The sequence below is a fragment of the Microvirga lotononidis genome, assembly GCF_034627025.1.
Lineage (GTDB): Bacteria > Pseudomonadota > Alphaproteobacteria > Rhizobiales > Beijerinckiaceae > Microvirga > Microvirga lotononidis.
Genome location: NZ_CP141048.1, coordinates 1,087,914 through 1,144,296, shown reverse-complemented (window position 1 = coordinate 1,144,296; position 56,383 = coordinate 1,087,914). Strand labels below are relative to the sequence as shown.

53 protein-coding genes and 1 tRNA gene (2 of these 54 only partly in view) are annotated in these 56,383 nt (G+C 65.1%); 32 read left to right on the top strand and 22 right to left on the bottom strand.

Annotated features, from left to right (window positions below; genetic code table 11):
- Positions 1–67, bottom strand: partial view of a uracil-DNA glycosylase gene (gene ung, locus U0023_RS05395; RefSeq protein ID WP_009763358.1) — the 5' portion only. The gene continues 641 nt to the left of window position 1, outside the view; only the first 67 of its 708 coding nucleotides appear in the window; the start codon lies at positions 65–67; its stop codon lies off the left edge, out of view.
- 202 nt (positions 68–269) lie between these two features.
- Between ung and U0023_RS05390 the strand changes: the two genes are divergently transcribed.
- The 6 genes from U0023_RS05390 to U0023_RS05365 all read left to right on the top strand — a co-directional run bounded on the left by U0023_RS05390 (position 270) and on the right by U0023_RS05365 (position 7,600).
- Positions 270–1,778 (top strand): bifunctional metallophosphatase/5'-nucleotidase, encoded by a 1,509-nt coding sequence (locus tag U0023_RS05390; protein ID WP_040638683.1) that lies wholly within the window; start codon positions 270–272, stop codon positions 1,776–1,778.
- A 235-nt stretch (positions 1,779–2,013) separates the two neighbouring features.
- A complete protein-coding gene (locus U0023_RS05385) occupies positions 2,014–4,221 on the top strand; it encodes a sensor histidine kinase (protein ID WP_052600587.1) in 2,208 nt (735 codons plus the stop codon).
- 152 nt (positions 4,222–4,373) lie between these two features.
- A complete protein-coding gene (gene hemH / locus U0023_RS05380) occupies positions 4,374–5,435 on the top strand; it encodes a ferrochelatase (protein ID WP_009763361.1) in 1,062 nt (353 codons plus the stop codon).
- A gap of 59 nt (positions 5,436–5,494) precedes the next feature.
- Positions 5,495–6,478, top strand: coding sequence for an SPFH domain-containing protein (locus U0023_RS05375; protein WP_009763362.1), 984 nt, complete (start codon positions 5,495–5,497; stop codon positions 6,476–6,478).
- Positions 6,475–6,924: an NfeD family protein gene (locus U0023_RS05370; RefSeq protein ID WP_009763363.1), complete on the top strand. Its 450-nt coding sequence runs from the start codon at positions 6,475–6,477 to the stop codon at positions 6,922–6,924. Before U0023_RS05375 ends, U0023_RS05370 begins: the two co-directional genes overlap by 4 nt.
- 25 nt (positions 6,925–6,949) lie before the next feature.
- Positions 6,950–7,600, top strand: a complete 651-nt coding sequence (locus U0023_RS05365; RefSeq protein ID WP_009763364.1) for a glutathione S-transferase family protein — start codon at positions 6,950–6,952, stop codon at positions 7,598–7,600.
- Between the two features lie 105 nt (positions 7,601–7,705).
- Here the strand turns inward: U0023_RS05365 and U0023_RS05360 are convergent, their stop codons facing one another.
- Both U0023_RS05360 and galU read right to left on the bottom strand, forming a co-directional pair.
- Positions 7,706–8,701 carry a KpsF/GutQ family sugar-phosphate isomerase gene (locus U0023_RS05360; RefSeq protein WP_009763365.1) on the bottom strand — a complete coding sequence of 332 codons (996 nt, stop codon included), beginning with the start codon at positions 8,699–8,701 and terminating at the stop codon, positions 7,706–7,708.
- 50 nt (positions 8,702–8,751) lie between these two features.
- Positions 8,752–9,618, bottom strand: coding sequence for a UTP--glucose-1-phosphate uridylyltransferase GalU (gene galU, locus U0023_RS05355; RefSeq protein WP_009763366.1), 867 nt, complete (start codon positions 9,616–9,618; stop codon positions 8,752–8,754).
- A 338-nt stretch (positions 9,619–9,956) separates the two neighbouring features.
- Between galU and U0023_RS05350 the strand changes: the two genes are divergently transcribed.
- From U0023_RS05350 to U0023_RS05340, 3 genes are all read left to right on the top strand, one after another.
- Positions 9,957–11,183: a lytic murein transglycosylase gene (locus tag U0023_RS05350; protein ID WP_009763367.1), complete on the top strand. Its 1,227-nt coding sequence runs from the start codon at positions 9,957–9,959 to the stop codon at positions 11,181–11,183.
- Positions 11,184–11,240: 57 nt separating this feature from the next.
- Entirely contained in the window at positions 11,241–12,491 is a 1,251-nt protein-coding gene (locus tag U0023_RS05345; RefSeq protein ID WP_009763368.1) for an SGNH/GDSL hydrolase family protein, read from the top strand.
- 228 nt (positions 12,492–12,719) lie between these two features.
- On the top strand, positions 12,720–13,316 hold the full coding sequence (locus U0023_RS05340; RefSeq protein WP_154661132.1) for a hypothetical protein: 597 nt from the start codon (positions 12,720–12,722) through the stop codon (positions 13,314–13,316).
- A 92-nt stretch (positions 13,317–13,408) separates the two neighbouring features.
- Here the strand turns inward: U0023_RS05340 and U0023_RS05335 are convergent, their stop codons facing one another.
- Positions 13,409–14,830: a glutamate synthase subunit beta gene (locus U0023_RS05335; RefSeq protein WP_009763370.1), complete on the bottom strand. Its 1,422-nt coding sequence runs from the start codon at positions 14,828–14,830 to the stop codon at positions 13,409–13,411.
- A gap of 18 nt (positions 14,831–14,848) precedes the next feature.
- Complete coding sequence (gene gltB / locus U0023_RS05330) at positions 14,849–19,567, bottom strand: glutamate synthase large subunit (RefSeq protein ID WP_009763371.1); 4,719 nt, start codon at positions 19,565–19,567, stop codon at positions 14,849–14,851.
- Positions 19,568–20,231: 664 nt separating this feature from the next.
- Here gltB and U0023_RS05325 point away from each other — a divergent pair.
- Entirely contained in the window at positions 20,232–21,308 is a 1,077-nt protein-coding gene (locus U0023_RS05325) for a threonine aldolase family protein (protein WP_009763372.1), read from the top strand.
- A gap of 163 nt (positions 21,309–21,471) precedes the next feature.
- Here U0023_RS05325 and U0023_RS05320 read toward each other — a convergent pair whose 3' ends face one another.
- Positions 21,472–21,930 carry an Hsp20 family protein gene (locus U0023_RS05320; RefSeq protein ID WP_009763373.1) on the bottom strand — a complete coding sequence of 153 codons (459 nt, stop codon included), beginning with the start codon at positions 21,928–21,930 and terminating at the stop codon, positions 21,472–21,474.
- A 185-nt stretch (positions 21,931–22,115) separates the two neighbouring features.
- Here U0023_RS05320 and U0023_RS05315 point away from each other — a divergent pair, with 185 nt between their 5' ends.
- Positions 22,116–23,177 (top strand): alpha/beta fold hydrolase, encoded by a 1,062-nt coding sequence (locus U0023_RS05315; protein ID WP_009763374.1) that lies wholly within the window; start codon positions 22,116–22,118, stop codon positions 23,175–23,177.
- Here the strand turns inward: U0023_RS05315 and hisN are convergent.
- Entirely contained in the window at positions 23,097–23,879 is a 783-nt protein-coding gene (gene hisN / locus U0023_RS05310) for a histidinol-phosphatase (RefSeq protein ID WP_009763375.1), read from the bottom strand. The genes U0023_RS05315 and hisN overlap by 81 nt on opposite strands.
- A gap of 117 nt (positions 23,880–23,996) precedes the next feature.
- Here hisN and U0023_RS05305 point away from each other — a divergent pair, with 117 nt between their 5' ends.
- On the top strand, positions 23,997–25,256 hold the full coding sequence (locus U0023_RS05305) for an MFS transporter (RefSeq protein WP_009763376.1): 1,260 nt from the start codon (positions 23,997–23,999) through the stop codon (positions 25,254–25,256).
- Positions 25,257–25,426: 170 nt separating this feature from the next.
- Here the strand turns inward: U0023_RS05305 and U0023_RS05300 are convergent, their stop codons facing one another.
- Positions 25,427–26,317: an N-formylglutamate amidohydrolase gene (locus U0023_RS05300; protein WP_009763377.1), complete on the bottom strand. Its 891-nt coding sequence runs from the start codon at positions 26,315–26,317 to the stop codon at positions 25,427–25,429.
- 174 nt (positions 26,318–26,491) lie between these two features.
- On the opposite strand from U0023_RS05300, the gene cpdR reads away from it, so the two are divergent.
- The 5 genes from cpdR (at position 26,492) to U0023_RS05275 (ending at position 28,872) form a co-directional block, all read left to right on the top strand.
- Positions 26,492–26,848 (top strand): cell cycle two-component system response regulator CpdR, encoded by a 357-nt coding sequence (gene cpdR / locus U0023_RS05295; RefSeq protein ID WP_009763378.1) that lies wholly within the window; start codon positions 26,492–26,494, stop codon positions 26,846–26,848.
- Positions 26,849–26,937: 89 nt separating this feature from the next.
- Positions 26,938–27,012: transfer RNA gene (locus U0023_RS05290), tRNA-Val, on the top strand.
- 43 nt (positions 27,013–27,055) lie between these two features.
- Positions 27,056–27,181, top strand: coding sequence for a type B 50S ribosomal protein L36 (gene ykgO / locus U0023_RS05285; protein ID WP_009763379.1), 126 nt, complete (start codon positions 27,056–27,058; stop codon positions 27,179–27,181).
- A 71-nt stretch (positions 27,182–27,252) separates the two neighbouring features.
- Positions 27,253–27,858, top strand: a complete 606-nt coding sequence (locus tag U0023_RS05280) for a tetratricopeptide repeat protein (RefSeq protein ID WP_009763380.1) — start codon at positions 27,253–27,255, stop codon at positions 27,856–27,858.
- 15 nt (positions 27,859–27,873) lie between these two features.
- Positions 27,874–28,872 (top strand): alpha/beta fold hydrolase, encoded by a 999-nt coding sequence (locus tag U0023_RS05275; RefSeq protein WP_009763381.1) that lies wholly within the window; start codon positions 27,874–27,876, stop codon positions 28,870–28,872.
- A gap of 22 nt (positions 28,873–28,894) precedes the next feature.
- On the opposite strand, the gene pyk is transcribed toward U0023_RS05275, so the two are convergent.
- From pyk to U0023_RS05260, 3 genes are all read right to left on the bottom strand, one after another.
- Positions 28,895–30,331: a pyruvate kinase gene (gene pyk, locus U0023_RS05270; protein ID WP_009763382.1), complete on the bottom strand. Its 1,437-nt coding sequence runs from the start codon at positions 30,329–30,331 to the stop codon at positions 28,895–28,897.
- A gap of 2 nt (positions 30,332–30,333) precedes the next feature.
- Complete coding sequence (locus U0023_RS05265) at positions 30,334–30,795, bottom strand: DUF1036 domain-containing protein (RefSeq protein ID WP_009763383.1); 462 nt, start codon at positions 30,793–30,795, stop codon at positions 30,334–30,336.
- A 206-nt stretch (positions 30,796–31,001) separates the two neighbouring features.
- Positions 31,002–31,940: a DMT family transporter gene (locus U0023_RS05260; RefSeq protein WP_009763384.1), complete on the bottom strand. Its 939-nt coding sequence runs from the start codon at positions 31,938–31,940 to the stop codon at positions 31,002–31,004.
- Between the two features lie 109 nt (positions 31,941–32,049).
- On the opposite strand from U0023_RS05260, the gene U0023_RS05255 reads away from it, so the two are divergent.
- From U0023_RS05255 to U0023_RS05240, 4 genes are all read left to right on the top strand, one after another.
- Complete coding sequence (locus U0023_RS05255) at positions 32,050–32,889, top strand: N-formylglutamate amidohydrolase (RefSeq protein WP_009763385.1); 840 nt, start codon at positions 32,050–32,052, stop codon at positions 32,887–32,889.
- Between the two features lie 4 nt (positions 32,890–32,893).
- A complete protein-coding gene (locus tag U0023_RS05250) occupies positions 32,894–33,199 on the top strand; it encodes a DUF1244 domain-containing protein (RefSeq protein WP_009763386.1) in 306 nt (101 codons plus the stop codon).
- Positions 33,200–33,260: 61 nt separating this feature from the next.
- Positions 33,261–33,518, top strand: a complete 258-nt coding sequence (locus U0023_RS05245) for a DUF2312 domain-containing protein (RefSeq protein WP_009763387.1) — start codon at positions 33,261–33,263, stop codon at positions 33,516–33,518.
- A 397-nt stretch (positions 33,519–33,915) separates the two neighbouring features.
- Entirely contained in the window at positions 33,916–34,776 is an 861-nt protein-coding gene (locus U0023_RS05240) for an urea carboxylase-associated family protein (protein ID WP_009763388.1), read from the top strand.
- Between the two features lie 48 nt (positions 34,777–34,824).
- On the opposite strand, the gene U0023_RS05235 is transcribed toward U0023_RS05240, so the two are convergent.
- Both U0023_RS05235 and U0023_RS05230 read right to left on the bottom strand, forming a co-directional pair.
- Positions 34,825–36,486, bottom strand: a complete 1,662-nt coding sequence (locus tag U0023_RS05235) for a DUF882 domain-containing protein (protein ID WP_009763389.1) — start codon at positions 36,484–36,486, stop codon at positions 34,825–34,827.
- 133 nt (positions 36,487–36,619) lie between these two features.
- The gene (locus U0023_RS05230; protein WP_009763390.1) at positions 36,620–38,386 is read right to left on the bottom strand and encodes a L,D-transpeptidase family protein; all 1,767 of its coding nucleotides are present in this window, start codon (positions 38,384–38,386) and stop codon (positions 36,620–36,622) included.
- 376 nt (positions 38,387–38,762) lie between these two features.
- Between U0023_RS05230 and U0023_RS05225 the strand changes: the two genes are divergently transcribed.
- The 8 genes from U0023_RS05225 (at position 38,763) to U0023_RS05190 (ending at position 47,463) form a co-directional block, all read left to right on the top strand.
- Positions 38,763–40,610, top strand: coding sequence for a M3 family oligoendopeptidase (locus U0023_RS05225; RefSeq protein ID WP_009763391.1), 1,848 nt, complete (start codon positions 38,763–38,765; stop codon positions 40,608–40,610).
- Positions 40,610–41,977, top strand: a complete 1,368-nt coding sequence (locus U0023_RS05220) for an ABC1 kinase family protein (RefSeq protein WP_009763392.1) — start codon at positions 40,610–40,612, stop codon at positions 41,975–41,977. Before U0023_RS05225 ends, U0023_RS05220 begins: the two co-directional genes overlap by 1 nt.
- Positions 41,978–42,034: 57 nt before the next feature.
- Positions 42,035–43,252: a glycosyltransferase gene (locus tag U0023_RS05215; protein ID WP_009763393.1), complete on the top strand. Its 1,218-nt coding sequence runs from the start codon at positions 42,035–42,037 to the stop codon at positions 43,250–43,252.
- Positions 43,253–43,365: 113 nt separating this feature from the next.
- Positions 43,366–43,659, top strand: coding sequence for an aa3-type cytochrome c oxidase subunit IV (locus tag U0023_RS05210; RefSeq protein WP_009763394.1), 294 nt, complete (start codon positions 43,366–43,368; stop codon positions 43,657–43,659).
- A gap of 80 nt (positions 43,660–43,739) precedes the next feature.
- Positions 43,740–44,876, top strand: a complete 1,137-nt coding sequence (locus U0023_RS05205) for a Re/Si-specific NAD(P)(+) transhydrogenase subunit alpha (protein ID WP_009763395.1) — start codon at positions 43,740–43,742, stop codon at positions 44,874–44,876.
- A 20-nt stretch (positions 44,877–44,896) separates the two neighbouring features.
- Positions 44,897–45,346 carry a proton-translocating transhydrogenase family protein gene (locus U0023_RS05200; RefSeq protein WP_009763396.1) on the top strand — a complete coding sequence of 150 codons (450 nt, stop codon included), beginning with the start codon at positions 44,897–44,899 and terminating at the stop codon, positions 45,344–45,346.
- Positions 45,347–45,350: 4 nt separating this feature from the next.
- Positions 45,351–46,748, top strand: a complete 1,398-nt coding sequence (locus tag U0023_RS05195; protein ID WP_009763397.1) for an NAD(P)(+) transhydrogenase (Re/Si-specific) subunit beta — start codon at positions 45,351–45,353, stop codon at positions 46,746–46,748.
- A 235-nt stretch (positions 46,749–46,983) separates the two neighbouring features.
- Positions 46,984–47,463, top strand: coding sequence for a GNAT family N-acetyltransferase (locus tag U0023_RS05190; RefSeq protein ID WP_009763398.1), 480 nt, complete (start codon positions 46,984–46,986; stop codon positions 47,461–47,463).
- Here the strand turns inward: U0023_RS05190 and U0023_RS05185 are convergent.
- The 6 genes from U0023_RS05185 to U0023_RS05160 form a co-directional block, all read right to left on the bottom strand.
- Positions 47,433–48,056 carry a nucleotidyltransferase family protein gene (locus U0023_RS05185; protein ID WP_009763399.1) on the bottom strand — a complete coding sequence of 208 codons (624 nt, stop codon included), beginning with the start codon at positions 48,054–48,056 and terminating at the stop codon, positions 47,433–47,435. The genes U0023_RS05190 and U0023_RS05185 overlap by 31 nt on opposite strands.
- A gap of 21 nt (positions 48,057–48,077) precedes the next feature.
- On the bottom strand, positions 48,078–48,941 hold the full coding sequence (locus U0023_RS05180) for a tetratricopeptide repeat protein (RefSeq protein ID WP_009763400.1): 864 nt from the start codon (positions 48,939–48,941) through the stop codon (positions 48,078–48,080).
- A gap of 230 nt (positions 48,942–49,171) precedes the next feature.
- A complete protein-coding gene (gene rpsU / locus U0023_RS05175; protein ID WP_009763401.1) occupies positions 49,172–49,402 on the bottom strand; it encodes a 30S ribosomal protein S21 in 231 nt (76 codons plus the stop codon).
- A 169-nt stretch (positions 49,403–49,571) separates the two neighbouring features.
- Positions 49,572–50,651, bottom strand: coding sequence for a 5-(carboxyamino)imidazole ribonucleotide synthase (locus tag U0023_RS05170; RefSeq protein WP_009763402.1), 1,080 nt, complete (start codon positions 50,649–50,651; stop codon positions 49,572–49,574).
- 9 nt (positions 50,652–50,660) lie between these two features.
- Complete coding sequence (purE, locus tag U0023_RS05165) at positions 50,661–51,152, bottom strand: 5-(carboxyamino)imidazole ribonucleotide mutase (RefSeq protein ID WP_009763403.1); 492 nt, start codon at positions 51,150–51,152, stop codon at positions 50,661–50,663.
- 94 nt (positions 51,153–51,246) lie between these two features.
- Positions 51,247–51,447 carry a YdcH family protein gene (locus U0023_RS05160; protein ID WP_009763404.1) on the bottom strand — a complete coding sequence of 67 codons (201 nt, stop codon included), beginning with the start codon at positions 51,445–51,447 and terminating at the stop codon, positions 51,247–51,249.
- Positions 51,448–51,750: 303 nt separating this feature from the next.
- On the opposite strand from U0023_RS05160, the gene U0023_RS05155 reads away from it, so the two are divergent.
- Positions 51,751–51,933, top strand: coding sequence for a YdcH family protein (locus U0023_RS05155; protein WP_009763405.1), 183 nt, complete (start codon positions 51,751–51,753; stop codon positions 51,931–51,933).
- Between the two features lie 76 nt (positions 51,934–52,009).
- On the opposite strand, the gene U0023_RS05150 is transcribed toward U0023_RS05155, so the two are convergent.
- Positions 52,010–52,768, bottom strand: coding sequence for a sulfite exporter TauE/SafE family protein (locus U0023_RS05150; protein ID WP_009763406.1), 759 nt, complete (start codon positions 52,766–52,768; stop codon positions 52,010–52,012).
- A 113-nt stretch (positions 52,769–52,881) separates the two neighbouring features.
- Between U0023_RS05150 and U0023_RS05145 the strand changes: the two genes are divergently transcribed.
- Both U0023_RS05145 and U0023_RS05140 read left to right on the top strand, forming a co-directional pair.
- Positions 52,882–54,795 (top strand): propionyl-CoA synthetase, encoded by a 1,914-nt coding sequence (locus U0023_RS05145; protein WP_009763407.1) that lies wholly within the window; start codon positions 52,882–52,884, stop codon positions 54,793–54,795.
- Between the two features lie 12 nt (positions 54,796–54,807).
- On the top strand, positions 54,808–55,017 hold the full coding sequence (locus tag U0023_RS05140; RefSeq protein WP_009763408.1) for a hypothetical protein: 210 nt from the start codon (positions 54,808–54,810) through the stop codon (positions 55,015–55,017).
- 54 nt (positions 55,018–55,071) lie between these two features.
- Here U0023_RS05140 and U0023_RS05135 read toward each other — a convergent pair whose 3' ends face one another.
- Both U0023_RS05135 and U0023_RS05130 read right to left on the bottom strand, forming a co-directional pair.
- A complete protein-coding gene (locus U0023_RS05135) occupies positions 55,072–55,791 on the bottom strand; it encodes a DUF1013 domain-containing protein (RefSeq protein WP_009763409.1) in 720 nt (239 codons plus the stop codon).
- Between the two features lie 152 nt (positions 55,792–55,943).
- A protein-coding gene (locus U0023_RS05130) for an NAD(P)H-quinone oxidoreductase (RefSeq protein WP_009763410.1) crosses the window boundary here: on the bottom strand, positions 55,944–56,383 show its final stretch. It continues 559 nt past the right edge of the window; only the last 440 of its 999 coding nucleotides appear in the window; its start codon lies beyond the right edge, outside the window — the gene reads right to left on this strand; the stop codon is at positions 55,944–55,946.

Below are 56,383 nucleotides of genomic sequence, written 5' to 3'. Positions count from 1 at the left end.
CCAGCCAGCCGGCCGCCTGGGGCTTGGCGCGAAAATCGGCAAGGGCTTGGCTGATGGGTCCAGTCATGAAGGGATCATGCCTTTCGGTAAGGTAAGGGCTCCGTTGCGGCGCCGGCTCAATGGAGCTGCAGCCATCGCTGAAGAAGGCATCAGGCGTGCCGCGGATCTGGGCGTTACGCCCGTCGACAGGATGTTACTTCTGTGACACGTTCCCGGTCTAGGTTCCATGCCTTCAGGCGTGGTTCCAACCTTCTATGGGGATCTTTATCATGTTTCAGAGTCGGCCTTCCGCTGCGCTTCGCGCCGGGTTTCTCGGATTGTCCATGCTTCTGTCGGGCACGGCCCTGGCGCAGGAGGCCGTGACCATCCGCTTCGTCCAGACCAACGACATCGACCGCATGAGCGCCGAAAAGGGCCGCGGCGGCTTCGCCAGGCTCGCGACGGTGATCAAGGAAGAGAAGGCCAAGGGCAACGCCTTCTTCGTCCATGCCGGCGACACTCTCTCGCCCTCGCTCCTGTCGGGCTTCGACAAGGGCGCTCACATCATCGACATCCTCAACCGCATGGGCGTCGATGCCATGACGCCCGGCAACCATGAATTTGATCTCGGTCCCGACGCCTTCCGCGCCCGCATGGCGGAGGCCAAGTTCGACGTGCTCGCCACCAACATCCTCGACGGCAACGGCCTGCCGGCCAACACCAAGCCCGACAAGATGGTCGAGGTGCAGGGTGTGAAGATCGGCTTCTTCGGCCTCACCACCGAGGAGACGCCGATCGCGTCGAGCCCGGGCAACATCAAGTTCTCGTCCACCATCGACACGGCGCGTGCCAAGGCGAAGGAGCTGCGCGAGAAGGGCGCGGACATCGTCGTCGCCGTCGCTCACACGCCTCTCGAAGTGGACATGATCGTCGCCCGCTCGGCGGGGGTCGATCTGATCATCAGCGGCCATGACGAGCACCTGCTCGCCTTCTACGACGGCAAGGTCGCCCTCACCGAGTCGGAATCGCAGGGGAATTACATCATCGTGACGGAACTGTCCGTGACGAAGGCCAACAAGGACGGCAAGACCTCCGTCACCTGGACGCCGAATTTCCGCATCGTCGACAGCGCCACCGTCAAGCCCGATCCCGAGATCGAGGCCGTGGTGAAGGGGTACGAGGACAAGCTTTCCAAGGAACTCGACGTGGAGGTCGGCGTGACGGAAACGCCGCTCGACAGCCGCCGCGCCACGGTGCGCGGGGGCGAGGCCGCCATGGGCAACCTCGTGGCCGATGCATTGAAGGCGTCGGTCGGAGCCGATGTCGCCATCACCAATGGCGGCGGCCTGCGCGCGGACAAGCAGTACGAGGCCGGCCAGAAGCTGACCCGCCGCAACATCCTGGCCGAAATGCCCTTCGGCAACACCACCGTGCTCCTCGAAGTCACGGGCGCCCAGATCAAGTCTGCGCTCGAGAACGGCGTGAGCCAGGTGCGCGAACTCGGCGGCCGCTTCCCGCAGGTCTCCGGCATCGTGGCGGAAGTGGACGTGAAGGAGCCCGTCGGCAGCCGCGTGAAGTCGGTCAAGATCAATGGCGAGCCGCTCGACCCGGCCAAGACCTACAAGCTGGCCACGAACGACTTCATGGCCCGCGGCGGCGACGGCTATCGCGTCTTCACGGAGGCCAAGTCGCTCGTCGACGTGGCGGCCAGCCAGCTCATGGCGAGCCAGGTGATCGATTACGTGGCCAAGGCCGGAAAGGTCGCGCCGAAGGTCGAAGGCCGCATCGTCCTGCGCTGATCCGATCGGAGGCCTTTCGCCCTGTTCGCGCCGGGGTTCGCAGGAACTCCGGCGTTTTCATGAAATGATATTGCGGACGTGACGTTCGGGCGCATTTTCATAGGCCTGCGGCACGATAGTTCGTTCATCCCTGGTCAATGGGACGGCGAACCTTAAATTCCCTCTCCATCAAAGGCATTTGCTGTGCCATCCTGGCCGTGCATCGGCGAATCTCCCACTTAAAAGCGGTCTCCCCTTGCAATTCTACTCGCGTCCGGAATCGATCAGCCTGTCCCAGAAGCGGCGTCGCCGTTCCCTTGCGCGCGGCCGGCTGACCCTTTTCATGGGCCTGTTCGGTGTCGTGTTCATCCTCCTGACCTTCGGCTATATCGCCTGGGAGCAGCGCAACCGCCTGATCCAACGCAACGAGGACGACCTTCGCAACGCGGCCTTCTTCCTGGCCGATCACACGGCCCGCCTCCTGGAGGTCACGGACCTGACCCTGAAGCAGGCCGACGCCCTGATCCAAGGGCATAGCTGGGACGAGATCGAAAACTCGAGGTCCCTGTGGCAGCAGCTTCATGCCGTCCAGGACGCGCTGCCTTTCATCGAGGATATCTGGCTCAACGATTCGAGCGGCCGCCTGCGTCTGACGTCGGAACGGTTCCCGGTGCCGTCGTCGAACCATTCCGGGAACGACGTCTTCAGCGCCCAGGTGAGCGCCGATCAGGGATTGTTCATCGGGGAGCCGATGATCGGGCGGGGAACCAAGACGCCGACCTTCATGATCAGCCGCCGCCTGAAGGATGGGAACGCGGAGTTCGGCGGCATCGCGGCCGTATCCATCTCCCTGTCCTATTTCTATGATTACTGGTCGAAGATCCGCCTGCCGAAGGGCAGCCGGGTCGCCCTGATACGCGCCTCCGACAGTTCCGTCATCGCGCAGCATCCCTCGCCGCCCGACGGCCTCTCCTTCGCTCCCATCGACAAGGCCGCCTTCAGCAAGGCCTTGCTTTCCTCTACCCAGGCCGGCCTCTATTCCTTCGTCAGCCTGGGACAGGAGCGCGTCGGAGCCTACCGCCAGGTCGATGCGATGCCGCTCTATATCGGCGTCAGCATGCCGGAGGATGCCTACTGGACGCCGTGGTTCGCCCAGACACGGCTCTACGGCGCTTTCGCGCTCATCGCCCTTCTGGCCTTGCTCGCGCTGACGGTGCTCGCCTCCGAGCAGTTCCACGAACAGGCCGCCGATGCGGCACTTCTCGAGCGGCAGGTGGCGCTGCGGACCAATGAACTGCGTACCGAAACCGCCGCCCTGGAGATCCTCAACCGGACCGGCAGCGTCCTTGCGGCCGAACTCGACCTCGATCGCATCATCGAGAGCGTCGTCGATGCCGGGATCGAGCTGACCGAAGCCCGGTTCGGCGTCTTCTACTGCGGCGCATCCCAGAGCGAACGGGAGCATTACGGGAAGTTCGAGCCCGCGGAGCTTCGCGATGCATTCGCCGTCCTGGCGATCCGGGAGATCTGCGCCCCGGCCTTCCTCGAGGGCAAGACGGTTCGCCTGGACAACATGGCCGTCGAGCAGGGGCACGACGGCACGCCGTTCACCCTGGATGCCGTGTCGGACCAGCCTGTCATCCGCAGCATCCTGGCCGTTCCCGTCGTTCTTCGAACGGGAGACACCCACGGGATCCTCGTCTTCGGGCACGAGCGGGCGGCCATGTTCAACCGGCGGTCGGAGCGCCTGCTGGCGGGCCTGACCGCCCAGGCGGCCATCGCGCTTGAGAACAGCCGCCTCTACCGGAACGCCCAGAGCGAGATCGAGGAGCGCAAGCAGGCCCAGACCCAGCAATCCCTGCTCATCCGCGAACTCCATCACCGGGTGAAGAACACCCTGGCGACCGTCCAGGCGGTGGTGGGCGCGACGGCGCGCTCCGCGCTCAGCATCGACGACTTCTACCAGGCCTTCGTCGGACGCATCATCTCGCTCGCCAACACGCATTCCCTGCTGACCGAAGCCGTCTGGCAGACCGCATCCCTGCGGGAGATCCTGGAAAAGGAACTCCGGCCCTACAACGATGCATCGGCCGAAAGGATCGCCCTCCACGGCCCCGAAGTCGATCTGCCCTCCGAGGCGGCCGTGCCCATCGGCATGGCGATCCACGAACTGACCACGAACGCGGCCAAATACGGCGCCCTCTCGGTGCCCGGCGGCAAGGTGTCGATTTCCTGGCAGGCCGAGCCGGCCGAGGACGGAACCCGGTTACGGCTCGTCTGGGAGGAGCGGGGAGGGCCTGTCGTATCTTCTCCGACGCGCCAGGGTTTCGGCTCGCGCCTGCTCCATCGGGTCTTGGCCACCCAGCTCAACGCCAAGGTCGAAACGGATTTCGAGCCGTCAGGGCTGCGGGTCGCCATCGATGCCGTGCTCAAGGAGGCCCGGTTTCCGGATATGAGCGTCTGACGCGCCCGCACCCATGCGCTGCGCAAGGTCGGTTTGCAGGCAATCCTGACGATGCGGTGAGGCGTCCTGTTGGCGGAACTGCCTGAAACTTCTATCTAAGGCCGCATCGAGAGCGGGATTCGTGTCTCGGATCCTGTGCCAAGGGACTTTTCATGAACGAGAGCGTGAGTCTGACCGATCTTCGCCAGGGCGTGCGCCCGGTGGACCATCCGGCTGTTCGGACCGGACGGATCGGGGTGCTTCTTCTGAACCTGGGGACGCCCGAGGGCACCAGCTACTGGCCCATGCGGGCTTACCTGAAGGAGTTCCTCTCCGACCGGCGCGTGATCGAAACGCCGCGCCTCCTGTGGTGGCCGATCCTCAACCTGATCATCCTGACCAAGCGCCCCGGCCCCAAGGGCCGCGACTATGCGTCGATCTGGAACAACGAGCGCGACGAGGGCCCGCTCAAGACCATCACCCGCAATCAGGCGGAGAGGGTGGCGGCCCATATCCGAAGCATCGCAGGCGACAAGGTGACGGTCGACTGGGCCATGCGCTACGGCAAGCCCGAGGTGCGCGAGCGGATCCAGGCGCTTCTCGACCAGGGCTGCGACCGCATCCTCCTGGTGCCGCTCTATCCGCAATATGCGGCGGCGACCTCGGCCACGGCCTGCGATCAGGCCTTCCGCGCCCTCATGGACATGCGCTGGCAGCCGACGGTTCGCGTCTCGCCGCCTTATCACGACGACCCGGTCTATATCGACGCTGTCGTCGCCTCCATGAAAAAGGAGCTGGCGAAGCTCACCTTCGAGCCGGAGGTGATCCTCGTCTCCTTCCATGGGGTGCCGAAGGAATACCTGTTGAAAGGCGACCCCTATCACTGCCAATGCGTGAAGACCTGGCGGTTGATGCGGGAGGCTTTCGGCTGGTCCCCGGACAAGTTCCGCATGAGCTTCCAATCCCGCTTCGGCAAGGCGGAATGGCTGCAGCCCTACACGGACAAGACCGTCGAGGCCCTGGCCAAGAGCGGCGTGAAGCGCATGGCCATCGTGGCGCCCGGCTTCTCGGCCGATTGCCTGGAGACCCTGGAAGAGCTCAACGGCGAGAACCGCGAGATCTTCATGCATAACGGAGGCGAGGAATTCGCCTATCTGCCCTGCCTCAACGACAGCGACGACGGCATGCGCGTGATCAACCACATCGTGGAGCGCGAGCTTCAGGGGTGGATCTAGGACTCTAGCCCTCTTTGCGCTAGCGTGAGCCCTCTGCAACAGGATTGCCCGGGGGGCTCATGCCGCTGAGTGGTTTCGATATCTTCGTCATCGTGCTGGTGCTCGTCGTCGTGGTGACGATCGCCATGGGCATCCGGACGGTTCCTCAAGGTTACGCCTATACGGTCGAGCGGTTCGGGCGCTATTCGCGCACGCTGACGCCGGGTCTCGGCCTGATCGTGCCCTATATCGATCAGATCGGAAAAAAGGTGAACGTCATGGAGCAGGTGCTCGACGTTCCGAGCCAGGAAGCCTTCACCCGGGACAATGCGGGCGTCACCATCGACGCGGTGGCCTTCTTCCAGGTGCTCGATGCGGCCCGGGCCTCCTACGAGGTGTCCAATCTGCATCAGGCCCTGCTGGTGCTGACCATGACCAATATCCGCACCGTCGTCGGCTCCATGGATCTCGACCAGCTGCTCTCGCATCGCGACGAGATCAACGAGAAGCTCCTGCGCGTGGTCGATGCCGCGGCCTCGCCCTGGGGCGCCAAGGTCACCCGCGTCGAGATCAAGGACATCATCCCGCCGCAAGACCTCGCCGGCGCCATGGCGCGGCAGATGAAGGCCGAGCGCGAGAAGCGCGCCGCCGTTCTCGAAGCGGAGGGCATGCGCCAGTCTGAGATCCTGCGCGCCGAGGGCCAGAAACAGGCGCAGATCCTGGCTGCTGAAGGTCGCAAGGAAGCGGCGTTCCGCGATGCGGAAGCACGGGAGCGGCAGGCAGAGGCCGAGGCCAGGGCGACCGGCATGGTCAGCGACGCCATCACACGGGGCGATCTCAACGCGGCCAATTTCATCGTGGCGGAGAAATACATCGATGCGATCCGGGCGCTCGCTTCGGCGCCGAACCAGAAGGTGGTGATCGTCCCCATCGAGGCGGCCGGACTGGCCGGGGCCCTCGGCGGCATCGCGGAGCTGACCAAATCGGTCTTCGGCGAGGGTGGTGCGAGCGCCAGGCCTGCGCGCAGCGTTCCCACGGTTTCAGGCGGAGCCGAGCGCCCATGATCGCCAATGCGTTCATCGGGTTGGGCGCATGGGCCTGGATCATCCTCGGCGTCGTCCTGATCGGCGTCGAGCTTCTCGCGCCGGGCTCGTTCTTTCTCTGGCTCGGCCTCGCCGCCATCGTCACCGGAATGCTCGATGCCCTCCTCGGGCTGTCCTGGCAGGCGGCGGCGCTCCTCTTCGCCCTGCTGGCCGTCGGAGCGGTGATCCTGGGTCGCTACGCCACGCGCTCGAAGACGCAGCCCGACACGGCGGCCACGGCGCTCAACCAGCGCGGTCAATCCCTGATCGGACGAGTCTTCACCTTGGAAACACCGATCAAGGACGGCGAGGGACGCATCCGGGTCGACGACAGCTCCTGGCGGGTGATCGGGGCCGATCGGTTCGCCGGCGCCAAGGTGCGCGTGGTGCGGGTCGAGGGATCGACGCTCGTGGTTGACGATCCTTAAGCAGCTTCGGAAAGGTCAACCCAGCATGTCCCTGCAGCTCTATGCCCATCCCTTCTCGTCCTATTGCCAGAAGGTTCTCATCGCCCTGTACGAGAACGACATCGCCTTCGAGTACCGCATGCTCGATGGCGGGCCGGCGAATGCCGAATGGGAAGCCCTGTGGCCGATCAAGCGATTTCCGGTCCTCGTCGACGGCGGCCGCGCCGTCATGGAGGCGACGATCATTATCGAGCACCTTGGGCTTCATCATCCCGGATCGGTCCGGCTGATTCCGGAGGATGCCCGGGCGGCCCTCGACGTGCGGATGATGGATCGCTTTTTCGATAACTATGTCATGACCCCCATGCAGAAGATCGTGTTCGATCGCATCCGGCCTGAGGCGGATCGCGATCCCGCAGGCGTCACTGACGCAAGGAAGATGCTCGATGCTGCCTATGGATGGCTCGATCGTGCCATGGCCGGGCGCCAATGGGCGCATGGCGCCTTCAGCATGGCCGACTGCGCTGCAGCTCCGTCACTGTTCTATGCCGATTGGGTTCATCCGATAGGCCGGGACCATGCAAATGTCCTCGCCTATCGCGAACGGCTGCTCGCGCGGCCTTCATTCGCCCGGGCGGTGGACGAGGCGCGGCCCTACCGTCATTTCTTCCCCCTCGGAGCTCCCGATCGCGATTGATTGCGAGGGTTGGGCTTAGAGCTTATTGGGTCAACTGGATCCGGTTCACCGTCAAAAAGCGCGGCCGGGCAAATAAGAGTGGATTCCACGTGGGTGGAAGAAGCTCTAGGCCGCACCTGCCCGCAACAGGTCGAGATAATGCACCAGGCCGACAGGCCGGTTGTTCTCGACCACGATCAGGGCGGTGATCCGGGAGGCTTCCTCCATCTCCAAGGCGGTCGCCACGAGAGCGTCGGGCGCGATGGTCCGAGGTGTTTTGGTCATGATCGCCGTCACCGGCAGGGTCATGAGATCGGGCTTGAGATTGCGGCGCAGGTCGCCGTCGGTGACGATGCCCGCGAGCGTGCCGTCGCCGTTCACCACGATCACGGCCCCGAATCCCTTGCGGCCGATCTCGGCGATGGCCTCGTCCATGCGGGCCTCGAGGCCGACGACGGGCAGGCGGTCGTCCTTGTGCATGATGTCGCGCACGAGCTTGAGGCGCGCGCCGAGCTTGCCGCCCGGATGGAAGACCCGGAAATGCTCCGCCGTGAAGCCGCGCCGTTCCAGAAGGGCGACCGCTAAAGCATCGCCCAGCGCGAGCTGGATCGTCGTCGAGGTGGTCGGCGCCAAGCCGTTGGGGCAGGCTTCCTTGGCCTTCGGCAGGGTCAGGCAGATATCGGCGGCCCGGCCGAGGGTCGATTCCGCGTTCGACGTCAGGGCGATCAGCGGCACCCGGAAGCGCCGGGAATAGCCGATGATGTCGGCTAGCTCCGCGGTCTCGCCCGACCAGGACAGGGCGATGATCACATCGTCCGTCTGGATCATGCCCAGATCGCCATGGCTCGCTTCCGCCGGGTGGACGTAATGGGCCGGGGTGCCGGTCGAGGCGAAGGTGGCGGTGATCTTGCGGCCCACATGGCCGGACTTGCCCATGCCGGTGACGATGACCCGGCCCTTGGCGGCGGCCAGGGTTTCGACCGCGGCCGTGAGATAAGGGCCAAGGCCGTTGCCAATGGCATCCATCAGGATCGTCAGGCCGTCCCGCTCGGTTTCGAGCGTGCGCAGGGCCGACGCGATGGCAGGATCGGGCGAAAGGGAGGCTGGCTTTGCAAGCGTCATGGCCGCCCTCTAGCACAGAGAGGCGGCCATGAGGAACCCGTGAGGTTCGCTTACTTCTGCCGCAGCAGGGCTTCGAGTTCCCGGCGGAAATCGGCGGAAAGCTCCTCGCGCTCCAGGGCGTAGGCCACGTTGGCCATGAGGAAACCGATCTTGGAGCCCGTATCGTAGGTCTTGCCCTGATACTTCATGCCGAAGAACTGTTGGCTCTTCATCAGCCGGATCATGGAATCCGTGAGCTGGATCTCGTTGCCGGCGCCGCGCTCCTGGGTGGAGAGCAGGTCGAAGATCTCGGGCTGCAGGATGTAGCGGCCGGAGATGATGTAGTTCGACGGGGCGGTGCCCTTCGGGGGCTTTTCCACCATGCCGGTGATCTCGAAGGTCTGGCCGAATTCCTGGCCGACCGAGACGATGCCGTATTGGTGCGTCTGGTCCTCCGGCACCTCCTCGACGGCGATGATGTTGCCGCCGTGCCTGTCGTAGGCCGCGATCATCTGCTCCATGGAGCCGCGGCTGAGCATGTCGGGCAGGATCACGGCGAAGGGCTCGTCGCCCACGAGTTCGCGGGCGCACCAGACCGCGTGGCCGAGGCCGAGCGGTTCCTGCTGGCGGGTGAAGCTCGTCTGGCCGGCCTGGGGCTGGTCCTTAGCGAGGAGTTCCAGCTCCTTGGTCTTGTTGCGGCCCTCAAGGGTGCGGTTCAGCTCGTAGGCGATGTCGAAATGGTCCTCGATCACCGCCTTGTTACGGCCGGTGACGAAGATGAAATGCTCGATTCCGGCGGCGCGCGCCTCATCCACCACATGCTGAACGACCGGGCGGTCGACGACGCAGAGCATCTCCTTGGGAACGGCCTTGGTGGCAGGCAGGAACCGGGTGCCGAGACCGGCGACGGGAAGGACTGCTTTGCGAATTCGCTTCATTGATTGAGCCATGATTGAGCATCAAGAGGGAAGGGTAATCTAAGTCAGGACCGGGAAAAGGGAACCGATAACTGTCAAGCTTCGGCTTCCTCCAACGCGGCCGCGTCCGTGAGGTTTCATCGTTGCGGTGCCTTATTGCAGCTCCCGACCTGAATTAGGGCTGAAGCCTTATGGTTAAGCTGCCAACCATGACGGTTTTGCGGAAGGCGGATCGGCCGGACCGCCCAGACGAGGGTACATAAGGACGCACTCCCAACACGGATAGCTATCAACCGGCTGTTAACCTGCTTAGTGTCGCATGGCAGGGCAGATCTGTCCTGTTTCCGTGAGCGACTCCCATGCGCCAGCCGCTTTCCGTCGTGCGCCGCCTTTCCGGCGCACTCCTTCTCGGTCTGAGCCTCGCCGTCGGCGCAGGCGGTGGCGTTTCGCCCGTGCAGGCGCAGGAAACCTCCCAGGCCGGATTCCAGCGCTTCGTGCAGGGCCTCTGGCCCGCCGCCAGGGCGCGGGGCGTGTCGCGCGCGACCTTCGAGGAGGCGTTCCAGGGCGTCGAGCCCGACGCCAAGATCATCGCGCTCACGAAAAAGCAGTCGGAGTTCGTCCGTCCGATCTGGGAATACGTCAACGGAGCCATCTCGGCCCAGCGCCTGAAGCGCGGCCAGGACATGGCCGCCGAGTGGTCGAAGACGCTGGCCGCCGTCGAGCGGACCTATGGAGTCCCGCGTTCCGTGGTGCTTGGCGTCTGGGGCATGGAGACCAATTTCGGCAGCTTCACCGGGTCGATCTATACGGTCCGGGCGCTGGCGACCCTGGCCTATACGGGCTACCGGGGCGAGTTCTTCCGCGAGGAGCTGCTCACAGCGCTCGAGATCCTGGAAGGCGAGCATATCGACCGCTCCAAGATGCTGGGATCCTGGGCCGGAGCCATGGGCCAGACCCAGTTCATGCCCTCGAGCTTCATGAAATACGCCGTCGACGGCAACCGGGACGGGATCCGGGACATCTGGTCCTCCGTGCCCGACGCCCTCGCATCCACCGCCAATTACCTGCGCCAGCACGGCTGGGAGCCGGGCCTGCCCTGGGGCTTCGAGGTGGCGCTGCCGCGCGGCTTCGATTACCGGCATCTCAGGCAGGATTTCGCCCGCTGGCAGGCTGTCGGCGTGCGGCGCGTGGACGGGAGGGGGATGCCCCGTTCCGGCGAGGCCACCCTGTTCCTGCCGGGCGGCGCGAGCGGGCCGGCCTTCCTGGTGACCCGCAACTACGACGTGATCAAGGCCTACAACTCCTCCGACGCCTACGCCATGGGCGTCGCCCATCTCGGCGACCGCGTCCTCGGCGGCCTGCCGATCCAGGGGGCCTGGCCCAAGGATCAGCCCATGCTGAGCAAGGATCATAGCCAGGAATTGCAGGAGCGTCTCGCCCGCCTCGGGCTCTACGAGGGCGACATGGACGGCAAGCTCGGCTCCAAGACCCGGGAGGCGGTGCGGAACTTCCAGCTGCGCCGTGGCTTGATCCCGGATGGATATGCCGATTATGCGGTCTTGCGCGAACTGCGCACGGCCCGCTGACGGAGCTCCCGCAAGGCTCTATACTCAAGGCTGGTCCGGACAGAAGTGGAACCGCCGATGTCGTTAGCGCCGATTCTTCGCCCTCTGACCCTGACTCTGCTGCTCGCCGTCGGCGCGAGCAGCCCTGTCCTGGCCCAGGCCGGTTATTACCAGCCGCAGGGCCAGCGCGATCTCAGAGCCTATCCGCCCGGCTATTATCCCGGAAAGCTCGTCCAGCCGGCCCAGCCGCAACAGCAGCAGGGCTTCAGCTTGCGGCGCTTCTTCGGGGTGCCGGACGAGCCTCCGCCGCCGGCCCGCACGCCCGTGGCACGCCCCCGCAAGGCCGCTCCGCCGGCGGCAGCGGTCGCCAAGCAGGAAAAGCCGAAGGTCGATCCGAGCACCTATGTGGTGGTGTTCGGGGACGCCCTGGCCGGCTACGCCCGCCAGGGGCTCGAAGCGCATTTCGCCGAGAATCAGGACGTGGCGGTGGTGCCGAAGGTTCGGGAGACGGGGCTGGTACGCACCGACCCGGCCGATTGGCCCGAATTCATCAAGTCGTCCCTCGACGGAGGCCAGAAGGCGAGCGTCGCAGTGGTCATGCTGGGAACGAGCGACCGGCAGGCGATCAAGGACGGCGACGACACCGTCGAGCCCCTGTCGGACCGCTGGAAGGAGCTTTACCGCCAGCGGGTCGATGCGGTCGTGAACACGTTCAAGGAGCGGGGCATCCCCCTGGTGTGGATCGGCCTGCCTCCCATGAAGAACAGCAAGGCGTCCGAGGATCTGGTCGTCATCAACGAGATCTACAAGGACAGCGTCCAGCGCGGCGGCGGGACCTATGTCGATATCTGGCCGGGTTTCGTGGACGATGAGAACCGTTACACGGCCGAGGGGCCCGATGTGGACGGCGAGCCCACCAAGCTGCGCACCAACGAAGGCATCTTTTTCACCCGCGCGGGCGCCCGCAAGGTCGCCTTCTTCGCCGATACGGAGATCAAGCGGATCCTGGGCAAGGGTGGAACGCCCGTGGCAGCTCCTGCCAGTCCGACAGACGTCACGCCTGCCGACGGCGCGGCCGCACCTTCGATCGAGGCGGCGATCCCGGCGCCGCCCGATGCCGCCGCACCCGTCTCCCTGCCGTCGAAGCCGCTGGTCGGCCCGGTCCTTCCCCTGACCCGTCAGGACGTGACGCCGGGCGGAACCCTGGTCTCGACCCCGCCGAAGCTCACCGGGGACAACGCCTATACCGTGCAGCGCGCCCTGCGGGTGGGCATCGCCCCGGGCTCACGGCCTGGGCGGGCGGACGATTTCCGGTGGCCGAACCCATAGGTTGAGCATCGAAGCTGATCGAGGTCGGGCCCTTCCCTTGTTAAGGAGAAGGCAGGTCTGGCGCGGATGAGGCATTGTAGATCTCCCTAGACAGAGCTGCCCCAAACTCTATTGCAATCTCATAACTTAACGATATTATATATTTTATGCGTACTGTGAGTGCAGGGGCTGGCAAGATTTCATCTCGTGTCGGTCCTGCGACAAGCAATGCAGGAGCCACAGTGAGTTGTGCTACCGATGATTGGATCGGTGAACTTAGGCTGGCCCTTGTTTGGTCTTAAGCTTGTCTCCCAGCAAAGTACTGTCGTCTTAGAGCGAGAGATCATCACGCTCACCACCTATCCCAAAGCGACAGCCTTCGTTCGCTACTTTTTCGGCGATAACGCCTACAGCGGCCAGCGCCTTGCATCGCTTCACTTCGAAGCGCAAGACGGCACTGAAAGCGGCATATATTTCGCAGAGGCGTTTCTCAATCTGAGTCAAGTGGAGGCACTTTTCGAAGCGTGCCGCTCAATCTCCTCCACGATAGGGCATCGACCTTCCGATGTCACAAAGCAGCTCAACAAGAATGCACTTGGAGCAATAGGGGCATTTAAGCTCTATCTTGCTCTTGTTTTGGCGAAGCCGATCAATGTTTATCAGGTCACACCTGAGTTTGGGGCAAAAACGATAACGATAAAACTATATCATTTGCCGAAACATGGCGGTTGTTTCGTCGAAATCAAAATCAAGAGCAGCGGCTTTTCCCCGTCTGTTCTGTTTAGTGTCGAGCTTTTTGAGCGCTTCGACTGGATCGTGCGAAATTTGCAAATGAACATGCGATAGCGCATCGCGCAGCCTCCGGGGCCATGCGATGCGCCCGTCACAGAGTGGAGTATCGGACCCAAAAGCAGAGATCCAGCTTTGGGTCCGATGCTTTACACCGGAAGCGTGCTCTCGCCCATCAGGAAGGTGTCGATGGAGCGGGCGGCCTGGCGGCCTTCGCGGATGGCCCAGACGACCAGCGACTGGCCCCGGCGCATGTCGCCTGCCACGAAGACCTTCTCGCTCGACGTCCGGTAGCTCCTGTCGTCCGCCACCACGTTGCCGCGCCGGTCCATGGCGACGCCCGATTCCTCCAGCAAGCCTTCCTTCACCGATCCGGCGAAGCCGATGGCGATGAAGACGAGGTCGGCCTTGAGGATGAACTCGGTGCCCGGGATCGGCTGGCGCTTCTCGTCCACGCGGGCGCATTGCACGCCGGTGGCCTGACCCTTCTTGCCGACGATCCCGAGGGTCGCGGCCTGGAACTCGCGCTCCGCGCCTTCGGCCTGGGAGGACGAGGTGCGCATCTTCGTCGGCCAATAGGGCCACACTGTCAGCTTGTCCTCACGCTCCGGCGGCTTGGGACGGATGTCGAGCTGGGTGACCGAGAGGGCGCCCTGGCGGAACGCCGTGCCGACGCAGTCGGAGGCGGTGTCGCCGCCGCCGATGACCACGACATGCTTTCCGGCCGCGAGGATCGAATCGATGGTCACCGCCTCGCCGCCCACGCGCTGGTTCGACTGGGTGAGATAGGGCATCGCGTAATGGACGCCCTTGAGGTCCTGGCCGGGCAGGTTCGGATTGCGCGGATCCTCCGCGCCGCCGGCGAACAGCACCGCGTCGAACTCGTTGTGGAGCGACGCGAAGCTCTTGTCGACGCCGATATTCACGCCGCAATGGAAGATCACGCCTTCCGCTTCCATCTGCTTCACGCGACGGTCGATATGGTACTTCTCCATCTTGAAGTCCGGGATGCCGTAGCGCAGCAGGCCGCCGGGCTTCGCCTGACGCTCGAACACGTGCACCTCGTGGCCGGCGCGGGCGAGCTGCTGGGCCGCCGCCATGCCGGCGGGGCCCGAGCCGATCACGGCGACGCGCTTACCCGTGGAGAAGCCCGCGGGCTCCGGCTTCACGAAGCCCATCTCCCAGGCCTTGTCGGCGATGGCCTGCTCGATGGTCTTGATGGTGACCGGCTGGTTCTCGAGGTTGAGCGTGCAGGCTTCCTCGCACGGGGCCGGACAGATGCGGCCCGTGAATTCCGGGAAGTTGTTGGTGGTGTGGAGGTTGCGCGCGGCCTCTTCCCAGTCGTTCTGCCAGACCAGATCGTTCCAGTCGGGAATCTGGTTGTGCACCGGACAGCCCGTCGGCCCGTGGCAGAAGGGAATGCCGCAATCCATGCAGCGTCCCGCCTGCTTCTTCAGATCGTTGTCGTCGAGCGGCAGCGTGAACTCGCGGAAGTGGCGCACGCGCTCACCGGCGAGCTGATACTTCTGCTCCTGCCGGTCGTATTCGAGAAAGCCTGTGACCTTGCCCATCGGTTTGCCCCTTAATCCTTATTCCGCCGCCTGCAGGTTCCGGAGACGATCCATCTCCTGGAGCGCGCGGCGGTACTCGACCGGCATGACCTTCACGAACTTGGTGCGGTAGGTCGTCCAGTTGTCGAGGATCTCCTTGGCGCGCGTCGAGCCCGTATAGGTGTGGTGGTTGGTGATGAGCTGCATCAGGCGCTCTTCATCGGGGCCCGACATGTTGGCCATGATGTCGATGCGGCCTTTGGTCTCCAGGTCGCCGCCGTGATGGTGGAGGCGGCGCATGAGGTCCTCCTCCTCCTCGACGGGTTCGAGATCGACCATGGAGAGGTTGCAGCGCTTTCCGAACGTGCCGTCCTCGTCGAGCACGTAGGCGATGCCGCCGGACATGCCCGCCGCGAAGTTGCGGCCGGTTTGTCCCAGCACGACCACGAGGCCGCCGGTCATGTATTCGCAGCCGTGGTCGCCGGTTCCTTCCACCACCGCGATGGCGCCGGAATTGCGCACGGCGAAACGCTCGCCCGCGACGCCGCGGAAATACGCTTCACCGGCAATCGCCCCGTACATCACCGTGTTGCCGACCACGATGGAGTTCTCAGGCCGGGCTTTCGAGGCCGTGGACGGGCTGATGATGATCTTGCCGCCCGACAGGCCCTTGCCGACATAGTCGTTGGCTTCGCCTTCGAGGTTGAGCGTCACGCCCGCGGCCAGCCAGGCGCCGAAGCTCTGGCCTGCCGTGCCCTTCAGCTTCACGGTGATAGTGTCGTCGGGCAGGCCTTCATGGCCGTAGCGCTTCGCGACCTCGCCCGAGAGCATGGCGCCCACCGTCCGGTCGGAGCTTTTCACATGCGATTCGATGACGACCGCCTCGCCGTTCTCCAGGGCTGGACCGGCCTGGGTGATGAACGTGCGGTCGAGCACCTTGGCGATCGGGTGAACCTGACGCTCCTGGTGACGGATCGAGACGTTTTCGGGCACTTCCGGCTTGTGGAAGAGCTTCGTGAAGTCGAGGCCCTTCGCCTTCCAGTGGTCGATGGCGGCGTTCTTGTCGAGGAGATCGGACTGGCCGATCATCTCGTCGATGGAGGTGAAGCCCATCTCGGCCATCAGCTCGCGCACTTCCTCGGCGACGAAGAAGAAGTAGTTGATGACGTGCTCCGGCAGGCCCTTGAAGCGCTTGCGCAGCACCGGGTCCTGGGTGGCGACGCCGACCGGGCAGGTGTTGAGATGGCACTTGCGCATCATGATGCAGCCCGCCGCAATCAGCGGCGCGGTCGAGAAGCCGTATTCGTCCGCGCCGAGCAAAGCCGCGATCACCACGTCACGGCCCGTGCGCAGGCCGCCATCCGCCTGCAGGGCCACGCGGCCGCGCAGGCGGTTGAGCACGAGGGTCTGCTGGGTCTCGGCAAGGCCGATTTCCCAGGGCGAGCCCGCATGCTTCAACGAGGTGAGGGGAGACGCGCCCGTGCCGCCCTCGAAGCCCGAGATCGTGATGTGGTCGGCGCGCGCCTTGGCGACGCCCGCCGCCACCGTGCCGACGCCCACTTCGGCGACGAGCTTCACGGAAACGTCGGCCGCGGGGTTCACGTTCTTCAGGTCGAAGATCAGCTGGGCCAGATCCTCGATGGAGTAGATGTCGTGGTGCGGCGGCGGCGAGATGAGGCCGACGCCGGGCGTGGAGTGACGCACGCGGGCGATCTTCACGTCGACCTTGTGGCCGGGCAGCTGCCCGCCCTCGCCGGGCTTCGCTCCTTGAGCCACCTTGATCTGCATCATGTCGGCATTGACGAGATATTCCGTCGTCACGCCGAAGCGGCCGGAGGCCACCTGCTTGATGGCGGAGCGCTTGGAGCGTCCGTCGGAAAGCGGACGGAAGCGCTCCGGCTCCTCGCCGCCTTCGCCGGTGTTCGACTTGCCGCCGATGGCGTTCATGGCGAGCGCCAGCGTCTCGTGCGCTTCCTTCGAGATCGAACCGAAGGACATGGCGCCGGTGGAGAAGCGCTTCACGATCTCCTGGGCCGGTTCCACGTCGCTCAAGGCGACGGGCGCGCGTCCCGTCTCGTCCGCTTTTCTGATGCGGAAGAGGCCGCGAATGGTCTTCAGCTCGTTGTCCTGCTCGTTCACGAGGCGCGCATATTCGCGGTAGCGGTCCTGCGCGTTGAGGCGCACCGCGTGCTGCAGCGTCGCGACCGTGTCCGGGTTCCAGGCATGGACCTCGCCGCGCTGGCGATAGGCGTATTCGCCGCCCACGTCGAGGGCGTTGCGGTAGATCGGCGCGTCGCCGAAGGCGTCGCGGTGGCGGCGCACGTTCTCCTCCGCCACCTCGTCCATGCCGATGCCTTCGATGGTGGTCGCCGTTCCGAAGAAGTCACGGGACACGAAGTCGGATTTCAGGCCGACCGCGTCGAAGATCTGCGCGCCGCAATAGGACTGGTAGGTCGAGATGCCCATCTTGGACATGACCTTGAGCAGGCCCTTGCCGATGGACTTGATGTAGCGCTTGATCGCTTCGTCGGCGTCCACCTCTTCCGGCAGTTCGCCGGCCTCGAGCATGGCCGCGATGGTCTCGAAGGCGAGATACGGATTGATCGCTTCCGCGCCGTAGCCGGCAAGGCACGCGAAGTGATGGATCTCGCGCGGCTCGCCGGATTCGACCACCAGGCCGACCGAGGTGCGAAGCCCTTTCCGGATCAGGTAATTATGCACGGCTGCCGTGGCCAGCAGGGCCGGGATCGGGATGCGGTCCGGGCCGACCATGCGGTCGGACAGGATGATGATGTTGTAACCGCCGTGTACGGCCGCTTCCGCACGATCGCAGAGACGGTCGAGGGCGCCGTCGAGGGCCGCCGCGCCGAGTTCCGCGTCATAGGTGATGTCGAGGGTCTTCGTGTCGAACCGGTCCTCGAAATGGCCGATGCAGCGGATCTTCTCCAGGTCCTCGTTGGTGAGGATCGGCTGGCGCACTTCGAGGCGCTTGCGGCGCGAGGTGCCTTCGAGGTCGAGAATGTTCGGACGCGGGCCGATGAACGACACGAGGCTCATGACGAGTTCTTCGCGGATCGGATCGATCGGCGGGTTCGTCACTTGGGCGAAGTTCTGCTTGAAATAGGTGTAGAGCAGCTTCGCCTTGTCGGAGAGCGCGGAGATCGGCGTGTCCGAACCCATGGAGCCGACGGCTTCCTGGCCGGTCACGGCCATGGGCTGCATGAGGAGCTTGAGGTCCTCCGCCGTATAGCCGAAGGCCTGCTGGCGGTCGAGGAGCGACACGTCGGTGCGCGACTCGCGCGCCTGCACGGGCTTCAGGTCCTCCAGCACGATCTGCGTGCGCTTGAGCCATTCCTTGTAGGGATTCGCCTGCGCGAGCTGCTGCTTGATCTCGTCGTCGGAGACGATGCGGCCTTCATCGAGGTCGATGAGGAGCATCTTGCCCGGCTGGAGGCGCCACTTCTCGACGATCTTCTCTTCCGGAATCGGCAGAACGCCCATCTCGGAGGCGAGCACCACGAGGCCGTCGTCGGTCACGAGGTAGCGCGCGGGGCGCAGGCCGTTGCGGTCGAGGGTCGCGCCGATCTGCTTGCCGTCCGTGAAGCACACGGCGGCCGGGCCGTCCCACGGCTCCATGAGGGCCGCGTGATATTCGTAGAACGCGCGCCGGTCATCGTTCATGAGCGGGTTGCCGGCCCAGGCTTCCGGGATCAGCATCATCATGGCGTGCGACAGCGAGTATCCGCCGCGCACCAGGAATTCGAGAGCGTTGTCGAAGCAGGCCGTGTCGGACTGGCCCTCGTAGGAGATCGGCCAGAGCTTCGAGATGTCGTTGCCGAAGAGTTCGGAATCGACCGAGGCCTGGCGGGCCGCCATCCAGTTCACGTTGCCGCGCAGCGTGTTGATCTCGCCATTATGCGCGACCATGCGATAGGGATGCGCGAGCTGCCAGGTCGGGAAGGTGTTGGTGGCGAAGCGCTGGTGCACGAGGGCGATGGCGCTCTCGAAACGCTCGTCCTGCAGGTCGGGATAATAGTCGCGCAGCTGCGTGACCAGCACCATGCCCTTGTAGACGACGGTGCGCGAGGACAGGCTGACCGGGTAATAGCCTGCCGTGCGCTCGTCTTTCATGTCGTAGACGGCGTTGGAGATCACCTTGCGGGCGATGAACAGGCGTCGCTCGAAGGTCTCGGGATCGTCCATCCCCTTGCCCTTGCCGATGAAGATCTGGCGATGCAGGGGCTCGGTGGCCTTCACGCTCTCGCCGAGATCGCTCGAGTCGACCGGCACGTCGCGCCAGCCGAGAACCTGCAGGCCCTCGTCGGTGATCGCCTTGGTGACGATCTCCTCGACGAGCTGGAAGCCCTCCGGGTCGCGGGGCATGAACAGGTGGCCGACGCCGTACTGGCCTTCCTCGGGCAGCCAGATACCGACCTTGGCGCATTCGGCCGCGAAGAACTTGTGCGGGATCTGCACGAGGATGCCGCAGCCGTCGCCCATCTTCGGGTCCGCGCCCACCGCGCCGCGATGGTCGAGGTTGTGCAGGATGGACAGGCCCTGCTCGACGATGGCGTGGGACTTGCGGTTCTTCATGTCGGCGATGAAGCCGACGCCGCAGGAATCCTGCTCGTTCGAGGGGTTATACAGGCCCTGGGCGGCCGGCAGGCCCGGATCGCGCACCACTTTGACCGTGTCCGCCATCGTGGCCGTACGGCTTGGCACTTGGGCTTCCAGGCTCTTGGTCGGCTCGTCGCTCATGGCAGATCCTCACATCCGAACGCGTCATCAAGGTTCATTAGGGCGGCTTTTGGGCCTGCCGGATGATCGGATCGTCCGGAGCGCCCGCCGCTTCTTCGGGTTTTCGAGGGTTGGGTCCGGCAGGGGAGCCCGCACCTCGCGGGCACCTTGGGCTGTCGTCAGCCCAGAGTCGCCCGTCCCGCCCACGTTTTGCGGGCGGCTTTCGTGGTATCTCGTTTCGTTCGCGTCAGGCGAAGCATCAAGAAAACCCCAGGGCGAAGGTGAGGCGCGCAGGCACCCCAAAAGGGACAGCGATACTGTCCTAATAACGGCAAAGTGCCAGAGTTCGACGCAGCGCACAAGAGGGTTTAGAAATATTTTAGACAAAAGTTACAAGCCGGCGATGTCGGGTGTAACAAAAGCAGCTTTTCGACCTCCGGAACGAAAGTCTCCACCGATGGGTCAATGACCTTGACATGTTGGCCGAGGCTGAACGCCCTAGCGGAAGGCATGGGCCTCATGCCTGAACCGGCATTCCCCTTTTCCGGGCAATGCTCTAGCGCATGGTGCGAAAAGCGGCTCTCCGGTTTTTCGCGCCCAACGATGCGCCAGCCAAAAGAAGGAGCATCGGATGGGATCCCAAAAGTGGATTCCACTTTCGGGTTCGATGCTCTAGGAACGCGTCATGAATTTTGCCAGCGACAACATCGTGGGAGCCAGCGCTCCCGTTCTTCAGGCCATCGTCGAGGCCAATGCCGGAGCCATGGCGGCCTACGGCAACGACGAGATCTCCAAGCGCGTCAGGACGCGGTTCAATGAGATCTTCGAGCGCGAGGTGTCGGTCTTCTTCGTCACGACGGGAACGGCCGCCAATGCGCTGGCCCTGTCCTCAGCCGTGCCGCCTTACGGCCTCTGCGTCTGCCACCGGGAAGCCCACATCATCGACGACGAGTGCGGGGCGCCGGAATTCTTCATGCATGGGGCGAAGCTCGCGGGTTTGCCGGGCGTCGGCGCCAAGCTGAGGGCCGAGGACGTCGCCGCCTATCTCGAAAGCCTGCCCAAAGCGGTCAAGCAGATGCCGCCCAAGGCGCTGTCGATCTCGCAGGTGAGCGAGGGGGGCATGGTCTACGGCCTCGACGAGCTTTCGGCCCTCGGGGGCGTCTGCCGGGAGCACGGCTTGTCCTTCCACATGGACGGCGCCCGCTTCGCCAATGCCCTGGTCTCGCTCGGCTGCACGCCGGCCGAGATGACCTGGAAGCAGGGTGTCGACATCCTGTCCTTCGGGGCCACCAAGAACGGCGGCCTCATGGCCGAGGCCATCGTGGTGTTCAAACCCGAACTGGCGGAGGCGCTCGACTACCGGTCCAAGCGCGCCGGCCAGATCATCTCCAAGGGACGCCTCGCGGCGTCGCAGTTCGAGGGCTACTTCGCCGACGACCATTGGCTCGCCAATGCCCGCCACGCCAATCGCATGGCGGCGCTGCTCTCAGCCGGGCTCCTGCAGGTCCCGGGCGTGCGCCTGGGCTGGCCGTCCCAGGCGAACGAGGTCTTCCCGATCATTCCGAAGGCGCTGGACCGGGCCCTGAAGGCCGCCGGCATCCTCTATCATGGCTGGACGGAGCTGAGCCTGCCGGAGACGGAACGCGTCGCCGATCACGAGGTGTTGATCCGCCTCGTCACCTCCTGGGCCACACGGGAAGAAGATGTGCGCAGGCTCTTGGAGCTCGCCTCTTCGGAGGTAGGGCGCCAGGCGGCCGAGTGATTGCCCTAACCCTGCCGCATTCGCCCGCGATTGGTTCTCTCCAGAGACCCTTGACCGACGGGGACCCCTCCAACCCCGGCGGAATACCAAGGACCAGGATCCGACAAAACAAAAAGCGCCCCGGCCGAACCGGGGCGCTCTTCGTTTGGGTTCAGAGAGTTCGTCAGGCGGCCTGCTTGGCTTCGATGGCCTGGGCGCCGTTCGAGGAAATCGGGATGAGCTTCGGCTTCTTGGCCTCCGGGATCTCGCGCACGAGGTCGAGATGGAGCAGGCCGTTCTCGAGGGCCGCACCCGTCACCTGAACGCCGTCGGCCAGCTGGAAGCGCCGGTCGAAGCTGCGCGCCGCGATGCCCTGATGGAGCACGTCGACCTTGCGCTCTTCGTTCGGCTTGCGTTCGCCGCGGACGGAGAGGGTGTTTTCCTTGACCTCGATGGTCAGGTCACGGTCGGTAAAGCCGGCAACCGCGATCGAGATGCGATAGGCATTCTCGCCGGTGCGCTCGATGTTGTAGGGCGGGTAGCTCGGAGCCGCATCGACGCTGACGAGCTGGTCGAGCATCGAGAAGAGACGGTCGAAGCCGACCGTGTTGCGGTAAAGGGGAGCAAGATCGTACTGTCGCATGGCATATCCTCCGCTTGAAGCGACATGCAGAAAGATCCACCAAAAGAGGCTGGATCCCGGTTGATGCACCGCCGTCATGGCCGGCACGAGTTCGATGTGGGAGCCGGCCGGTTTGCTTTCAAGAGGGGCGTTCCCTAAGCTGAATCCGCCCTATAAAGGCGTGAGCTTTCGAGTTGGAAACGCCCGTGGAATTCATCACCACTCCCGACAATCCCGTGCCCGGCGAACCCAAGCTGGTCGGCGTCACGACCCGCGACCGCATTCCGCTCCGGGTGGCCACCTGGATGCCGGAAACCGAGGCGCCGCAGGGCACGGTCTGCATCCTGCAGGGCAGGGCGGAGTTCATCGAGAAATACTTCGAGGTGGTGGGCGAACTGCTCGACCGGGGCTTCGCCGTCGTCGCCTTCGACTGGCGCGGGCAGGGATTGTCTGGTCGACAGGTCGGCAATCCCCGGAAAGGCCATGTCCGGCGCTTCTCGGATTTCCGGTACGATCTGGAGGCGATCCGCGACCAGGTGCTGGTGCCGCATATGCCGGAGCCGCATTTCTGCCTGGCCCATTCCATGGGCGGTGCCATCGCGCTCAACGCGGCTTATGAGGGCTGGCTGCCCTTCCGGCGCCTCGTGACCACGACGCCGATGATCGCCCTGTGCATCATCAGGCGCACCGCATCCGCCGCGCTGCTGGCGCGGATCCTGCGGTTCCTCGGAATGGGCAAGACGTTCGTTCCCGGCGGCGGGGAGACGTCGATCTCGACGATGCCGTTCAAGGGCAACCGCCTGACGAGCGACCCGGTCCGCTATGCCCGCAATGCCGAGGCGGCCCATGCCATCGGGGCGGGGGCCATCGGCGCGCCGACGGTGGCATGGCTCGACAGCGCCTTTCGCTTCATGAAGCGCTTCGCCGATCCGGCCTATGCGGTGAAGATCCGGGTGCCGACCCTGATCGTGGCGGCCGGCGCCGACCCGGTGTGTGCCACGCCGGCTACCGAGCGCTTCGCCGCGCGGCTCAAGGCCGGCTCCGCCATCGTGATCCCGGGCGCCCGGCACGAGATCCTGATGGAGCGGGATTCGATCCGCGAGCAGTTCTGGGCCGCCTTCGACGCCTTCATCCCGGGCACGCCCGACCCGATGGTCGGTGCGAAGCGGGATCGGGCCGACATCGGATCAGCGGCTGAGCAGCTCGACGGCGGCGGCGTGGACCCGGCGGTCGCCCGCCGCGACGATGCGCCCGCCATCGGCGGCTGATCCGCCCTCCCAGGTCGTCACGACGCCGCCCGCGCCCTCGATGATCGGCACCAGCGCGGCGATGTCGTAGGGCTTCAGCCCCGACTCGACCACGAGGTCGATATGGCCGGCGGCCAGCATGCAATAGGCATAGCAATCGCAGCCGTAGCGGGCGAGGCGCGCGACGCTCTCCACCCGGTCATAGGCCCGCAGCTCGTCGCCGGCGAAGAGGCGTGGGCTCGTCGTGGAGATGACCGCGTCCTTCAGGGAGGCGCAGCGGCGCGCCAGGAGCTTGCGCTCGCCGCCCGGTCCCCGATAGGTCGCGCTGCCGCCGTCGCCGAAGAAGCGCTCGCCCGTGAAGGGCTGGTGCATCATGCCGAAGACCGGCCGGCGCTTGTAGGTGAGCCCGATCAAGGTGCCCCAGGTGGGGAGACCCGCGATGAAGGCTCGCGTTCCGTCGATGGGGTCGAGCACCCAGACGTAATCCGCATCTTCGCGCTCGGAACCGAATTCCTCGCCGACGATGCCGTGGGTGGGGAAGCTGCGCTTGATGAGGTGACGCATGATCGCCTCGCTCGCCCGATCAGCCTCCGTCACCGGGTCGAACGCTCCGCCCCTGGACTTGTCCTCGGTGGCGATGGCGGTGCGGAAGAAGGGCAGGATCGCCTGGCCCGATTGGGTCGCGAGCTCGTTGACGAAATGCGTGAAGTCGATGAGCCCCATGACTTGGCGTATCCCCTAAATGATGAATGCGGGCGGCCTTGGCCCGCCTGCGATCAGCTTTTATCAAGCGCTTGGCGCGCGGCAAGAGAACGGTAGCGCCAAAGGATTTTGCCTGCCATGGATTTTGCGCCCAAGACCGGTACCACGCGCTTCGAATCGGCCCTGCTCCTGATTTCCGTGCTCGCCGCGCTCTATGCGGTCAGCCAGTTCCTGCGCAATTCCATCGGGGTGATCGCCAACGATCTCGCCCGTGAGCTGCACCTCACGGCCACCCAGACGGGCCTTCTCTCCAGCGCCTTCTTCTTCGCCTTCGCGGCAGTCCAGATCCCGATCGGCATCCTCATCGACCGTTATGGCCCCAAGCGGGTCATGCTGGCGACCGCCGTGCTGACCGTGGCGGGCACGGTCCTCTTCGCTTTTGCGCCTTCGGCATCCCTGCTCATCGCCGCGCGGGCGCTCATGGGGCTCGGCTGCTCCACCTTCTTCATGGCACCTCTGGTGATCTATGCCCGGCGCTTTCCGCCGCAGCGCTTCGCCGGACTGACCAGCCTGCAGATGGGACTGGCCAATATCGGCACCCTAGCGGCGACGGCCCCGCTGGCGGCATCCGCCGCCGCCTTCGGCTGGCGCGTCTCGTTCCTCGCGCTGGCCGTACTGACCATTGTCATCTGGCTCGCCATCGTGTGGGTCGTGCCCCGGGATGCTCATTCGGACCGACCCAAGGAGACCTGGGCCGACGCGTTCGGGGGCGTTTCCGCCGCCCTGAAGGTGCCGTCCTTCTGGCCTGTCTTCTTCATGCACCTGACCACCTATGGGTGCTTCGCCTCCGTGATCGGACTCTGGGGCGGGCCCTGGCTGTCGGACGTGCACGGGGCCGACCTCGCCACGAGAGGCAACATCCTGCTGCTCGGCGCGACGGCGCAGATCTGCGGCATGCTGCTCTGGGGCGCCATGGACCGGTTCTGGGGCAGCTACAAGAAGCCCGTCCTCATCGGCAGCACGGGGACGGTCCTGCTTCTCGTCGTGCTCGTCCTCGTGCCCCTCGACCGGACCGCAGCCATGGTCTGGTTCCCACTCTTCGGTCTCTGCGTCGCCTATACGCCCATCCTCACAAGCCACGGGAAATCGCTGTTTCCGGGCACCCTGACGGGACGAGGCATCACGCTCATGAATATCGGCACGATGGGCGGGGCCTTTCTCTGCCAGAGCGTGACGGGGGTGCTGATCGATGTCATGGGGCGGTCGGATGCAGGCCTCTACCGGCCCGAAGGCTATCGCCTCGTCTTCGCCGCGCTTGCGGGCTGGCTGCTCCTCAGCTTGGCCTTCTATGTGACAGCTATCGATCCCCATCCCGGCAGCCATGCGGACAAGGCATGACCAGTGCGAAGATTTTAGTTGCAATTTGTGCGATGCGGCGTAATTATTGCAGTGCGATATGGCGATGGCGTCGCCTTATCGCTGCCCTTCTTGGGCGTTTCCTCCCTAAACTTCGGGCCGCTGGCAACAGTGGCCTTTTTTCTTGCCCGAATGGTTCGAGGCGTCGAGGATCACTCCGCCGCGATCGACCGGATCGTCAGCTCGCCTTCGATATCCGAGATCACCTGGGTGAAGGCCTGGGTCAGATCCTCGCGGAGAATCGCGAAGCCCGGCTTCTGCTGCATGTTGCGCTCGTCCATGTAGAGCGCCCGATTGATCTCGATCTGGAGCGCGTGCCGTCCCAGGGCCGGCTCGCCGTAATGCTCAGTGATGAAGCCGCCCGCATAGGGCTTGTTGCGGATCACCGTATAGCCGCGTCCGCGTAAGGCCGCTTCCACCAGGTCGATCAGCAGGGTGGCGCAGCTTGTGCCGTAACGGTCTCCCAGCACGATGTCGGCCCTGGCTCCGTCTTCGCGGCTGACGCTGGAGGAGGGCATGGAATGGCAGTCGATGAGTACGGCGTGCCCGAAATGCTGGGCCGTGCGGCGCACGAGCTGGCGCAGGGTCCGGTGGTAAGGCTTGTAGAGCCATTCGATCCGGTGCAGGGCCTCCTCCACATGGAGGCGCGAACGGTAGATCTCCTGCCCGTCCGCCACGATGCGCGGGATGGTTCCGAGGCCTCCGGCCACCCGCATGGAGCGGGTGTTGGTGAAGGGCGGCAGGCGGCCGTCGAACATGCGGGAATCGAGCTCGTAGGGCTCCCGGTTCAGGTCGAGATAGGCGCGCGGGAAGCGGGCGGTCATGAGGGGAGCGCCGAGTTCGGTCACGGAGCCGAAAAGCTCGTCGACGAAAGCGTCCTCGGAGCGCCTCAGGGCGACGGCATCGAGCCGGGACGCGGCCAGGAAGGACGCCGGATAGACGGCTCCCGCATGCGGCACGTTGAAGACGAAGGGGATCGTCTGCGCCGAAGGTTCGGTGATCGTGAAGGGGGGATCGAACTCATCAACGATGGTTGGCCGCATCAGAAATCTTGGCTTGATTGGAAAAGAAGCAGGTCTTGGCGCTAGTGTAAGGCAGCTCCGCCGCCTGTCCATGACAATATCGTAGCAAGGCTGCGTCGTACTTTCACGGCTTGTTTACCATCGATCCCTCATCAAGGAGCGAGTCAAACCGCCACGATTCGGGACTGGCAACCGATGAAGATTCTTCTTGCCGAAGACGATAACGACATGCGCCGCTTCCTCGTGAAGGCGCTGGAGAATGCAGGCTACGACGTGGCCTCGTTCGACAACGGCCTTTCGGCCTATAACCGCCTGCGCGAAGAGCCGTTCGAACTCCTCCTGACGGACATCGTCATGCCGGAGATGGACGGCATCGAGCTGGCCCGCAAGGCCACCGAGCTCGACCCGGAGATCAAGGTGATGTTCATCACCGGGTTCGCCGCCGTCGCGCTCAATCCGGATTCCCAGGCCCCGCGCGACGCGAAGGTCCTGTCGAAGCCGTTCCACCTGCGCGATCTGGTGACCGAAGTCGATAAAATGATGGCTGCCTAAAAAAGGCTGGCCTTCAGGCTTGCGCCAGAGCCCGCTTGTGGGTATATCGCCCCCACAGCCGAAGCGGGACCTCAAAATCACCGTTTCCCGGGCGCGTAGCTCAGCGGGAGAGCACTACGTTGACATCGTAGGGGTCGCTGGTTCGATCCCAGCCGCGCCCACCATTTTCTTTTTCCGGCCTTCCCGAGGGGCCGCAGGAGACCGGATATGAAGATCCGTAACTCGTTGAAGTCGATCCGCGGCCGTCACCGCGACAACCAGCTGGTTCGTCGCAAGGGCCGGGTCTACATCATCAACAAGACCCAGAAGCGCTACAAGGCTCGTCAGGGCTGAGTCAGTGCTGCGGCATCGCCGCACACGATAATCTGAATTGACCACGCATGCCGGGACCCTAAAATCCCGGCATGCGTTTTTTCGCGTGTCTGCTGACCCTCGCCCTCGTCTCCACCGCACTCCCCGCGAGCGCGCAGGAGTCCGTGCGTCCCAAGGACCCCAAGGAACAGGCGCAGCCGCCTCGGACACGCCCTCGCGCCTCCACCCTGGACGAGCTGTTCGAGCGCTTGGGAAAAGCGCAGTCCGAGCGCGAGGCGGAAGGCATCTCGTCCCTGATCGAGCGGCGTTTCTCCCGCTCCGGCTCCGATACGGCCGACCTTCTGCTCAATCGCGCCGCCGAGGCCTATGGAAAGAAGGACTTTCCCCTCGCCATCGAGCTGATCGACCGGGTTCTGGTGCTCCAGCCCAACTGGGCGGAGGCCTGGTACAAGCGGGCGACGGTCTTCTACCAGCTCGACGATCCGGTGGGCGCCATGGCCGATCTGCACCGGGCGATCAAGATCGAGCCTCGTCACTTCAATGCCTGGACCGGGCTCGGCCATATCCTCATGGCCTCCGACGACAAGGTTCATGCCCTCGAAGCTTATCGACGGGTGCTCAAGATCAATCCGCAGATGTCGGACGTGAAGACCATCGTGAACCGCCTCGCCCCCGAGGTTGACGGACAGGACCTCTAAATCCACGTTGCAGGGATGTCCCTGCTCCTCGCTCTCGCCGTGCCGCTTTCGCTCCTCGCCCTGGGGGCCGCGTTCACCTATCTCTACGCCTGGTCCATCGAGAGGCGCTTCCCGCCGACCGGCCGGTTCGTCGCGGTCGAAGGTTGTAGGCTGCATTACCGGGAGGAGGGGCCACGCGACGGATCGGAGAGGGGAACCATCGTCCTCCTGCACGGCGCATCGTCCAACCTGGTCGAGTCGATGCTCGGCATGGGCTGGGCGCTTTCGCACCGCTACCGGGTTCTCGCCTTCGACCGTCCCGGCCATGGCTGGAGCGAGCGACGGCCGGGCCTGCATGAAGCGCAGCCCGCCCGGCAGGCGGCCCTGATCGCGCGCGCCCTGCGGCAATTGGACGTTCGGGATGCGGTGATCGTCGGGCATTCCTGGTCGGGGACCATCGTGCCCCATTTCGCCCTCGATCATACGGATGTGACGGGAGCGATCCTCGTCCTGTCCGGGATCACGTCCCCATGGCCGGGAGGCTATATCGGCTGGTATCGGCGCCTGATCGATTCGCCGGTCGGATGGCTGCTGATGCGCACCCTTGCCGTGCCGGTTCTTCTCGTCCTGCGGCCCTGGATGAAGAGCAAGACGTTCCGACCGCAATCGGCCCCGCCCGACATCGTCAAGAAGGGCTTCATCCCGCTGGCCTTCCGACCCCGGGCGTATGAGGCCAACATGCAGGATTTCGCCGTCATGTACGAGGCGGTCCTGCGGCAGAGCGTGCGCTACGGGGACATCCGGCTGCCCGTGACGGTCGTGGCCGGCGACCGGGACGAGATCGTCTGGAGCGATCTCCACAGCCTCTGCTTCGTCCGGGCGGTGCCGGGCGCGGAGCTGATCCTGATGCCCGGCATCGGCCATATGCCGCAATATGCGGACCAGATGACGGTTCTCGCGGCCATCGAGGCCCTGGCCGGGCGGGTCGCTCCAAACGAGATCACCGGCACGAGGCCGGTGATGACGTGGGAGTGAGGCGAGACACGGAGTTTCTGCCTTAAGCCTGAGCGGCGTGCTCCTGATTGACGAAGGCGATGCGCACCATGTTGGTGGCGCCGGGCGTGCCGAAGGGCATGCCGGCCACGATGATGATGCGCTCGCCGATGGCCGAGTAGCCTTCGCGCACGGCGAACTTGCAGGCGCGGAACGCCATGTCGTCGATGTCGCTGGCGTCCTTGGTGCGGATCGAGTGCACGCCCCAGACCAGCGCGAGACGCCGGGCGGTGTTCACGCTGGGCGTCAGCGCGACGACCGTGGAGTTCGGCCGCTCGCGGGCGATGCGGAACGCGGTCGAGCCCGAGAAGGTCCAGGCCGCCACCGTCTTGATGTTGAGCGTGTCGGCGATCTGGTGCGAGGCCGCCGCGATGGCGTCGGAGCCCGTGGCTTCCGGCTCCGCGTTCAGGGTGCGCATGATCGACCAGTAGTTCTGGTCCTGCTCCACCTCTTCGGCGATGCGGCTCATGGTGGCCACCGCGTCGACCGGATACTGGCCCGAGGCGCTCTCGGCGGACAGCATCACGGCATCCGCGCCGTCATAGACGGCGGTCGCCACGTCGGAGACTTCCGCGCGGGTGGGAACCGGCGAGGTGATCATCGATTCCAGCATCTGGGTCGCCACCACCACGGGCTTTCCGAGCTTGCGGGCCGTGCGGACGATGCGCTTCTGGATGCCCGGCACCTTCTCCAGCGGCATCTCCACGCCGAGATCGCCGCGGGCGACCATGACCGCGTCGGAGATCTCCATGATCTCGTCGAGGCGGGTGATGGCCTGCGGCTTCTCGAGCTTCGACATCACGAGCGCGCGGCCGCGAGCGACCTTCTTCACCTCGGCCACGTCCTCCGGACGCTGCACGAAGGACAGGGCGATCCAGTCCACGCCGGCATCGAGGGCGGCTTCGAGATCCGAGCGATCCTTATCCGTCATGGCGGCGACGGGGATCGTCGTGTCCGGCAGGCTGACGCCCTTGCGGTTCGAGATCTTGCCCGCGACTTCCACGGTCGTGGTGGCCGAGCCCTGCTTCACGCTCTTCACGCGCAGCCGCAGCTTGCCGTCGTCGATCAGCACCGTGTGGCCGGGCTCGAGCGAGGACAGGATTTCGGGATGGGGCAGGTGCACGCGGTTCTTGGTGCCGGGCGTCTTGTCGGCGTCGAGCGTGAAGCTCTGGCCCTGCACCAGCATGGCGCTGTCGCCCTCGAAGGCGCCCACGCGCAGCTTCGGCCCCTGCAGGTCGGCGAGAATCGCGATGGGGCGCTTGAACCGGGCCTCGACCGCGCGGATCATCTCGACCCGCTCTTTCAGCTTCTCGCGGGGCAGGTGGCTCATGTTGAGGCGGAAGACGTCGGCACCGGCCTCGAACAGCTTGGCGATCATCTCCGGATTCTCGGAAGCCGGGCCCAAGGTTGCTAGGATCTTCGTGCGCCTGTCGCGTCTCATCGTCATGGCCCCCCTGGCCGGTTCGTTTCGGTGAGCTGGATCGTCCAGCTCTTCTGTTCACCTGTGTCGACTTCGAAGAAGCCGCTGCGATCAAAGCCTCTGGCGAGGCAATCCTCCGTTCCGCGAATCGTGAATTCGCGCTCCCGGGTGCACATGAAGGAGCGTCCGCTCCATTCGCCGCCCCGGTCGTAATCGATGGCATAGATATAATAGAAGCGGCCGCCGAGCTGCCCCTTGAGCAATGTCTCGCAGCCGCGCGCGGTGAGATTCCACCAGCCCTCCGTGACCCACCCTTGAGCGTCCCGGTAACCGAGCGCGATGCCGACCCGGCTCGACGTCATGTTGCACAGGCGCAGATCCGCCTTCGCGGGCGATGCGGCCAGAAGGCACCCGCTGCCGAGGAACGCTGCGAGTGCAAGGCTTCGCCGCCAGCGAGGAGACGATGTGTGGAGAGCGGCCTTCATGGATGCGGTATGATCGAATCGAAAGGAATGAAATCGCACAATGCGGTGAGAACTATGTCGAATCGTTGTCGGCCAGAAGTTCAGCCGGGGCAAGGCTTTACCGCAGGCACGCTGCAGATTTTGCGGACCGCATGGCCTTTACACCACGCAAGGGCCTCTTTGGAATGGGCATCGCTCTCTATTTCCTCTCCATATGGAGGGGGGATCTATCCGGCCGGCGCATCGGCTGTGGGCCGCGCGATCCAGATGCCGAACAGAATCAGGGCTCCGCCGACGCTCTGCACCAGCGTCAATGGCTCGCCGAGAATGGCCCAGCCGAACAGGGCCGCTGCGATCGCCTCCAGGAAAATCACCAGCGACGAGAAGACCGCCGGCAATCGCCCGAGCGCGATGGCGAGAAGGCCCTGTCCGCCCGCGTGGCTGACATAGGACATGGCGAGCAGCGCCGCGATGCCCTGGGCGGTGTGGGGGATCACCCGCGTGTCGAAGAGAAGCGCGACGACCAGAAGGATCGCCGAGGTGATCAGCCCGGCCTCGAATGTCACCCGTGCGGCCCCGGCCGTCTTGCGTGCCCGGCTGGCGGCCAGGAAATACATGCCGAAGAAGAAGGCCGTAGCGACGCCGTAGAGATCGCCGACGATTCGGGCCGGATCCGCCTGGAGGCTCTGCCCGATCAGCGCCGCGCCGCCGAGGAGGCAGAGGGCAAGGCCCATGAAGGTTCCGCGCGAGACGCGCTGCCTGAGGACGAGCCAGACGGTCAGCACGACGAAGAGCGGCGCCATGGTGGCGAAGAAGGTGGCGTTCGCCACCGTGGTCTTGAGAATCGCCAGATGCCAGAAGAACAGATCGCCGGCGAAGACGATGCCCCCGAGGATGCTCGCCTTGGAAAACCGGACCCTCGGCGTGCCGGCGGGCGCGCGCTTCTCCTCGATTCGCATCCACGCATAGAGCAGGGGCAGGCAGAGCGAGACGCGCCAGAAGGCGCTGGCGAAGGGCCCCACATCGGCCGGCGCCCCGCCCATGCTGGAGGAGGCGAAGCGCACGAAGATCGGGGAAATCCCCATGGCGACGGCGCCGAGGCACAGCGCGGCAAAGGCTGAAGTCAAGCCCGGTTCGAGCCGGGCCGTCGTGGATGGGGAGGCCATGAGCGTCGTGAAAGTCTGTTGCGCGGAAGGTCGCGTTGTCAGGGTCGGAGGGGCACGTTAAGGCTTTTCCTCCGCCGTTCAATCCATCCTGTCGAAATCCATCTCCGCCATGTCCGCCTCCGCCGCTCTCAAGCGCGACGATCCGTCCCGTGAACCTCATCCCGTGGAAATCGTCCCCGGTTCCGTCGAATCGGGGATTCTGATCCTGTGCGACCACGCCTCCAATGCGGTCCCGCCGGATCTCGGCGATCTGGGGCTTCCGGAATCCGAGTTCGAACGCCACATCGCCTACGACATCGGGGCGGCCGCCGTGACGCGCGCGCTCGCCCGCCGCTTGGGCGCTCCGGCGATCCTGACCCGGTTCTCGCGCCTCATCATCGATCCCAACCGGGGCCGGGACGATCCGACCCTGGTCATGCGCCTGTCCGACGGCGCGGTGGTGCCGGGCAACGCCAAGGTCGACGAGGCCGAGATCCAGCGGCGCATCGCCCGCTTCTACGATCCCTATGACGACGCCATCGCGGATGCGATCCACGAGGCCATGGCGGCGGGCCATCCGCCGGTCATGGTGACGGTCCATAGCTTCACGCCGATCTGGCGCGGCTGGGCCCGGCCCTGGCATGTGGGCATCCTGTGGGATGCGGACGACCGTTTCGCCAGGCCGCTCCTCGACGGTCTCGCGGCCGAGGACGGACTCGTCGTCGGCGACAACGAGCCCTATGATGGGGCGCTGGCGGGCGACACGGTCGACCGGCACGCCACGATCCGGGGCCTCGCCAATGCGCTGATCGAGATCCGGCAGGATCTGATCGCGTCGGACGAGGGCGCCGAGGAATGGGCCGAGCGCTTCGCCCGGCTGCTCAAGCCGCTCGCCGGCCGGCCCGGGCTGCGGGAGCCGAAAATCTTCGGGACCCGCACGCGCGAGCGCCTGCGCCAGCATGGAGGGTAAGGTCATGAAGGATATCGACGCGAAGACCCAGGTGGAATTGGAGGCCGCGGCGTTCCGCCGGCTCGTCGAGCATCTGCGGGAGCGGACCGATGTCCAGAACATCGACCTCATGAACCTGGCGGGATTCTGCCGGAACTGCCTGTCCAACTGGCTCAAGGAAGCCGCCGACGAGCGCGGCATCGCCCTCTCCAAGGAGGAAAGCCGGACCCATGTCTACGGCATGCCCTACGAGGAGTGGAAGGAACGCCATCAGCGCGAGGCTTCTTCCGCACAGCTCGCCGATTTTGAGAAATCGAAGCCCGGGCATTAAAACCGCTTCAACCAAATGGCCATAACACTGGCACCAACACCACGTTTAAGGGGCTTCCCTCATGGATGACGCAGCTTTCAACACCGAATCCGTCGCAGCCGACCAGCTGAAGGCCTTCATCGAGCGCATCGAGCGCCTCGAGGAGGAAAAGGCCGGCATCGCAGGCGACATCAAGGACGTCTATGCCGAAGCCAAGGGCAACGGTTTCGACACCAAGGTCCTGCGCAAGATCGTTTCCATTCGGAAGAAAGACTATGCCGAGCGCCAGGAAGAGGAGGCGATCCTCGAGCTCTACATGCAGGCGCTCGGGATGGTCTGAGGCCTTCCTGCCGTTCCGCCTTTTCAAAAGCCCCGTGGATCGCTCCGCGGGGCTTTTCTTGTTTCAAGGAACTGGCTCATCACCCTCTCACCTGATCCTGAGGAGCAGCGCAGCTGCGTCTCGAAGGATTGTCCGGAGAGCGCAGAAAGCGCTCCGCTGTCATCCCCGGCGAGCGCAGCGAGGGAAGGGGATCCACGATCAATCTCTGAGCCATGGATTCCCTTCCCTTCCGCTGCGCTCCGGCCGGGAATGACACCTGCGGCGCTCTTTGCATCGAGATCGCCGGCACAAGGCCGGTGATGACGTAAGGTGAAACGGACCAGCCATCCATCCTTCCCGCTCGCCTGCGGCGATCCGGTTGCCTATAAGGAACCGACTGCGAAAGCTGGAGAAACGCATGAAGCTGGCCCGGGACCAAGTGTCGGAACCTCGTGACGCGGAGGCACGCCGGAAGGTGGCTCCCGTCATCTGCTATCCCGTCGATACGCTGCCGCGGCCCGACCTCGCCGCCTATCAGGCCGCCCGGACGGGATGGGAGAAAATCGACGAGGTCGTCGTGCCGCCGCGCGACGCGCGCTGCTTCAGCGTGCCGGCCGGCTGCTTCTTCCGGATCGTGAGCATCGAGGGGCCGCAGGTGGGCGATCTCAATCTCTGGTCGGCGGACGATCTGAACGAGCGCTTCTTCTCCGGCAAGACCAGGGCCCTCAACGGCACGCATGTGTCGACCGGCGACCAGCTCTGGTCGTCCCTGCCTTACTTGAGGCCGATGGCGACGATCACCCACGACACCCTCGACTGGTACGGCTTCGACGAGTTCGGCGGCTCCGTGCACGACGTGATCGGCACGCGCTGCGATCCCTATACGCATCGCCTGCTCTCGGGGCACGACTATCACCATTGCTGCCATTCCAACCTGACCCGCGCGCTCGCGCACCGGCTGGGACGTCCCAAGGACGAAGTCGAGCCGGCGGTGCACGACGTGCTCAACGTCTTCATGTGCACCGGCTTCACGCGCGACACGGGGCAGTACTTCATGAAGGCGAGCCCCGTGCGGCCGGGCGATTATCTGGAATTCTTCGCCGAGATCGACCTGCTCGGCGCGCTCTCCGCCTGTCCCGGCGGCGATTGCAGCGCGCAGCATTCGAGCGATGTCGCGGCCTGCCATCCGCTGCTGGTCGAAGTCTATCGCCCCAAGACGCCGCCACAGGGCTGGACCTCTCCGACGCGTAACGCATACGGCCGGCAGCACGGCGAGTGAGACATCCTCCGGTTCAAACAGAAAGGGCCCCGCGAGGGGCCCTTTTCCTTATCGCACCACCGGCAGCGGTTTGACCGCCGGCCCGGTGAATTTGTTGGTCGCCAGATCGCCCGCGGGCTTGTTCGAGAAGCCCATATGCAGGCTGGGTTCCGCCGACATGAGGGCGCTCAGGGCGGTTGCCGGGGGCTTTCTTGCGGTGGGCGCCGCCTTGGCTTCCGGAGCAGCCGCAGGCTTCGCCTTCTCGGCCTTCGGCGGCGCCTTGGGCGTGGAGCCGGTCACCGGAATGTCGACCGGGCTCGCGGAGGCCACCACGACGGGGCGCAGGTCGGGCCGGGGCGGCGGCAGGGGATGCTGGACGGCCGCCATCTCGGTCGCGCCGCGCTGTTCCGGAAGGCCGGGGATCGGGTTCGTGGCCGCGAGCGATCCCGGACGGGCCGGCGGAAGCGGAGCGTAGGCGAGGGCGACGGTGCCGGCGACCGGTTCGACGCCGCCTGCGTCGTCCGCGTCGGGCCGCCGCGGCGGCATCGGCGCGAAGGCCATGCCCTTGGGGATCGACAGATCGGATTGCGATTCCGGACCCTGCTGCCAGGCCAGGACGGGGCCCGATGCGGTCTGCACGGTGCCGGGCGCTCCGTTGATCCGGGTCGGCGGGAGCGGCGCCGTGGGCGGCGGCGTCAGGTCCTCACGCAAAGCCGGCGCCATGGCGGCCATGACGGCGGGAGCGGGCGGCTCGGGCCGCGGCTGGATCGCCACGGGAGCGGGACGGATCGGCTCGGGAGCCTGGCGCTGCTCAAGCGCCGCATAGACCGACGTGTTGGAATCGCTGGCGTAGTAGTTCTGAGGCGACTGGGCCGGACGGGAGGCCACGATGGCCCGGCCCGGCCGCGAGGCGACCCGGATCTCCTCCGCATCCTCGTTCTCGTCCTCGTCGAGGCCGAACAGCGTTGCCCAGAAGCTCTTACGCCGCGGCTGGTTGGCGACGGCCTCCTCGGCATCCGCGTAGGCGGTATAGCCTGCGACCGTGCCGCCCTTGGCGAGAACCTCGGCGCGAGCCTCGTCGTAGCCGGGCAGGGGCCTGCCGTCCGACGGGATATGCACGGTCTTGCCGTCGGGGAATATGCTGGCGAGCTGCGAGCGCGTCATGCGCGGCCAAGCGCGCACGCTGCCTACGTCGAGATGGACGAAGGGCGTGTAGGCGTTGGGATAATAGCCGACGCCGCCGTTCTGGAGCCGCATGCCGATGGCGCGCAGGCGCGCGGCGGACACGTCCGGCAGGTAGAAGTCCATGGCCTTGCCCTGCATGTGCTGGCTGTTCTTGGCCACCACGCTCGACCGTCGCCGGAGCATCGAGTTGGTCTGGGGCGAGCGGTAGCCCGAGTTCACATGCACGGGCGCGCTGGACCCGACTTCGCGATAGACCTCCCACACCGTATCGAACAGGCGCGGGTCCATGCGGGTCGGCTCGTCGCGGCGCCAGTCGCGCAGGAACCAGTTGAGCTGCTGCAGGGCGCCCGAATCGTACTGGCCGTTGCGCCTGAACGTGACGGTGAGGCTTTCCTTGGTGTTGTTGTTGTAAAGGCTCAGCGTGCGGGTATCGCCGTTGGCGACGGCATCCTGCGTGCCCCGCACCCCACCCACCATGACGGCCAGAAAGGCCACAAGACCAATGCCGGCGCGCTGCGCCAGGCGGTCCGTACGCAATACTCTCACTGTGGTACTCGTCTTTACCGGTCCGCATCCGGGGATGCAGCAATCCTTATGGTGAAAGGATCTTTGCCGAAGACGGTTACGTTCCCGTTAAATGAGAGCAGGAAATCGGTCGAAAACGCGATGAAAGAGGCGGCTACTCGGACAGGTTGAGAGCGGCCCGGACCTTGCGGTCGAGGCCATAGAGATCCTCGAAGCGCTTCATCTCGCCCTTCTCGTCGACCGTGAGCGTGAAGTAGGTCAGGTGCACGGGCAGCGGGTTGGTCAGGTGCACGGTGCGCTCGCCCTTGCCGATGAGGCCCCGCAGCTTCTCCTCGGTCCACTTGCCGTCCTTGCCCATGATCTCTTCCGCAAGCTGGAAGGGCTTGTCGACGCGCACGCAGCCATGGCTGAAGGCGCGCTTGCTGGCGGAGAAGAGATTGCGGTTCGGCGTATCGTGCAGATAGACCGCATGCTGGTTGGGGAACATGAACTTCAGGAAGCCCAGCGCATTGCGCTCGCCCGGCGGCTGCTGAACCATGATCCGATCGCCGCGCCGGATGATCTTGTAGCCCTTCTTCGCCGCGTAGTCGGGGTCGTTGGCGAGCGCCGGGAGGATCTCCTTCTTCATGATCGACGGCGGGATCGTCCAAGACGGATTGACCACGAGGTACTTCATGTCCTCGGAGAAGATCGGCGTCTGCGACTGCTCTTTGCCGACGATGACCCGCGTCTGATAGACCGTGTCGCGTCCTTCGACCATCTGCAGGCGGAATTCGGGCACGTTCACCATGATGTGCCGCTGCCCCAGATTGGCCGGCAGCCAGCGCCAGCGTTCCATGTTGGCGATCAGGTCGGATTGCCGTTGCGCCACCGAGGGACCGGAGAGGGCCGCCACCGTCTGGGCATTCAGGACGCCCGTGTCCGGCAGGCCCTTCTCCTTCTGGAAGGCCGCCACGGCGGAAGCCACGCGCTCGTCGTAGACCGTCTGGTTGTTCGCTTCCTTCGTGAGGTTGAACCGAGCCCGGATCAGGGGCACGCGCGGATCCTTCATGCCCACGCGCAGGACCGGGCCGCGCGGCAGACGCACGCTCGGCTGCGAGGGATGGCTCTCGCGCAGTTTCGCCAGCTTTTCCTTCAGGGCCTTGTAGCCGGCATGGGGCGGGTTGTAGGCCTCGAGCGCTCCGCCCGCATCGCCGGCGGTGGAGACCTTGCTCAGCACCTCGTCGACGGCCGGCAGGGCGAGCTTCGGCGTCACGAGCGGGGAGAGCCGCGCGAGGTCGATGCGCGCTCCGCGGGCATCGCGGGCATAGCGGATCACCGACAGGGAGAGTCGCACATCGGCCTGGGCCCATTGCGCCGGATTCGCATCCCTGCGCAGGCCCCGGTCGGGCAAGGAATAATCGGTCGGATCGAGACCGTCCTCGTCGGCGGCCTTCAGGCGTTCCATCGCGCCCAAGGCGGCGGGCGACCAGGCGCCGTCCCGCGCCCAGACCAGCGGGCGCTCGGCCTGCGCGTAGAAGGCCTGCAGCGCCTCCCGGTCCTTGGCGCTCACGCGCATCTCGCGCATGGCGGCATCGTCCGCGAACAATCCCTCCACGGCCATGCGGAAGAGATCGGTCTGCATCAGGGCCGTCACGGGAGCCGCATCCGGCAGGGGAATGTCGATGGCGGGAGCGGCCTTGAGGTCGACCGCCTCGATCGTGACGGGCGCGGGCTCGGGCAGCGGGACGGCTTGAGCGGCCGTATCCTTCCGAGCGTCGGCGTCCTGAGCGGCGACATCGTGGAAGGAGGGCTCTGCCGGAGCGGTCTGGACCAAATCGGCCTGGGGTTGGGCCGCATCGTCCGCGAGGGCAGACAAGGGGAAGAGGGAGACAGATCCAATGAGACCAAGCCACAGTGCCGTCTTGCGCACGTCACGCATGATCATGCTCCTCATCGCAGTTGAAGGTGGAGGCGAGATCAATCCTCCATCGGGTGAATATCGTCGGTGTTCGCGCACACGTCCTGTTACGCTTAACGCGCGAAACGCCATGCGGCTTCATCGTCTAGGTCAAGTTGGTTCAATTTTCTGTAAAGGCCCGTGGCGCTGCCCGGTCCGGACGGAGCGCGGGGAGAGAATACGGAAAAGGGAAACGATATTCAATAGCATCAGACTGTGCTGAACGAGAAGGGGTAAACCATCTCTTGATGGATCAGAGATGGAAGCCGGCCCTCGGCCGCGATGGGTTGATCCGGAGAGCGCGGCAGCCAATATGTGTGCAGACCCTTCCAAAGTGCTCCCAAGCAGGCAGTCGTCCGTGACCTTTCAGACAATCTCCCCCGCGCACCTTCCATCCGCCGCCGGCGCCGCTCAGGCCGATCTCGGGTCGCTGCCCGAATGGAACCTGTCCCATCTCTATCCCGGCATGGACAGCGAGGCATTCAAGCGGGATCTCGCCAAGGCGGAAGCGGAGTGCAAGGCCTTCGCCGAGGCTTATCGCGGTAAGCTCGATGCGATGGTCCGGGGCGATAAGGCGTCCGAGAGGCTGAACGAGGTGGTGAAGCGCTACGAGGCGCTCGAAGATCTTCTCGGCCGCCTCATGTCCTATGCGGGCCTCATCTATTCCGGCGACACGACCGATCCGGTCCGGGCGAAGTTCTACGGCGACACCCAGGAACGCCTGACGACCGCCTCGACGGAACTGCTCTTCTTCGCGCTCGAACTCAACCGCATCGAGGACGCGGTTCTCGACAAGGCCATGGGCGAGCAGCCGCTCGCCCATTACAAGCCCTGGATCGAGGACCTGCGCAAGGACAAGCCCTTTCAGCTCGAGGACAAGATCGAGCAGCTCTTCCACGAGAAGTCGGTGACCGGCCGCTCGGCCTGGAACCGCCTGTTCGACGAGACCATCGCATCCTTGCGCTTCACGGTGCGCGGCGAGGAGCTGCCCATCGAGCCGACTCTGAACAAGCTGCAGGATCCGGACGAGAGCGTGCGCAAGGATGCGTCGGATGCTTTGGCGAAGACCTTCAAGGCGAACCTGCGCACCTTCACGCTCATCACCAACACGCTCGCCAAGGACAAGGAAATCTCCGACCGCTGGCGCGGTTTCGAGGATGTGGCCGATTCCCGCCATCTGGCCAACCGGGTCGAGCGCGAGGTCGTCGAGGCGATGGTCTCGGCCGTGCGCGAGGCCTATCCGCGCCTGTCCCATCGCTACTATGCTCTCAAGGCCAAGTGGTTCGGCAAGGACAAGCTCGATCATTGGGACCGCAACGCGCCCCTGCCGAAGGTCGAGCAGCGCACCATTTCGTGGAACGAGGCCAGGGATACGGTTCTCGCGGCCTATTCCGATTTCTCGCCGCGCATGGCCGATATCGCCAGGCGCTTCTTCGACGAGCAATGGATCGATGCGCCGACCCGTCCGGGCAAGGCCCCCGGGGCTTTCGCCCACCCGACGGTGCCTTCGGCTCATCCCTATGTGCTCCTGAACTACCAGGGCAAGCCCAGGGACGTGATGACGCTCGCCCACGAGCTGGGCCACGGGGTGCATCAGGTCATGGCCGGCCCCAACGGCGCGCTCATGGCGCCGACGCCCCTGACGCTCGCCGAGACGGCGTCAGTCTTCGGCGAGATGCTCACCTTCCGCCGCCTGCTCGACCAGACGAAAGATCCGGTGCAGCGCAAGGCGATGCTCGCGGCCAAGGTCGAGGACATGCTCAACACGGTGGTGCGCCAGATCGCGTTCTATTCGTTCGAGCGCAAGGTCCATCTGGAGCGCCGCAACGGCGAGCTCACCGCCGACCAGCTGTGCGATCTCTGGATGTCGGTACAGGACGAATCCTTAGGCCCGGCGATCCGTCTCGGCCCGGGTTACGAGAGCTTCTGGACCTACATTCCGCACTTCATCCACTCGCCGTTCTACGTCTACGCCTATGCCTTCGGCGACTGCCTCGTGAACTCGCTCTACGGCGTGTACGAGCGCTCCAATGAAGGCTTCGTTGACCGCTATTTCGCGCTGCTTTCGGCCGGCGGCACCAAGCATTACTCGGAGCTGCTCGCCCCCTTCGGTCTCGACGCCGGCGATCCCGCCTTCTGGCAGATCGGCCTGTCGATGATCGAACGCCTGATCGGGGAGCTCGAAGCCATGGAGCAGGCGGCCTGATGTCCGATTCCGATCGCGAAGCGAACCGCTTCTCCGCGCGTGCCGCCCGTTACGCCCGTGTGGGCGCCAATATGGGCGGAGTCGCGGCCCGCATGGCCGGCTCACGGCTGTTCGGGGGCGATGCGCGCGACGCATCCAACGCGGCGGTGCTGGCCCAGGCGCTCGGCGGGCTCAAGGGGCCGATCATGAAGGTGGCGCAGCTGCTCGCCACCATCCCGGACCTCATCCCGCCCGAATATGCCGCAGAGCTGCAGAAGCTCCAGAGCGAGGCGCCGCCCATGGGGGCGGCCTTCGTGAAACGGCGCATGCAGGCGGAGCTGGGTCCCCAGTGGCAGAGCCGGTTCGGCTCCTTTGACCTCACCCCGGCGGCGGCTGCATCCCTCGGTCAGGTCCATCGGGCGACCACGAAGGAGGGCGAGAAGCTCGCCTGCAAGCTCCAATATCCCGACATGCAATCCGCCGTGGAGGCGGATCTGAGCCAGCTCGAACTCGTCTTTGCCCTCCATCGCCGCATGGATCCCGCCATCGACACGCGCGAGATCGCCAAGGAGATCGGCGAGCGAGTGCGCGAGGAACTCGATTACGAGCGGGAGGCGAAGCACGCGGCGCTCTATGCCCGGACCCTCGCCGACGTGGGGGAGGTCCGGGTGCCGCGCGTCCATCCGGAGATCTCGACCAAGCGCCTCCTGTCCCTCGAATGGCTCGAGGGCGAGAAGATCCTCGGGTTCACCGAAGCGCCGGTCGAGATCCGCAACCGGCTGGCGGTCGCCATGTTCAAGGCCTGGTGGCATCCCTTCAGCCATGCGGCCGTCATCCACGGCGATCCGCATCTCGGCAATTACACGGTCTTCTCCGAAGGCGGAGAGGCGCGGGGGATCAACCTCCTCGATTACGGCTGCATCCGCATCTTCCATCCCCGGTTCGTCGGCGGCGTGGTCGATCTCTATCGTGGGCTCCAGACCGACGACCGCGCCCGCGTGGTCCATGCCTACGAGACCTGGGGGTTCAAGAGCCTCTCGAACGAGCTGATCGACATTCTCAACATCTGGGCCCGCTTCATCTACGCCCCGCTCCTCGACGACCGGATCCGCACCGTGGCCGACGGCGTGAAGCCCGGCGAATACGGCCGCCGCCAGGCCTTCGAGGTTCACAAGGCCCTGAAGGAGAAGGGGCCGGTCACCGTCCCGCGCGAGTTCGTGTTCATGGACCGGGCCGCCGTGGGCTTGGGCGCGGTCTTCCTGCACCTGAAGGCCGAGCTGAACTACCACCGGCTGTTCGAGAACGAGATCGAGCGCTTTTCGCTGGAGAACCTTGAGCAGAAGCAGAAAGAGGCCCTGGCCGCTTCCGGTTTACCAAATCCTATGTAATGAGGTTGCATCTTTTGCCGTTAAGCCTTACGCATGACGGTACGTTAGAGGCAGCTCATGAAAATCGCTTTCGTTCACCAGAACTTCCCGGGTCAGTTCCTTCGTCTGGCCAGAACCTTCGTGGCCGAGGGGCATGAGGTCGTGGGGCTGGGAATGGTCAAGCAATGCTCCATCCCGGGGGTGAAGTACTTTTCCTACGATGCGGTCCCCGGTCCGGAGGATGCGCCCTATCAGAACCGCTACTCCCCGGTCATCCCGCGCCTGCGCCGGGCCTATGGCGTCGCCCACAAGGCCAAGGCTCTCGCCGAACAGGGGTTCGAGCCGGACGTGGTGGTGGTCAATACGGGCTGGGGCGAGAACCTGTTTCTGAAGGACGTCTGGCCCAAGGCCCGACACATCGCCTATTTCGAATATTACTACCATGCCAAGGGACAGGATCTCGATTTCGATCCCGAGTTCCCGGTCACGGACGAGGAGGTGATCTGGCGCCTGCGCCTGAAGAACTCCATGCAGCTCGGCGCCCTCGATGCCGCCGATGCGGCCGTGGCGCCGACCCGCTACCAGCGGGACACTTTCCCGACCTATCTGCGGGACCGTCTTGCCATCATCCATGACGGGATCGACACCCAGAGGCTTCAGCCCGATCCTAACGTCAGGATCCAGCTCGGCGAGGGCGGGCCGCAGCTCACGCGCGAGAAGCCCGTCGTCACCTACGTGACCCGCAACATCGAGCCCATGCGCGGCGCTCACGTGGTCTTCAAGAGCCTGCCCTACCTGCTCGACATCGATCCCGAGCTTCGCGTGGTCGTGATCGGCGGCCGGGGAACGAGCTATTCCGGCTCCGCACCGAAGGGCCAGACATGGTTCGACGTCTTCAAATCCCGAATCGAGCGGCCGGTGGACTGGTCCCGGGTCCATTTCGTCGGAAACCTGCCATACGACCAGTTCGCCAGGGTCCTGCAGGTCTCCTCGGCCCATGTCTACATGACCTATCCTTTCGTGCTCTCCTGGTCCTCCATCGAGGCCATGGCGCTGGAATGCCGGATCGTGGCCTCGGATACGGAGCCGGTCCGCGAGATCATCCAGGACGGGGTCAACGGACGGCTCTTCCCCTTCTTCGACGAGAAAGCGCTGGCGGAGCGCGTGCGCGAGACGCTGACGGACAAGGAGAAGTCCGCCGCCCTAGCCGCGGAGGCTCGCCGGATCGCCATTGAGAAATATGATTACGAGACCGTCAGCCTGCCCCGGTGGCGCGAGTTCCTGGGGATCCTATGAACCGGCAAAACATTCATAAAGTTTTCGTTTGGAGCCATTCGAAAGATTGCGGCTCCTTACGGCATGCGCTAAACGCAGCAGTTAACTAGTGACGCTGAACAGGGCTTTGAATCATGGCCGATACAAAACATGCGCCGCACGGGGGCTATAGTCCGGATATGGACGGCCGCGCTCACGAGGCGACCTATCACGGATTTGTCCAGTTTGCCGAAATCGCCACCGCCGTCATCATCTGCCATGTGCTTGCGCTGGCCGTCGGCGGCATCAAGCATGCCTGGCTCACGGCGATCTTCGGCGTAATCCTCTCGCTCGTCGCGGGCGGCATCGGCGCGATGGCTCCCTCCGTGGGCGTGCGGGCTCCGGCGGCCGTCGGAATCCTCCTCGTTCTGGCGCTCATCCTCTATTGAGCGTCGGTGAGCCTTTTCGAGACATGCAGACGAGATAAGAGCTTGATTTCAAGCCGTTGACCACATCCAGGGGGGCCTACATGCGGATCGCCGTTCTCTCCGAAACCGATGGAGCGGAGACGCGTGTTTCCGCCACCCCTGAAACGGTCAAGAAATACAAAAGCCTCGGCGCGGATGTCGTCGTCCAGGCCGGGGCCGGCACCAAGGCCGGCATTCCCGATGCCGAGTTCGAGGCCGCGGGCGCTTCGATCGCCGCGACGGCCCAGGACGCCCTGAAGGATGCCGATGTCGTCCTCAAGGTCCGCCGCCCTGCCGAGGGCGAGCTGACGGGCGTCAAGCCTGGCGCCCTCGTCATCGCCATCATGGACCCCTACGGCCAGGACGCCGCGCTCAAGGCCCTGGCCGACGCGCGGGTCTCCGCCTTCGCCATGGAGCTGATGCCCCGCATCACCCGCGCGCAGGTCATGGACGTCCTGTCCTCCCAGGCCAATCTCGCCGGCTACCGGGCCGTCATCGACGGTTCCGCCGAATACGGCCGCGCCATGCCGATGATGATGACGGCGGCCGGCACCGTGCCGGCGGCGCGCGTCTTCGTCATGGGCGCGGGCGTCGCCGGTCTCCAGGCCATCGCCACCGCCCGCCGCCTCGGCGCGGTCGTGACCGCCACCGACGTGCGCCCCGCCGCCAAGGAACAGGTGGAAAGCCTCGGCGCCAAGTTCATCGCGGTCGAGGACGACGAGTTCAAGCAGGCCGAGACCGCCGGCGGCTACGCCAAGGAAATGTCGGACGCCTACAAGGCCAAGCAGGCCGAGCTGGTCGCCTCCCACATCGCCAAGCAGGACATCGTCATCACCACGGCGCTCATTCCCGGCCGCCCGGCGCCGAAGCTCGTCTCCCGCGCCATGGTCGAATCCATGAAGCCCGGCTCGGTCATCGTCGATCTGGCGGTGGAGCGCGGCGGCAATTGCGAGCTGGCTCAGGCCGGCCAGGTGGTGGACCATAACGGCGTGAAGATCGTGGGCCACCTCAACGTGCCCGGACGCCTCGCCGCCAGCGCTTCCAGCCTGTACGCGAAGAACCTCTACGCCTTCGTCGAGACGCTGGTGGACAAGGAAACCAAGGCTCTGGCCGTGAAGTGGGACGACGAGCTGGTCAAGGCCACCTGCCTGACCCGCGACGGCGCCATCGTCCACACCGCCTTCCAGCCGACCGCTTAAACCGTCCAGGGGAGGACACCATGGCAACGCTTACGCCCGAACAGGCCGTCGAGCAGGCCCGAGCGGCGGCAGAGGCTGCCCGCCGCTCGGCCGAGGCGGCTCAGACCATCGCCGACCAGGTGGCCGAGGCCGCCGGCAACGCCGCCGCCGTGGTGACCCACGGGGCCGTCGATCCGACCGTGTTCCGCCTCGCGATTTTCGTGCTGGCGATCTTCGTCGGCTACTACGTGGTCTGGTCGGTGACCCCGGCGCTGCATACGCCGCTGATGTCGGTCACCAACGCCATCTCGTCGGTGATCGTAGTCGGCGCGCTGCTGGCGGTGGGCGTCAATGTGGCCCCTAGCCTCGGCGACGGGCCGATCTGGGCCCGGGCGCTCGGCTTCATCGGCCTCGTTCTTGCCAGCATCAACATCTTCGGCGGCTTCCTGGTGACCCAGCGCATGCTTGCCATGTACCGCAAGAAGGGGTGAGGCGATGTCGGCCAATCTAGCCTCGATCCTCTACCTCGTCTCCGGCGTCCTGTTCATCCTGGCGCTGCGCGGCCTGTCTCACCCCACCACCTCCCGGCAGGGCAACCTCTACGGCATGGTCGGCATGGGGATCGCGATCCTCACCACCCTGTTCGTCTCCCCGCCGAGCGGGTTCGGCGGCTGGGCGCTTGTGATCCTGGGGTTGGCCATCGGCGGCGGCATCGGCGCCGTGGTCGCCCGGCGGGTGCCGATGACGGCGATGCCGCAGCTGGTCGCAGCCTTCCACTCCCTGGTGGGCCTCGCGGCCGTGCTGGTCGCGGCGGGCGCCCTCTACGCCCCGCAGGCCTTCGGCATCGGCTCGGTCGGCACCATCCATGGCGGCTCGCTGTTCGAGATGGCCCTGGGCGTCGCCATCGGGGCCATCACCTTCACCGGCTCCGTGATCGCGTTCCTGAAGCTCGACGGCCGCATGTCTGGCAAGCCGATCCTGCTGCCGAGCCGGCACCTGATCAACATCGCCCTCGGCGTTCTGCTGCTGGTTCTGCTCGTCGTCTTCATCCGCACCGAGAGCCACGCGGCCTTCTGGCTGATCGTGCTGGTCTCCTTCGTGCTCGGCGTGACGCTGATCATCCCCATCGGCGGCGCCGACATGCCGGTGGTCGTGTCCATGCTCAACTCCTATTCCGGCTGGGCGGCGGCGGGCATCGGCTTCACCCTTGGCAACCTCGCGCTCATCATCACGGGTGCGCTGGTCGGCTCCTCGGGCGCGATCCTGTCCTACATCATGTGCAAGGGCATGAACCGTTCCTTCATCTCGGTGATCCTCGGCGGCTTCGGCGGCGAGACGGCCGCCGCCGCGAGCGGCGCGGTCGAGACACGGCCCGTCAAGCAGGGCTCGGCGGACGACGCTGCCTTCATCATGAAGAACGCCGCCAAGGTCATCATCGTGCCGGGCTACGGCATGGCGGTCGCTCAGGCGCAGCATGCGCTTCGCGAGATGGCCGACGAGCTGAAATCCGAAGGCGTCGAGGTGAAGTACGCCATCCACCCGGTGGCGGGCCGCATGCCCGGCCACATGAACGTGCTGCTGGCGGAAGCCAACGTTCCCTACGATGAGGTGTTCGAGCTCGAGGACATCAACGGCGAGTTCGCGCAGGCCGACGTCGCCTTCGTCATCGGCGCCAATGACGTAACGAACCCGGCCGCCAAGACCGATCCGTCCTCGCCGATCTTCGGCATGCCGATCCTCGACGTGGAGCGCGCCAAGACCGTGTTGTTCATCAAGCGAGGCATGGGCTCCGGCTATGCCGGCGTCGAGAACGAGCTGTTCTTCCGCGACAACACCATGATGCTCTTCGGCGATGCCAAGAAGGTCGTGGACGAGATCCTGAAGAATCTCTGATCCGTCGATCATCGAGCGTTTCATGCCCGGCCTCGCGCCGGGCATTTCGTTTCTCGACCTTCGTCGTCACCGGCCTTGCGCCGCTGATCCCGTTTGATTGAAGCGCGGCGGTTCGCCGGATCGGGATGGCCGGGACTGATGCCGGATCACGTCCGGAGACGGTCGTGACAAGAGTGGGCATGACGTCCTGGCGAAAAACTGATTTAAGGAGCCGTCTTTTGTCTGGAAACATTCCATGGCTCCCATCACCCTTCGCACCGCCCTCCCGGCCGACCGGGATGCCGTCATCGAGCTGATCCACCAGCTCAATGTCTTCGAGGCCGATCTCGTGGGCGACCGGCGGCGGGACTATGGGGCTGCGGCGGAATATTACGACGAGCTGATTCAGCGCCTGTCCCGACGCAACGGCCGGATCGTCCTGGCGGTGGCGGACGGGGTGACTGTCGGCGCCATGGGCTTCTCGCTCGACCAGGATGCCGCCTATGTGGCCGACGGTTTCCGCAATCACGGCACGGTGACGGACCTGATCGTGCACGGCGACTGGCGCGGGCGCGGGATCGGCCAGATGTTCCTGAAGGAAGCCGAGCGCCTGACCCGGGAGGCAGGGCTCAAGCGCCTCTTCATCGGCGTTCTCGCGGCCAATGAGCGGGCCGAGCGCACCTACCGCGCCTTTGGCTTCGAGCCTTACGTTTCGATCCTGTCGAAGGAACTCTGAGGATCGGGATAGGCCTCGTCCCAGGTCGTGATCACATTCAACCCAGGCCAGCGGGCGGGCCAGTCCTTGCTCGCAACTCGCTCGCGATAGACGGCCATCTTGTGCGCAAAGGCCGGCGTCGGTCTCACGATCAGGTTCAGAGGATCCTGGATTCCGTGCGGCGCCATCACCTCGATTTTCCCATCGACCGATCGCGCCGCGATCGCAGTGGCGGTCTCCGGCCAGCAGGCAATTGCGTCGCATGTGCTCCGGTAAGGCGCGTCCCCGTTGGGCTGGTGCATGCGTGCCTGGTTTCTCACCTGCCAAGTCACGTCCGGAGCAAGGCTTCGGAGCCGGGCTTCGAGAATCGCGTTCCGTTCCTTGCTCACATCGGCAGGGTCCAGGAAAACCACGTCCACGTCATTGAGACGGGAGATGTCGATGGCACGCCCGTGCAGCACATCCCAGACGGCATTACGGATGAAGCCGGCGCCGATCCAGCCATCGGGAAGCCCGAGGCTGTCCACATGCGAAAGAAGCGCATGCAGGTCCGCATGAGCTTCGAGAAGATGCTCTATATCGGCGATGGTGCGCAGGGGAGCGGCGGGGTTCATGCCGCCTCCCTCCGGAAGCTCTTACGAGCGGAACAGGCCCGCGACGCCGCCCTGGAGCTTGGAGCTGCCCTGGCGGGCGACGCTGTTGCTGCTGTCGAGGGCCAGCGCGCGCTGATAACTCTCAAGGGCCTGGCTCCGGTCGCCCTTGCGCTCGAGGGCCACGCCGCGCCACGCCCAGGAATTGGCGTCCTTGTTGTCGACGTTGAGGGCCGCGTTGAAGTCCTCGATGGCCTTATCGAACTGGTTCGTCGCCACGAAGCTCTGGCCGCGGGCCGCGTAGGGAGCGCCCACGAAGGGATTGCGGTCGATGGTGGCGTCGAAGTCCAGGATCGCCTGCTGGTGCATGCCCTGGCGCTGGTAGAGCAGGCCGCGCGAATGGAGCGCTTCGGCCGATTCGGGCAGCAGGCGGGTCGCCATGTTCAGGTCGGCGAGCGCTTCCTGATACTGGTTCTGGGCGCGGTAGAGGTTGGCGCGGCCGATATAGGCCGGGCCGTAATTCGGATCCGCCTGGATCGAGCGCGTGAAGTCGGAGAGCGCCTGGTCGTTACGGCTCGTCTGCCGCAGCGCGAGCGCGCGGTTGGTATAGGCCGGCGCGTAATTCGGGTCGAGCTGCACCGCCTTGGTGAAGTCCGCGATGGCGCTGCTGTAATTGCCCACGCGGGCATAGGCGGCGCCGCGGGTGTTGTAGGCGCTCGGGTCGTTCGGGTTGCGCTGAATCACGTCCGACAGGGAGGAGATGTTGACCGTGCTCGTGCCCTGCGTGTCTTCCTCCACCACGGCGATGCGCTGGGTAGGACCTCCGCCCACGGTGCTGCAGGCGGACAGGCCGAGGGCGACGACGGTCAGGCTCAGGGGGGCAAAACGGCGAATCGATGGGGCGAACACGTTCGTCTCCAGCTTATTTACTCACAGTACCAGGAAGCGGCACTCTGGCGGGAAATCCTTAACAGCCGCGAAACAAGGCATCAAAAAGGCCACAACGCAATAGGAATTGCAACTTAGTTCGCTACTGCTCTGGAAAGACGTACCCCAGACATGCAAACAGCGCCCCGCTTTCGCGAAGGGCGCTGGTTCACAACCGATCGGCTAGGCCTTTTCAGACCTGCTCGGAGAGCTTAGCGGGTCGGACGGGGCTTCGAAGGCAGCAGGCCTTCGCGCTGCATGCGCTTGCGGATCAGCTTGCGAGCGCGGCGAACGGCCTCAGCCTTCTCGCGGGCCTTCTTCTCAGACGGCTTCTCGTAGTGACCGCGGAGCTTCATCTCGCGGAAGATGCCCTCACGCTGCATCTTCTTCTTGAGAGCGCGGAGCGCCTGATCGACGTTGTTATCCCGGACAAGAACCTGCACGCGAATTCCTCGTTTTTGAACCGTTTCGATTGTGACAAAAAAACAATGAGGCGCGTCATGCGCACCTCTATCTGGTCGGCGTCGATACCAGAAGAAGCCTTGCCTGTCCAGGGTTGCTTCTCAAGAAAAGCGCCGGCCCAGGAGTTCAACGGCCCCGATCCGGAAAGGTTCAGCCCCGTTCCGGGACTACCCGGGTGACGTGTCCCATCTTGCGGCCCGCGCGGGCTTCGGTCTTGCCGTAGAGGTGCAGATGTGCTCCCGGCTCGGCCAGGATTTCCTCCCAGGCATCCGCATCGTGCCCGATCAGGTTCTTCATCTCGACCCGGCCGAGGCGGGCGGCGTCGCCCAGGGGCCAGCCGCAGACCGCCCTCACATGCTGCTCGAACTGCGAGGTCGTGGCGCCGCCGTGCGTCCAATGGCCGGAATTGTGCACCCGAGGGGCGATCTCGTTCACCACGAGGCGCTCGGAGCCGTCCTCGGTGACCAGAAACAGTTCGACCGCGAGCACGCCCACGTAGTCCAGGGCTTCCGCAATGGAGCGGGCGATGCGGAAGGCCTGCTCCTCCGTTTGCGGCGAGACCCCGGCCGGCACCCGGGTGGTGTCCAGGATGTGATTGCGATGCTCGTTGGCGCACAGGTCATAGGCCGCGAACGCGCCCGCAGCGGTGCGGGCGGCCACCACGGAGACTTCCCGCTCGAAGGGCACGAAGCCCTCCAGGATGGAGGCGGCGCGTCCGATCTCCTCCCAGGCCGCGACGGGATCGGTATCGGACGTGATCTTCACCTGTCCCTTGCCGTCGTAGCCGAAGCGGCGGGTCTTGAGCACGGCGGGCCGGCCGATGCGTTCGACGGCCTCCGCCAGCTCGGCTTCGCTGGACACGGGTGCGAAAGGCGCGACCGCGATTTCGAGGCCTGCGATGAAGCTCTTTTCGAGAAACCGGTCCTGCGACACGGCCAAGGCCTGCGCGTTGGGGGCGAGCAGCGCGTGGGAGCTCAGGATCGCGGCCGTCTCGCTCGGCACGTTCTCGAACTCGTAGGTCACCACATCCACGGCCTTGGCGAAGCGCACCAGGTTCGCCTCGTCTTCATAGGCCGCGATGGTGTACTCGGTCGCTACCTCGAAGGCCGGGCTGTTCTCCTCCGGCGCGTAGATATGGGTTTTCAGGCCGAGCTGCGCCGCCGCCATGGCGATCATGCGGCCGAGCTGGCCGCCGCCGAGAATGCCGAGGGTGCAGCCGGGACGGATCATGGGTTTCTTTCAGCCTTCGTTGGAGGGGCGCTCGGCCACGCTCTCGCTCTGGCGCTTCCGCCATTCATCGAGGCGCTGGCTGAGGGCGGGATCGTGCAGGGCCAGAACGGCGGCCGCGAGCAGGGCGGCATTCACCGCGCCCGCGCGCCCGATCGCGAGCGTGCCCACCGGAATGCCGGCAGGCATCTGTACGATGGAGAGCAGACTGTCCTGGCCGGAGAGAGCCTTCGATTCCACCGGCACGCCGAAGACGGGCAGGGGGGTCATAGCGGCGGTCATGCCGGGCAGGTGGGCGGCTCCTCCGGCTCCCGCGATGATGACCTGAAAGCCTTCCGCCCTGGCTCCCTTGGCGAAGGCCACGAGCCGGTCCGGCGTGCGGTGCGCGGAGACGATGCGGGTGTCATAAGGAACGCCCAGGGCATCGAGCGTCTCGGCCGCGTGGCGCATGGTGGCCCAGTCGGACTGGCTGCCCATGATGATGGCAATAGGGGGACGCGCCATGGTGTGGCTCCGGCTTCAGGGCCTTAACTTGTCCAGCGGGAATAGCGAAGCCGTCTCGGGCAGGCAAGGGCGTTCCCGAAAAGGACTATGATTCTCAGGCAATGATGTCGGGGGTCAGCTGATCTTCGAGCCGGATGATCTGATCTTTCAGGGCAAGCTTGCGCTTCTTCAGGCGCTGGACCTGGAGCTGGTCCCCGGCGACCATGCTCTCCAGGGCGTCGATGGCCATGTCGAGATCTCGGTGCTCCTGCTTCAGACGGGCCAATTCCGCTTCCAGTTCAGCCAAGTCGATCATTGAAAATACCTAGAACCTCGGACCCAAAAGTGGATTCCACTTTTGGGATCGATCCGATGCTCAATCCCTTAAGCGGCGCATCGCAGGCTACGGAAACCGGGCCCACTTTTCCGCACGATGCGCTAGATGCCAGGCTGTTTCGGCAGCCGGGCCACGATGGGGCGGAAGTATGCTCTCGGGCCCCTTGGAGAGCAAGATAGCTGGAGCATCTTCTACTCTCGAATCTTTGAATTTCGCCTTCGACTCGCCACACTCTGTCTGCCACAATGTTCCCCGTCAGTAGATCGAATAGGAGGAACTGACATGCCGCTGCAGAATCACCTGACGGAACTGGAACGGAAGCATCGGGCCCTCGAGCGCGAAATCCAGGATACCCTCAACAGACCGTCGGCGGATGACATGAGGCTGGCAGAGCTCAAGCGGAAGAAGCTTCAGCTCAAGGACGAGATCACAAGGCTAAGAACGTCCGAATCGGTGGTGCACTAGCCACCCAATCCCTCAATATTTCCAAACCGAAGAAGCCGTCGCTTCCCCAAGGAGCGGCGGCTTTTTCGTGGGTGTCCTACAGATACGCCAACGCGCCGTCATAGATGAGCTTGGCGCCGACGAGGATCAGCAGGACGTAGACCGCCGTATAGAACGCCTGCCCCGAGACGCGCCGCACGAGCAGGACGCCGGCCCAGGTGGACGCGATCGCCACCGGGAAGAGGGCGCCCGCCGTCGTCATGTTCTCGGCCGTGAACTGCCCGAGCGCCAGATAGGGCGGCACCTTGATCCAGTTGATCAGCGCGAAGAGGATGGCCCCCGTGCCGACGAAGATGTCCCGCGGAAGACGCTGGGGCATGACGTAGATCTGGAAGGGCGGCCCGCCCGCGTGGGCGACCATGCTGGTGAAACCCGTGACCCAGCCCCAGAAGATACCGCGCGGCACGTCGGCCGGAGCAGGCTTCGGCGGCGTTGCGCGGCGCTCCACGATCATGCGGCGAACGGCGAAGGCTACGGATATCACTCCGACGGCCAGCTTGACGGCCGCATCGGACACCTGGGCGGCCAGGAGATAACCCGTCACAATCCCCGAGATGGCCCCCAGGAGCATGATCACCACGTTGCGGCGGTCCCAGGTGTGCCGATAGGCCCAGACCGACACCACGTCCTGCACGATCAGGATCGGCAAGGTGATGGCGGCTGCCTGCACGGGCGAAACCACCAGGGCCATCAGAGGCAGCGAGAGGGCGCCAAGGCCCGAAAATCCGCCCTTGGCCAGTCCGAGCAGGATCACTGCAGGAACGGCGGCGGCATAGAAGAGAGGATCGGTAATCACGACAACGCTCGCCGAAAGTCGACTCACCGAAAGTCGCCCCTGACCACGGCTTAGAGGCCTGCTACCACAGCAGGCGCTTGAAGTCTCATGCAGAGAACGCAAGGGGGAACGCCATGCCATCCACCCAGAGCCGCTATCATGAGGTCTATGCCGGCTGGATGGCCGATCCGGCCGGCTTCTGGGAACGGGCAGCGCGGGAGATCGATTGGATCAGACCGGCCGAGACGGTGTTCGACCGCGACGCCGGCATCTACGGCCGCTGGTTCGTCGGGGCCGAGTGCAACACCTGCTACAACGCCGTCGACCGCCACGTGGCAACTCGAGGCGGCCAGGCGGCGATCATCTACGACAGCCCGGTCACCGGGACGAAGCGTAGCATTACCTACGCGGAATTGCGGGACGAGGTGGCGACGCTCGCGGCCGTGCTGCAGGACATGGGCGTCACGAAGGGAGATCGCGTCGTCATCTACATGCCGATGATCCCGGAGACGAGCTTCGCCATGCTGGCCTGCGCCCGGATCGGGGCGATCCATTCGGTGGTCTTCGGCGGCTTTGCCGCCAAGGAGCTGGCGACCCGCATCGACGACGCGAAGCCGAAGGTCATTCTCTCCGCCTCCTGCGGCATCGAGGGCGCTCGCGTCATCCCCTACAAGCCATTGCTGGACGAGGCGATCGCGCTCTCCTCCTTCAAGCCGGAGGCCTGTCTCGTGTTCCAGCGGCCGCAGCTCGCCTGCGCCCTTGTTGAGGGCCGCGACCGGGATTGGGCGGACGCCGTCGCTGAAGCGAAGGTCGAGGACCGCAGGGCGGAATGCGTTCCGGTGGCGGCCACTGATCCGCTCTACGTCCTCTACACCTCCGGCACGACCGGCATCCCCAAGGGCGTGGTGCGCGACAACGGCGGCCACATGGTCGCGCTCAAATGGTCCATGGAGCATTTCTTCGGCGTGAAGCCCGGCGAGGTGTTCTGGGCCGCGTCCGACGTGGGCTGGGTGGTCGGCCATTCCTACATCGTCTACGGGCCGCTGCTGCACGGCTGCACGGCCGTTCTCTACGAGGGCAAGCCGGTGGGAACGCCCGATGCGGGCGCCTATTGGCGGGTGATCTCCGACCACGGGGTCGTGACCCTGTTCACCGCGCCCACGGCCTTCCGCGCCATCAAGAAGGAGGATCCGAAGGCTGAGCTCCTGCGGAAATACGACCTCTCCTCGTTCCGCGCCCTGTTCCTGGCGGGCGAGCGGGCCGATCCCGACACGGTCAAATGGGCCGAGGACATCCTGCAGGTGCCGGTGATCGACCACTGGTGGCAGACGGAGACCGGCTGGCCCGTCGCGGGCAACCCCCTGGGCCTGGGTGCGCTGCCCGTCAAGCACGGCTCGCCCACGGTGCCGATGCCTGGATACGTCCTCGAAGTGCTCGACGAGGGCGGCAAGCCCGTCGCTCCCAACACGATGGGGGCGATCGTCATCAAGCTGCCCCTGCCGCCCGGCGCCCTGCCGACCCTGTGGCAGGCGGACGAGCGGTTCCGGGAATCCTATCTCTCGGTCTATCCCGGCTACTACAACACCTCGGATGCGGGCTATCTCGACGAGGACGGCTATATCTGGGTCATGGGCCGGACCGACGACATCATCAACGTCGCGGGCCATCGCCTGTCCACAGGCGGCATGGAGGAGGTGCTGGCCTCCCATCCGGCGGTGGCGGAATGCGCCGTGATCGGCGTGAAGGACGCGCTCAAGGGCGAGGTGCCGTGCGGCTTCGTGGTGCTCAAATCGGGCATCGACCGGCCGCCGGAGACCATCGAGGCCGAACTCGTGGCCCTGGTGCGCGACAGGATCGGCCCCGTGGCCGCCTTCAAGCTCGCGATCACCGTCGCGCGCCTGCCCAAGACCCGCTCCGGCAAGATCCTGCGCGGCACCATGAAGAAGATTGCCGACGGCGACACTTGGTCGACGCCCGCCACCATCGACGATCCCATGATTCTGTCCGAGATCGGGGACGCGCTGCGGGCGAGGGGATTGCCCGGGTAGGAGGTCTGACGGATGGCGGAAGAGAAAGAGGACGAGCAGGGCCGTTTCGAAGCCATGCTGGCACAAGCGCTTGGAGACGATGAAAAAGCGCTGGTCCATCGCGCGGCCAAGGATCTGCGCAAGGCAGCGCGAACGGATGCCGTCGGTGCGAAGGCAAGCTTCGAGCTCAACCGGAACAGGCCGGCAAAGCCGCGCCGAAGGCAGCCGAAACGGCAAGGATAGGCGTCCGAAAAGAAAAAGGCCCGGAGTGATCCGGGCCTTTGTGCTTGAGGAAGCTTATTCCTCGTCTTCGTCCTCGTCGCGCTTGAGCTGCTTGAGCTTGGCGAAGACCGAGTTGACGTCGATGTTCTCTTCCTGGGCCGGCTTCGGGCGGCTCATGTCGGCGAAGGGGTCGACCCGCTCGGGGGCCGTGGAGACCTCCGCCGGCATCAGGGTGCCGCCATGGTCCTGGGCCTCGACATGCGGGCGGTCCTTGGCGGCGCGCTGCACCTCGAAGTCGAGGTCGATCTGCGAGCACAGACCCAGCGTCACCGGGTCCATGGGCGAGAGGCTGGCCGAGTTCCAGTGGGTGCGCTCGCGGACCTGCTGGATCGTCGTCTTGGTGGTGCCCACCAGACGCATGATCTGCGCGTCCTTCAGTTCGGGATGGTTGCGCACGAGCCAGAGGATCGCGTTCGGGCGGTCATGGCGGCGGGACACGGGGGTGTAGCGCGGCCCCTTCTTGACCCGCTTCTGCTCGGGCAGCTTCACCCGCGACTCGGCGAGCCGGAGATGATGGTTCGGGTCCTTCTGGGCCTTCTCGATCTCTTCGCGGGTCAGCTGGCCCGTGGTCACCGGGTCGAGCCCCTTGATGCCGGCCGCGACCTCGCCGTCCGCGATGCCCTTCACCTCGAGCGGGTGCAGCTTGCAGAAATCGGCGATCTGGTCGAACGACAGCGATGTATTCTCGACGAGCCAGACGGCTGTCGCCTTCGGCATCAACGGTCCCTGGGACATCTACGTGAACCTCCTTCAGGCCGGGCGCCGGATCGTCGGCGCCGCACGGCAAAACTCTCTCGCGCTCCGAACCGGTCCGGACCGGAGCATCTCGTCTCACGATGTGAGGGAAACGAGATGATTATAGGGATCGTGCCGGTCTGTTGCAAATTTTAAAGGGTGAGAACGATCTTCCCGATATGCTCGCCTCCATCCATGCGGCCATGGGCCTTCGCCACGTCCTCGAAGGCGAAGGTGGAATCCATGACCGGCCTGCACCGCCCCTGCGCCAGGAGCGGCCAGACCTTCTCCTCGAGAGCCTCGGCGATGTCGGCCTTTTCGGCCGGTGAGCGCGGACGCAGGGTCGAACCCGTATGGGTGAGGCGCTTGACCATCAGGCGGCGGAAATCGACCTCGGCCTTGGGGCCTTGGAGGAAGGCGATCTGCACGATCCGGCCATCCTGGGCGGCCGCCTCGTAATTGCGCGAAATGTAGTCGCCACCGACCATGTCGAGGATCACGTCCACGCCCCGGCCGCCCGTGGCCTCCTTGGCGGCGGTCACGAAGTCCTGGTTCCGGTAGTTGATCGCCACATCGGCGCCGAGGCGCAGGC

Coding starts and splice junctions, on each gene's coding strand:
- U0023_RS05390 (WP_040638683.1), top strand. CDS start 270: ATGTTTCAGAGTCGGCCTTCCGCTGCGCTTCGCGCCGGGTTTCTCGGA.
- hemH (WP_009763361.1), top strand. CDS start 4,374: ATGAACGAGAGCGTGAGTCTGACCGATCTTCGCCAGGGCGTGCGCCCG.
- U0023_RS05375 (WP_009763362.1), top strand. CDS start 5,495: ATGCCGCTGAGTGGTTTCGATATCTTCGTCATCGTGCTGGTGCTCGTC.
- U0023_RS05370 (WP_009763363.1), top strand. CDS start 6,475: ATGATCGCCAATGCGTTCATCGGGTTGGGCGCATGGGCCTGGATCATC.
- U0023_RS05365 (WP_009763364.1), top strand. CDS start 6,950: ATGTCCCTGCAGCTCTATGCCCATCCCTTCTCGTCCTATTGCCAGAAG.
- U0023_RS05360 (WP_009763365.1), bottom strand. CDS start 8,701: ATGACGCTTGCAAAGCCAGCCTCCCTTTCGCCCGATCCTGCCATCGCG.
- galU (WP_009763366.1), bottom strand. CDS start 9,618: ATGAAGCGAATTCGCAAAGCAGTCCTTCCCGTCGCCGGTCTCGGCACC.
- U0023_RS05350 (WP_009763367.1), top strand. CDS start 9,957: ATGCGCCAGCCGCTTTCCGTCGTGCGCCGCCTTTCCGGCGCACTCCTT.
- U0023_RS05345 (WP_009763368.1), top strand. CDS start 11,241: ATGTCGTTAGCGCCGATTCTTCGCCCTCTGACCCTGACTCTGCTGCTC.
- U0023_RS05335 (WP_009763370.1), bottom strand. CDS start 14,830: ATGGGCAAGGTCACAGGCTTTCTCGAATACGACCGGCAGGAGCAGAAG.
- gltB (WP_009763371.1), bottom strand. CDS start 19,567: ATGAGCGACGAGCCGACCAAGAGCCTGGAAGCCCAAGTGCCAAGCCGT.
- U0023_RS05325 (WP_009763372.1), top strand. CDS start 20,232: ATGAATTTTGCCAGCGACAACATCGTGGGAGCCAGCGCTCCCGTTCTT.
- U0023_RS05320 (WP_009763373.1), bottom strand. CDS start 21,930: ATGCGACAGTACGATCTTGCTCCCCTTTACCGCAACACGGTCGGCTTC.
- hisN (WP_009763375.1), bottom strand. CDS start 23,879: ATGGGGCTCATCGACTTCACGCATTTCGTCAACGAGCTCGCGACCCAA.
- U0023_RS05305 (WP_009763376.1), top strand. CDS start 23,997: ATGGATTTTGCGCCCAAGACCGGTACCACGCGCTTCGAATCGGCCCTG.
- U0023_RS05300 (WP_009763377.1), bottom strand. CDS start 26,317: ATGCGGCCAACCATCGTTGATGAGTTCGATCCCCCCTTCACGATCACC.
- cpdR (WP_009763378.1), top strand. CDS start 26,492: ATGAAGATTCTTCTTGCCGAAGACGATAACGACATGCGCCGCTTCCTC.
- ykgO (WP_009763379.1), top strand. CDS start 27,056: ATGAAGATCCGTAACTCGTTGAAGTCGATCCGCGGCCGTCACCGCGAC.
- U0023_RS05280 (WP_009763380.1), top strand. CDS start 27,253: ATGCGTTTTTTCGCGTGTCTGCTGACCCTCGCCCTCGTCTCCACCGCA.
- U0023_RS05275 (WP_009763381.1), top strand. CDS start 27,874: ATGTCCCTGCTCCTCGCTCTCGCCGTGCCGCTTTCGCTCCTCGCCCTG.
- pyk (WP_009763382.1), bottom strand. CDS start 30,331: ATGAGACGCGACAGGCGCACGAAGATCCTAGCAACCTTGGGCCCGGCT.
- U0023_RS05265 (WP_009763383.1), bottom strand. CDS start 30,795: ATGAAGGCCGCTCTCCACACATCGTCTCCTCGCTGGCGGCGAAGCCTT.
- U0023_RS05260 (WP_009763384.1), bottom strand. CDS start 31,940: ATGGCCTCCCCATCCACGACGGCCCGGCTCGAACCGGGCTTGACTTCA.
- U0023_RS05255 (WP_009763385.1), top strand. CDS start 32,050: ATGTCCGCCTCCGCCGCTCTCAAGCGCGACGATCCGTCCCGTGAACCT.
- U0023_RS05250 (WP_009763386.1), top strand. CDS start 32,894: ATGAAGGATATCGACGCGAAGACCCAGGTGGAATTGGAGGCCGCGGCG.
- U0023_RS05245 (WP_009763387.1), top strand. CDS start 33,261: ATGGATGACGCAGCTTTCAACACCGAATCCGTCGCAGCCGACCAGCTG.
- U0023_RS05240 (WP_009763388.1), top strand. CDS start 33,916: ATGAAGCTGGCCCGGGACCAAGTGTCGGAACCTCGTGACGCGGAGGCA.
- U0023_RS05230 (WP_009763390.1), bottom strand. CDS start 38,386: ATGCGTGACGTGCGCAAGACGGCACTGTGGCTTGGTCTCATTGGATCT.
- U0023_RS05220 (WP_009763392.1), top strand. CDS start 40,610: ATGTCCGATTCCGATCGCGAAGCGAACCGCTTCTCCGCGCGTGCCGCC.
- U0023_RS05215 (WP_009763393.1), top strand. CDS start 42,035: ATGAAAATCGCTTTCGTTCACCAGAACTTCCCGGGTCAGTTCCTTCGT.
- U0023_RS05210 (WP_009763394.1), top strand. CDS start 43,366: ATGGCCGATACAAAACATGCGCCGCACGGGGGCTATAGTCCGGATATG.
- U0023_RS05205 (WP_009763395.1), top strand. CDS start 43,740: ATGCGGATCGCCGTTCTCTCCGAAACCGATGGAGCGGAGACGCGTGTT.
- U0023_RS05200 (WP_009763396.1), top strand. CDS start 44,897: ATGGCAACGCTTACGCCCGAACAGGCCGTCGAGCAGGCCCGAGCGGCG.
- U0023_RS05195 (WP_009763397.1), top strand. CDS start 45,351: ATGTCGGCCAATCTAGCCTCGATCCTCTACCTCGTCTCCGGCGTCCTG.
- U0023_RS05190 (WP_009763398.1), top strand. CDS start 46,984: ATGGCTCCCATCACCCTTCGCACCGCCCTCCCGGCCGACCGGGATGCC.
- U0023_RS05185 (WP_009763399.1), bottom strand. CDS start 48,056: ATGAACCCCGCCGCTCCCCTGCGCACCATCGCCGATATAGAGCATCTT.
- U0023_RS05170 (WP_009763402.1), bottom strand. CDS start 50,651: ATGATCCGTCCCGGCTGCACCCTCGGCATTCTCGGCGGCGGCCAGCTC.
- purE (WP_009763403.1), bottom strand. CDS start 51,152: ATGGCGCGTCCCCCTATTGCCATCATCATGGGCAGCCAGTCCGACTGG.
- U0023_RS05160 (WP_009763404.1), bottom strand. CDS start 51,447: ATGATCGACTTGGCTGAACTGGAAGCGGAATTGGCCCGTCTGAAGCAG.
- U0023_RS05155 (WP_009763405.1), top strand. CDS start 51,751: ATGCCGCTGCAGAATCACCTGACGGAACTGGAACGGAAGCATCGGGCC.
- U0023_RS05145 (WP_009763407.1), top strand. CDS start 52,882: ATGCCATCCACCCAGAGCCGCTATCATGAGGTCTATGCCGGCTGGATG.
- U0023_RS05140 (WP_009763408.1), top strand. CDS start 54,808: ATGGCGGAAGAGAAAGAGGACGAGCAGGGCCGTTTCGAAGCCATGCTG.
- U0023_RS05135 (WP_009763409.1), bottom strand. CDS start 55,791: ATGTCCCAGGGACCGTTGATGCCGAAGGCGACAGCCGTCTGGCTCGTC.